This window comes from Tianweitania aestuarii (assembly GCF_018457165.1).
Classification (GTDB): Bacteria; Pseudomonadota; Alphaproteobacteria; order Rhizobiales; family Rhizobiaceae; genus Tianweitania; species Tianweitania aestuarii.
The window spans coordinates 1-56658 of sequence record NZ_JAFMNX010000002.1 but is presented as its reverse complement, the minus strand read 5'-3'; the positions used below and the strand labels follow the sequence as shown (position 1 = coordinate 56658).

The 56658-nt window shown below is 61.6% G+C and carries 56 protein-coding genes (1 of these 56 only partly in view); 34 read left to right on the top strand and 22 right to left on the bottom strand.

Going from position 1 to position 56658, the window contains the following annotated elements; translation table 11 throughout:
* Both folB and folK read left to right on the top strand, forming a co-directional pair.
* Positions 1-162 carry the end of a dihydroneopterin aldolase gene (gene folB, locus JYU29_RS08465; protein WP_213984384.1) on the top strand. The gene continues 201 nt to the left of window position 1, outside the view, so only the last 162 of its 363 coding nucleotides appear in the window; its start codon lies off the left edge, out of view; it ends in the stop codon at positions 160-162.
* Positions 163-167: 5 nt separating this feature from the next.
* Positions 168-665: a 2-amino-4-hydroxy-6-hydroxymethyldihydropteridine diphosphokinase gene (gene folK / locus JYU29_RS08460; protein WP_431192843.1), complete on the top strand. Its 498-nt coding sequence runs from the start codon at positions 168-170 to the stop codon at positions 663-665.
* Positions 666-676: 11 nt separating this feature from the next.
* Here the strand turns inward: folK and JYU29_RS08455 are convergent, their stop codons facing one another.
* From JYU29_RS08455 to JYU29_RS08440, 4 genes are all read right to left on the bottom strand, one after another.
* Positions 677-1216, bottom strand: a complete 540-nt coding sequence (locus JYU29_RS08455) for a hypothetical protein (RefSeq protein WP_213984383.1) — start codon at positions 1214-1216, stop codon at positions 677-679.
* 107 nt (positions 1217-1323) lie between these two features.
* A complete protein-coding gene (locus tag JYU29_RS08450; protein WP_213984382.1) occupies positions 1324-2394 on the bottom strand; it encodes a YcjF family protein in 1071 nt (356 codons plus the stop codon).
* Positions 2391-3851 (bottom strand): YcjX family GTP-binding protein, encoded by a 1461-nt coding sequence (locus tag JYU29_RS08445; RefSeq protein ID WP_213984381.1) that lies wholly within the window; start codon positions 3849-3851, stop codon positions 2391-2393. The genes JYU29_RS08450 and JYU29_RS08445 overlap by 4 nt, the downstream gene beginning before the upstream one ends.
* Positions 3852-3907: 56 nt before the next feature.
* Positions 3908-4417: a SixA phosphatase family protein gene (locus tag JYU29_RS08440; protein WP_213984380.1), complete on the bottom strand. Its 510-nt coding sequence runs from the start codon at positions 4415-4417 to the stop codon at positions 3908-3910.
* A 279-nt stretch (positions 4418-4696) separates the two neighbouring features.
* Here JYU29_RS08440 and dksA point away from each other — a divergent pair, with 279 nt between their 5' ends.
* Positions 4697-5113 carry an RNA polymerase-binding protein DksA gene (gene dksA, locus JYU29_RS08435; RefSeq protein WP_213984379.1) on the top strand — a complete coding sequence of 139 codons (417 nt, stop codon included), beginning with the start codon at positions 4697-4699 and terminating at the stop codon, positions 5111-5113.
* 56 nt (positions 5114-5169) lie between these two features.
* Here dksA and JYU29_RS18410 read toward each other — a convergent pair whose 3' ends face one another.
* Positions 5170-5970, bottom strand: coding sequence for a flagellar biosynthetic protein FliO (locus JYU29_RS18410; RefSeq protein ID WP_213984378.1), 801 nt, complete (start codon positions 5968-5970; stop codon positions 5170-5172).
* Positions 5971-6138: 168 nt separating this feature from the next.
* Between JYU29_RS18410 and cckA the strand changes: the two genes are divergently transcribed.
* The 6 genes from cckA (at position 6139) to alaS (ending at position 14444) form a co-directional block, all read left to right on the top strand.
* Positions 6139-8742, top strand: a complete 2604-nt coding sequence (gene cckA, locus JYU29_RS08425; RefSeq protein WP_213984377.1) for a cell cycle histidine kinase CckA — start codon at positions 6139-6141, stop codon at positions 8740-8742.
* A 161-nt stretch (positions 8743-8903) separates the two neighbouring features.
* Positions 8904-9122, top strand: coding sequence for a hypothetical protein (locus tag JYU29_RS08420; RefSeq protein ID WP_213984376.1), 219 nt, complete (start codon positions 8904-8906; stop codon positions 9120-9122).
* Positions 9123-9201: 79 nt separating this feature from the next.
* Complete coding sequence (locus JYU29_RS08415; protein ID WP_213984375.1) at positions 9202-9393, top strand: hypothetical protein; 192 nt, start codon at positions 9202-9204, stop codon at positions 9391-9393.
* 39 nt (positions 9394-9432) lie between these two features.
* Complete coding sequence (locus JYU29_RS08410; protein ID WP_213984374.1) at positions 9433-10140, top strand: YiaD family glycine zipper/OmpA-like lipoprotein; 708 nt, start codon at positions 9433-9435, stop codon at positions 10138-10140.
* A 361-nt stretch (positions 10141-10501) separates the two neighbouring features.
* Positions 10502-11599 (top strand): recombinase RecA, encoded by a 1098-nt coding sequence (recA, locus tag JYU29_RS08405; protein WP_213984373.1) that lies wholly within the window; start codon positions 10502-10504, stop codon positions 11597-11599.
* Between the two features lie 184 nt (positions 11600-11783).
* Entirely contained in the window at positions 11784-14444 is a 2661-nt protein-coding gene (gene alaS / locus JYU29_RS08400; RefSeq protein WP_213984372.1) for an alanine--tRNA ligase, read from the top strand.
* A gap of 53 nt (positions 14445-14497) precedes the next feature.
* Here the strand turns inward: alaS and JYU29_RS08395 are convergent, their stop codons facing one another.
* The 3 genes from JYU29_RS08395 to JYU29_RS08385 all read right to left on the bottom strand — a co-directional run bounded on the left by JYU29_RS08395 (position 14498) and on the right by JYU29_RS08385 (position 17038).
* Positions 14498-14869, bottom strand: coding sequence for a PRC-barrel domain-containing protein (locus tag JYU29_RS08395; protein WP_213984371.1), 372 nt, complete (start codon positions 14867-14869; stop codon positions 14498-14500).
* Between the two features lie 171 nt (positions 14870-15040).
* Positions 15041-15670 carry a glutathione S-transferase family protein gene (locus tag JYU29_RS08390; protein WP_213984370.1) on the bottom strand — a complete coding sequence of 210 codons (630 nt, stop codon included), beginning with the start codon at positions 15668-15670 and terminating at the stop codon, positions 15041-15043.
* 153 nt (positions 15671-15823) lie between these two features.
* Positions 15824-17038 (bottom strand): NADP-dependent isocitrate dehydrogenase, encoded by a 1215-nt coding sequence (locus JYU29_RS08385; protein ID WP_213984369.1) that lies wholly within the window; start codon positions 17036-17038, stop codon positions 15824-15826.
* A gap of 178 nt (positions 17039-17216) precedes the next feature.
* On the opposite strand from JYU29_RS08385, the gene JYU29_RS08380 reads away from it, so the two are divergent.
* The 4 genes from JYU29_RS08380 (at position 17217) to JYU29_RS08365 (ending at position 21008) form a co-directional block, all read left to right on the top strand.
* Complete coding sequence (locus JYU29_RS08380) at positions 17217-18134, top strand: RNA methyltransferase (protein WP_213984368.1); 918 nt, start codon at positions 17217-17219, stop codon at positions 18132-18134.
* Positions 18127-18939, top strand: coding sequence for a glutamate racemase (gene murI, locus JYU29_RS08375; protein ID WP_213984367.1), 813 nt, complete (start codon positions 18127-18129; stop codon positions 18937-18939). Before JYU29_RS08380 ends, murI begins: the two co-directional genes overlap by 8 nt.
* 39 nt (positions 18940-18978) lie before the next feature.
* Positions 18979-19158 carry a DUF3008 family protein gene (locus JYU29_RS08370; RefSeq protein WP_213984366.1) on the top strand — a complete coding sequence of 60 codons (180 nt, stop codon included), beginning with the start codon at positions 18979-18981 and terminating at the stop codon, positions 19156-19158.
* A 104-nt stretch (positions 19159-19262) separates the two neighbouring features.
* A complete protein-coding gene (locus JYU29_RS08365) occupies positions 19263-21008 on the top strand; it encodes a hypothetical protein (protein WP_213984365.1) in 1746 nt (581 codons plus the stop codon).
* Between the two features lie 170 nt (positions 21009-21178).
* Here JYU29_RS08365 and JYU29_RS08360 read toward each other — a convergent pair whose 3' ends face one another.
* Complete coding sequence (locus JYU29_RS08360; protein WP_213984364.1) at positions 21179-21817, bottom strand: NAD(P)-dependent oxidoreductase; 639 nt, start codon at positions 21815-21817, stop codon at positions 21179-21181.
* A gap of 335 nt (positions 21818-22152) precedes the next feature.
* On the opposite strand from JYU29_RS08360, the gene rpsD reads away from it, so the two are divergent.
* Together rpsD and ttcA are read left to right on the top strand one after the other, a co-directional pair.
* Positions 22153-22770 carry a 30S ribosomal protein S4 gene (rpsD, locus tag JYU29_RS08355; RefSeq protein ID WP_213984363.1) on the top strand — a complete coding sequence of 206 codons (618 nt, stop codon included), beginning with the start codon at positions 22153-22155 and terminating at the stop codon, positions 22768-22770.
* Positions 22771-22887: 117 nt separating this feature from the next.
* Positions 22888-23769 (top strand): tRNA 2-thiocytidine(32) synthetase TtcA, encoded by an 882-nt coding sequence (ttcA, locus tag JYU29_RS08350; protein WP_213984362.1) that lies wholly within the window; start codon positions 22888-22890, stop codon positions 23767-23769.
* 9 nt (positions 23770-23778) lie between these two features.
* Here the strand turns inward: ttcA and JYU29_RS08345 are convergent, their stop codons facing one another.
* The 8 genes from JYU29_RS08345 to purC all read right to left on the bottom strand — a co-directional run bounded on the left by JYU29_RS08345 (position 23779) and on the right by purC (position 30664).
* Positions 23779-25053, bottom strand: a complete 1275-nt coding sequence (locus JYU29_RS08345; protein ID WP_250157313.1) for a multidrug effflux MFS transporter — start codon at positions 25051-25053, stop codon at positions 23779-23781.
* 257 nt (positions 25054-25310) lie between these two features.
* A complete protein-coding gene (grxD, locus tag JYU29_RS08340) occupies positions 25311-25643 on the bottom strand; it encodes a Grx4 family monothiol glutaredoxin (RefSeq protein WP_213984361.1) in 333 nt (110 codons plus the stop codon).
* Positions 25644-25757: 114 nt separating this feature from the next.
* Positions 25758-25991, bottom strand: coding sequence for a BolA family protein (locus tag JYU29_RS08335; protein ID WP_213984360.1), 234 nt, complete (start codon positions 25989-25991; stop codon positions 25758-25760).
* Between the two features lie 12 nt (positions 25992-26003).
* Positions 26004-28226 (bottom strand): phosphoribosylformylglycinamidine synthase subunit PurL, encoded by a 2223-nt coding sequence (gene purL / locus JYU29_RS08330; protein ID WP_213984359.1) that lies wholly within the window; start codon positions 28224-28226, stop codon positions 26004-26006.
* 151 nt (positions 28227-28377) lie between these two features.
* On the bottom strand, positions 28378-28806 hold the full coding sequence (locus JYU29_RS08325) for a hypothetical protein (protein ID WP_213984358.1): 429 nt from the start codon (positions 28804-28806) through the stop codon (positions 28378-28380).
* Between the two features lie 87 nt (positions 28807-28893).
* Positions 28894-29565, bottom strand: a complete 672-nt coding sequence (gene purQ, locus JYU29_RS08320) for a phosphoribosylformylglycinamidine synthase subunit PurQ (protein WP_213984357.1) — start codon at positions 29563-29565, stop codon at positions 28894-28896.
* A 42-nt stretch (positions 29566-29607) separates the two neighbouring features.
* The gene (gene purS / locus JYU29_RS08315; protein WP_213984356.1) at positions 29608-29850 is read right to left on the bottom strand and encodes a phosphoribosylformylglycinamidine synthase subunit PurS; all 243 of its coding nucleotides are present in this window, start codon (positions 29848-29850) and stop codon (positions 29608-29610) included.
* Between the two features lie 16 nt (positions 29851-29866).
* The gene (purC, locus tag JYU29_RS08310; RefSeq protein WP_213984355.1) at positions 29867-30664 is read right to left on the bottom strand and encodes a phosphoribosylaminoimidazolesuccinocarboxamide synthase; all 798 of its coding nucleotides are present in this window, start codon (positions 30662-30664) and stop codon (positions 29867-29869) included.
* Between the two features lie 230 nt (positions 30665-30894).
* Here purC and JYU29_RS08305 point away from each other — a divergent pair, with 230 nt between their 5' ends.
* Complete coding sequence (locus tag JYU29_RS08305; RefSeq protein ID WP_213984354.1) at positions 30895-31212, top strand: DUF1476 domain-containing protein; 318 nt, start codon at positions 30895-30897, stop codon at positions 31210-31212.
* Between the two features lie 15 nt (positions 31213-31227).
* Entirely contained in the window at positions 31228-32001 is a 774-nt protein-coding gene (locus tag JYU29_RS08300; protein ID WP_213984353.1) for an HpcH/HpaI aldolase family protein, read from the top strand.
* 33 nt (positions 32002-32034) lie between these two features.
* Here the strand turns inward: JYU29_RS08300 and JYU29_RS08295 are convergent, their stop codons facing one another.
* From JYU29_RS08295 to erpA, 3 genes are all read right to left on the bottom strand, one after another.
* Complete coding sequence (locus tag JYU29_RS08295) at positions 32035-32586, bottom strand: RBBP9/YdeN family alpha/beta hydrolase (RefSeq protein WP_213984352.1); 552 nt, start codon at positions 32584-32586, stop codon at positions 32035-32037.
* A 198-nt stretch (positions 32587-32784) separates the two neighbouring features.
* The gene (gene xth, locus JYU29_RS08290) at positions 32785-33588 is read right to left on the bottom strand and encodes an exodeoxyribonuclease III (protein WP_213984351.1); all 804 of its coding nucleotides are present in this window, start codon (positions 33586-33588) and stop codon (positions 32785-32787) included.
* Between the two features lie 6 nt (positions 33589-33594).
* Positions 33595-33945: an iron-sulfur cluster insertion protein ErpA gene (gene erpA / locus JYU29_RS08285; RefSeq protein ID WP_213984350.1), complete on the bottom strand. Its 351-nt coding sequence runs from the start codon at positions 33943-33945 to the stop codon at positions 33595-33597.
* A 97-nt stretch (positions 33946-34042) separates the two neighbouring features.
* On the opposite strand from erpA, the gene JYU29_RS08280 reads away from it, so the two are divergent.
* The 13 genes from JYU29_RS08280 to JYU29_RS08220 all read left to right on the top strand — a co-directional run bounded on the left by JYU29_RS08280 (position 34043) and on the right by JYU29_RS08220 (position 49678).
* Positions 34043-35257 (top strand): deoxyguanosinetriphosphate triphosphohydrolase, encoded by a 1215-nt coding sequence (locus tag JYU29_RS08280; RefSeq protein ID WP_431192842.1) that lies wholly within the window; start codon positions 34043-34045, stop codon positions 35255-35257.
* 63 nt (positions 35258-35320) lie between these two features.
* Positions 35321-37078 carry an arginine--tRNA ligase gene (gene argS / locus JYU29_RS08275; protein ID WP_213984996.1) on the top strand — a complete coding sequence of 586 codons (1758 nt, stop codon included), beginning with the start codon at positions 35321-35323 and terminating at the stop codon, positions 37076-37078.
* A 96-nt stretch (positions 37079-37174) separates the two neighbouring features.
* Positions 37175-40636 carry an SPOR domain-containing protein gene (locus tag JYU29_RS08270; protein WP_213984348.1) on the top strand — a complete coding sequence of 1154 codons (3462 nt, stop codon included), beginning with the start codon at positions 37175-37177 and terminating at the stop codon, positions 40634-40636.
* Positions 40637-40729: 93 nt separating this feature from the next.
* The gene (gene nagZ, locus JYU29_RS08265; protein ID WP_213984347.1) at positions 40730-41749 is read left to right on the top strand and encodes a beta-N-acetylhexosaminidase; all 1020 of its coding nucleotides are present in this window, start codon (positions 40730-40732) and stop codon (positions 41747-41749) included.
* Between the two features lie 39 nt (positions 41750-41788).
* On the top strand, positions 41789-42649 hold the full coding sequence (locus JYU29_RS08260) for a segregation and condensation protein A (protein WP_213984346.1): 861 nt from the start codon (positions 41789-41791) through the stop codon (positions 42647-42649).
* Complete coding sequence (scpB, locus tag JYU29_RS08255) at positions 42646-43338, top strand: SMC-Scp complex subunit ScpB (protein ID WP_347879872.1); 693 nt, start codon at positions 42646-42648, stop codon at positions 43336-43338. Before JYU29_RS08260 ends, scpB begins: the two co-directional genes overlap by 4 nt.
* Before the next feature lie 289 nt (positions 43339-43627).
* A complete protein-coding gene (locus tag JYU29_RS08250) occupies positions 43628-43864 on the top strand; it encodes a twin-arginine translocase TatA/TatE family subunit (RefSeq protein WP_213984345.1) in 237 nt (78 codons plus the stop codon).
* 37 nt (positions 43865-43901) lie between these two features.
* Positions 43902-44642, top strand: coding sequence for a Sec-independent protein translocase protein TatB (gene tatB / locus JYU29_RS08245; RefSeq protein ID WP_213984344.1), 741 nt, complete (start codon positions 43902-43904; stop codon positions 44640-44642).
* Positions 44639-45502, top strand: a complete 864-nt coding sequence (gene tatC, locus JYU29_RS08240) for a twin-arginine translocase subunit TatC (RefSeq protein ID WP_213984343.1) — start codon at positions 44639-44641, stop codon at positions 45500-45502. Before tatB ends, tatC begins: the two co-directional genes overlap by 4 nt.
* Before the next feature lie 137 nt (positions 45503-45639).
* Entirely contained in the window at positions 45640-46947 is a 1308-nt protein-coding gene (gene serS / locus JYU29_RS08235) for a serine--tRNA ligase (RefSeq protein ID WP_213984342.1), read from the top strand.
* A gap of 36 nt (positions 46948-46983) precedes the next feature.
* Positions 46984-47742, top strand: coding sequence for a 5'/3'-nucleotidase SurE (surE, locus tag JYU29_RS08230; protein WP_213984341.1), 759 nt, complete (start codon positions 46984-46986; stop codon positions 47740-47742).
* Positions 47739-48392, top strand: a complete 654-nt coding sequence (locus tag JYU29_RS08225) for a protein-L-isoaspartate(D-aspartate) O-methyltransferase (RefSeq protein WP_213984340.1) — start codon at positions 47739-47741, stop codon at positions 48390-48392. Before surE ends, JYU29_RS08225 begins: the two co-directional genes overlap by 4 nt.
* 107 nt (positions 48393-48499) lie before the next feature.
* Positions 48500-49678 (top strand): peptidoglycan DD-metalloendopeptidase family protein, encoded by a 1179-nt coding sequence (locus JYU29_RS08220; protein ID WP_213984339.1) that lies wholly within the window; start codon positions 48500-48502, stop codon positions 49676-49678.
* Positions 49679-49802: 124 nt separating this feature from the next.
* Here the strand turns inward: JYU29_RS08220 and JYU29_RS08215 are convergent, their stop codons facing one another.
* Positions 49803-50672, bottom strand: coding sequence for an ATP-binding protein (locus JYU29_RS08215; protein WP_213984994.1), 870 nt, complete (start codon positions 50670-50672; stop codon positions 49803-49805).
* 179 nt (positions 50673-50851) lie between these two features.
* Here JYU29_RS08215 and yajC point away from each other — a divergent pair, with 179 nt between their 5' ends.
* From yajC to JYU29_RS08195, 4 genes are read left to right on the top strand one after another with little or no spacing between them, the layout of a single operon-like run.
* A complete protein-coding gene (yajC, locus tag JYU29_RS08210; protein WP_213984338.1) occupies positions 50852-51193 on the top strand; it encodes a preprotein translocase subunit YajC in 342 nt (113 codons plus the stop codon).
* 54 nt (positions 51194-51247) lie between these two features.
* The gene (gene secDF, locus JYU29_RS08205) at positions 51248-53809 is read left to right on the top strand and encodes a protein translocase subunit SecDF (protein ID WP_213984337.1); all 2562 of its coding nucleotides are present in this window, start codon (positions 51248-51250) and stop codon (positions 53807-53809) included.
* A 10-nt stretch (positions 53810-53819) separates the two neighbouring features.
* A complete protein-coding gene (locus JYU29_RS08200; protein WP_213984336.1) occupies positions 53820-54209 on the top strand; it encodes an Mth938-like domain-containing protein in 390 nt (129 codons plus the stop codon).
* Positions 54209-55045 (top strand): phytoene/squalene synthase family protein, encoded by an 837-nt coding sequence (locus tag JYU29_RS08195; RefSeq protein ID WP_213984335.1) that lies wholly within the window; start codon positions 54209-54211, stop codon positions 55043-55045. Before JYU29_RS08200 ends, JYU29_RS08195 begins: the two co-directional genes overlap by 1 nt.
* Here the strand turns inward: JYU29_RS08195 and trmFO are convergent, their stop codons facing one another.
* Positions 55046-56473 carry a methylenetetrahydrofolate--tRNA-(uracil(54)-C(5))-methyltransferase (FADH(2)-oxidizing) TrmFO gene (trmFO, locus tag JYU29_RS08190; protein WP_213984334.1) on the bottom strand — a complete coding sequence of 476 codons (1428 nt, stop codon included), beginning with the start codon at positions 56471-56473 and terminating at the stop codon, positions 55046-55048.
* Positions 56474-56658 lie beyond the last annotated feature (185 nt).

Genomic DNA, 56658 nt, shown 5'->3' with positions numbered 1-56658 from the left:
CGGCGCTTTCTGATCGAAGCGCTGGCTTTGGAAGTGGCAAAGAAGCTTTGCGCACGCTTTCCGCAGATCGCCAATGTCGAGATCACGGTGCGCAAGCCCAATGCACCCGTGCCCGGTGTGCTCGATTATGTCGAAGCAACGATCGCCTGGCCGCAGGGCTGATCGACGTGCATCGTGCCTTTATCGGGCTGGGCGGCAATCTCGGCGATCCGCAGGCTGCCATTCGCGACGCCTTGCATCGCCTGGACGAGCGCGCCGAGATCAGTATCGTTGCCGTGTCGTCGCTTTATCGCACGCCACCTTGGGGCAAGCTGGACCAGCCCGACTTCTTGAATGCGGTTGCCGAACTGGCGACGACGCTTTCGCCGCGAGCGCTTCTGGATATGTGCCTTGCAACGGAAAGCCAGCTGAAGCGCATCCGGCAGGAGCGGTGGGGGCCGCGCCTTATCGACATGGATGTGTTGTGGTTCGACTATCGCAGCGTGGATGAAGGCGGCTTGCAGCTGCCGCATCCACGTATGGGCGAACGTGCCTTCGTGATGGTGCCCCTGGCAGAGATCGCGCCTGATCTTTTGACGAAAGACGGAACTGCGGCTGATGTCGCAGCCCGCCTCGAAACGAGCGGCATCACGATTGCCGCTTCGGGCGAAGACTGGGCGCGCTGAGGCGTGGCAGCCTAGTTCTTGGAGATGGATCCGACGGCGGTCGTGTCGACGCGCTTCAGGCTCATGCCGATCACCGGCACCATGTCTTCGTTCACGCGAACGGAGATCGTGACATTCATCGTTTCCGGATCGGCCAAACGCGCCAGCATCGCACCGCGCAACTGTGCACGGTGCAAGCCGAAAACAGCCTTGTCGCCGGTCACGTTGCCGGAGGTTACGTTGAGCCCTTTGCCTTCCGCACCGTCGAGAAACGTGCCGGAATAGGCCTTGCCGTTCTTCTCGAAGCGGGCTGACATCACCTGCGTGAACATGCCGACGCGGCAACTGCCATCGAGCGCCATGCCGACCTTCTGAGCGTGGCTAGAACCCGTGAAGCTGCAGTTGAACTTCGTGCCCTTGTATTTGCCGGCAACGACTTCGCCGCCACCGGTCCATTCGCCCTGAACGCCTTCAAAGAATTGCTTGTCCTGGTCAGCGGCCAGAACAGGCGAGGCGGCCATGGAGGCGAGTACGGCAACAGCCGCCGCAGCAGAAAGAACAGTGCGTTTCATCAAAGGGCTACCAGACAGGGACACGAGGGCTGGAAAACTGAGCGTGACCATGCCCTCGAATGGTTAATGCTTCGTAGCGATCGTGACCGATTGCCACCTGCATCGTGTCACGTTCGGTCACCATCCTGTTCGCTTCGGCGCGCGCGAGCAAAGGTCGAAAGCGCTGCGAGGAAGTCGCTGATGCCGGGACGTCGCACGGCATTGAAGGGAAGCGGACGGGCCGTTTCCATGGCTGCAAGGCCGATGCGCGCCGTCATCATGCCGTTGACCACGCCTTCGCCGAGCCGTGCCGACAAGCGCGCCGCCAGCCCCTGGCCGACCAGCTGATGCACGAGGCTGTCACCAAAGGCGACAGTGCCGGTCACGGCCAGATGCGCCAGAACATCGCGCGCGATGCGGATGAAGCCCAGCGTGCCGGGACGGCCGCCGTATAGGTCGGCGATACGCCGGATCAGCCGTCCGGCTTCGAAGATCACATAAGCGAGATCCACAAGCGCTCTTGGGCTGACGGCGGTAACAAGCGACACGCGCTTGGCGGCGTCGAGGATCATGATTTGCGCCCGCTGATCGAGCGGCGTGAGCAATTCCGTTTCGGCGAGGCGCATGAGATCGGCGCCGTCGATGACGTCATCGTGCAGATCGCTCAACATGCGCCGGCCAGCAGCCGTTTCCGGTTTGGCCGAAAGGAATGAACTGAGATCCTGCACCAGCGCGCGTGCACCCTTGGTGTCATTGTTGGCAATCACGGCAGTGCCCCGGCTGCGGAACACTTCCATCGATTTCAACCGCCGAAGGGCGATGAATTCGCGCAGAAGGATTGCAAGCAAGGCCAATGCTGCGATGCCGGCGAGACCTGCGGCGAGCCAGCCCAGCCATTCGGTGCGGGCAAACAGATCGCTGATGATGCTTTCGGCCCAAAGGCCGAGCGCCAAGGACACGAAGGCGCCGAATGCGGACAGAAAGATCGCAGTCAAAGGCGAGCGGCGGCGCTTGGCCGTGGCCGGTGGCGGCGGTGCGGTCACCAGATCGGGTTCGTCGAAGATGTCGTGTTCTGCCTCACGCACGGAAGACGGATCCGAAATCGCACGCGGGCGGCGTGGAGCAGCGTCCAGATGTACGGGGTGTTCCGGTTCTGCGGTGATCGGAAAGGAAGCGGGACGGCGCGGCGGGGTCGTCATGCGAGTTGATCCCCCAGCAGAAACTGCAAGGCACGGTCGAGGCGGATATGTGGCAGCGACAGCGTTACGCCGGCCTTGTTGCGTTCGAGCCTCGGCGGGCGGAAACGCACGAAGCGGATCGGATGAGAATTTGATTCAGGGTCTTGAAAGATCGAGTCCGGTTTTGCCGGCAAGTCACCGGGGAATATGGCTGTCTCCGTTTTCCCGTCGAACCGCTCACCATCGATCGTTTCACCTGCGAGCGGCGTTCCCATGATCACGGGCAGGGCGTCCGAGCCTTCGCCAACGGTGCCTTCGCGTGTTGCGCGCACGGCAGCCATGGCCACGACATCGACCATGGCGCCGGAGAAATCAGCGCGGGCGATGGCGCGGTCTGCGATGCGCCGCACGATCGCCTGGAGGCGGTCGTGGCTTTCGTGGTGAATGTGGTCGGCTTTGGTTGCCGCAATCAGGATGCGGTCGATGCGGCGCGACACGAGGCCGGTCAGCAGATTGCCGCGTCCTTGCCGGAAACATTGCAGGATCTCGGTTAGCGCGCGTTCTAGATCGGCCACAGCTTCCGCGCCGGCATTCATGGCCTGCATTGCATCGACGAGAACGATCTGACGATCGAGCCGGGTGACATGCTCACGGAAGAAGGGCTTCACGACGTGCGACTTGTACGCCTCGTAGCGCCGCGCCATCATGGCATGCAGCGACCCGCCGCGCGGCTTGGCGTCGCTGAGATCGGGCAGAGGTGCGAAGGTCAGCGCGGGCGAGCCTTCGAGATCGCCCGGCATCAGAAAGCGACCGGGTGGAAGTGTCGATAAGGCCCGGCTGTCATCCTTGCCGGCCTTCAGATAGGCGGTGAAGCTCTCGGCGAGCGAACGCGCCGTCATCTCATCCGCGTCCGCATTCGGATCCACCGTTGCGGCTCTAGCGCGCCACTCCTCCGAGAGCTTGGCTCTGACCGGGAACGCGGCCAGTTCGAAGACATCGCGGGAGAACTCCGCGTAGCTTTTGCCCAAAAGCGGCAGATCGAGCAGCCATTCGCCCGGATAGTCCACAATGTCGATCGACAACCGGCCGCGGGAGAACATGCGGTTCCAGCCCGATGCGGACTCATACTCTACCGTCAGCCGAAGTTCGGAGATCGCGCGCGTAGAGTCCGGCCAAACCCGCTCATCGATCAGCGCACGGATATGATCCTCGTATTGGAAGCGGGGCACGGCATCATCAGGCTGTTCTTCAAGGAACGCGCGGGTGATGCGGCCCGATTTCTGCGCCTCGAACATCGGCAGACGGCCGCCATGCAGGAGGTTGTGCACCAGCGCAGAGATGAACACGGTCTTGCCAGCGCGCGACAGTCCGGTCACGCCAATACGCAGCGTTGGATTAACGAGGTTGCTGGCGCGGCCGGTCAGCGTGTCGAGCGCAATACGCGCTTCATCGGTCAAACTGGTGATAGGAGATGCCACGCTCGGCTCCGTTAAGGTCCGAGGCGGATATAGAGACTTCAGCTTCCTTTTAAATGCTAGGAGCGTTCCGGCTTCAGGATTTCCACGAGCCGGCCGCTGCCAGGCTGGATTTCGGCCAGGCTGTTATCGAACTCGATAACCGTGAGGCTGGCCGTGGGAAAGCCTGAGCGGCGGAGGTCTTCAGCGCTATGATCTTGAGGAGAAACAAGCTGCAACGTCACCTCCTCGATCATCGGATTGTGTCCGACAACCATGAGCGATGTTTCGGCGCCCGATCCCTTGATGATCTGGAGGTAGCCGGGCGTGTCGGCGCGATAAAGCTCATCCATCATCTTTGTCTCGGGAACGGAAGAAAGCTCGCCGCGGCAGCCATACCATGTCTGCTGGGCGCGTGGTGCGGTTGAGCAGAGCACCAGGTCAGGCATCCAGCTTCGCGCGGCCATTTCGCGGCCGACCGCCGGCGCTTCTGCGGTTCCGACGGGCTCGAGCGGGCGATCGAAGTCGCTCATGCCCGGTGTGGCGAAACGAGCCTTGGCGTGACGTAGAAGATAAAGCCGACTGGTCATGATCTACTCCTTTAGTCGTAGGGCTTGTTTGAGAGAACCTGAATGTACTGGATACAATACAGGTTCCTAATGGCTGCCATTTACTGCCTGAGAAACAGTCACTTCGCGGACGAAACGGGCAGCCTGATGCTCCATTATCATAGGGCCTTCATCTAAATCATTGATCGCAATGACTTTCTTTTGAAGGTTAACTTTTGTCATAGCATGCCACATGTCGCTTGTGCCGGGTATGCTCCCGAAATATATAGGCGCCGGGTTCAATGTTGTGGGGTGAGTCTTATGAACGCGCTCGTGATTGACGATTATGTACCCTCCGAAGACGAGCCGTTTATGAATGATCGGCAGCGCTCGTACTTCCGCGCCAAACTGGTCGGCTGGAAGAACGACATTCTTCGTGAAGCGCGCGAGACGCTGGAGATCCTTCAGCGTGAGAATGCCAACCATCCGGATTTTGCCGATCGTGCTTCGTCGGAGACCGATCGTTCGATCGAACTGCGGGCACGCGACCGTCAGCGCAAGCTGATCTCCAAGATCGATGCAGCCTTGTTTCGCCTGGACGAAGGCACGTACGGGTTCTGCGAAGAAACCGGGGAGCCGATCTCGCTGAAGCGCCTTGATGCACGTCCGATCGCGACGTTGTCGATTGAAGCGCAGGAGCGCCATGAGCGCCGCGAGAAAGTCTATCGCGACGATTGAAGGTCGATAGAGCCAACATCAAAAAAGGCGCTTCCACCGGAAGCGCCTTTTTTGATTCATCGTTTCGGTTCGGGAGAGTAGTCGCTCAGCAGGCGGTTCATCTCGTCTTCGAGCGCGCTGTCATCGTCATCCCGGCGCTGGGTGGCGACCGGTGCCGGGGTACGCGGTGCCATATCCAGCGTGGGCTCCGAACGCGCGTGCACGGCAGGCGCTTCGTGATCGCGCTGGGCCGGCGGAGCAATCGGCGGTGCGATCGGCCGTTCGGCTGCGGGTGAAACGGAGTGGGCGTGAGACACTTCCGGTGCCGGCGCAGCAGCCGGTGCCGATCCTGGTGCCGGACGGGCATAGGCTTGCTGTTGGCCTTGGGAAGGGTGTTCTTTCTGCGGTTGAACAGCCGGAGCTGCCGTGCGTCGCTGAACCGCCGGCGCGGCGCGCTCTGGTGCGCGTTGTGGTGCCGCAACGGGCAGATCATGGACGTCACGCGCACGTTGATCCGCTTGAACAGTCCGAGATGCCGCCGGTGAGACCATGTCCGGCTCGTTGTGTTGGCGTGCGGGTGCGTAGGGGCGAATGTTCTGTTCCACCACGACGTCGGTCGGACCACCGATCAGGATGAGGTGCTCAACATCATCACGGCGCACGAGAACCAACCGGCGGTTCGCATCAACGGCTGTCGCATCCATCACGGCCAGCCGAGCCTTGCGGTTGCGCCCGCCCATCACGAATGTGCCTGATGACAGACCGCGAATGATGCGCAGCACGATCAGCAGCACGATCAAGGCGACAATCGCAATCACCGTCCACATGGCAGCGGGCGCGAATTCCGGCCCGACAATAGACTCAAACCATTCGAGCAAAGTCAGGCTCCTTCGTTGTTTTTCAAGCTTTGACCTGTGGCACAGTAACCACGCACAATCGTTTCCAACAAGCTAGGCGGAGACCTTGCTTTTACAAGGTAGGCCGGACCTTTCCGCTTTGGCTGGAATGTGATTCAAACGGCCAAGCAGGGAATCGGGCGAAAACGCATGGCCAAAGATCAGAAGGAGACGGTTTCGACCGCGCCGATCGTGGATCAAAACACGCGGCCGGGAACCGTCACGCGGCTGCTGATCTTCATTGGCGTGCTTGTGGTCGCCGCCTTCATCTTCACGATCTTCCGTGATCGGCTGGGCGATCCGTTCATGCTGGGTATGCTCGGCATGCTGGCCATGATCGGCGTCGGCTATCTTTTTGCCACCGCGATCGGCTTCGTTCAGATTGCGCCGCGTTCCAGCACCGACGACCTTTCGAAAGCCTTTGTCGATACGATGGGGCAGGGCCTGCTGGTCACGGATGCCAAGAACCGCGTCCTGTACGCAAATCGCGCCTATGCCGACATGACGGGCACAACATCGGCTGCCGACATCAAGACAGTCGAAGGCATGTTGTCGGATCTGCCGGAAGCATCCGAAACGATCTACCGCCTTTCGTCGGGCCTGCGGAACGGGCGCGGTAGTGACGGCGAGTTTCGTCTCCCGCAGCCGATCCAACCCGAGGCGGATGCTGGCGCGCATTGGTATCGCGTGGTTGCGCGGCCTTTCCGTATGCCCGGCGAGCGCCAGCCGGTGAATGCCTGGCAGATCGCCGACATTTCGGAAGAACGCGCCGAACAGGAACGGTTCTTTCTCGATCTGCAGAAGGCGATCGATCACCTCGACCATGCACCGGCAGGTTTCTTTGCCGCCGATCCGGATGGTCGCGTCACCTATATCAATGCGACACTGGCGGAGTGGCTCGGCATCGACCTAGCTAATTTCGCGCCGGGCTCCGTGACGCTGCGCGAGATCGTGGCCGGCGACGGCATGGCGCTGATCCGTTCGGTGAAAGCCGATCCGGGCACGACGCGCAACGCCGTGATCGATCTCGACCTTGCCACCACGGCTGGCGAAGCGCTGCCGGTTCGCTTCATGCATCGCGTTTCAGCGACCCGCGATGGCGTGCCAGCCGCGTCGCGCACGATCGTGCTCAATCGCACCGAAGGTGAGGACTCTTCGGCCGATCTGCGCGCGTCCGAAGTGCGCTTCACGCGCTTCTTCAATTCGACGCCGATGGCCATTGCCGGTGTAGACGCGCAGGGTCGCATCCTGCGGACCAACGCGCCGTTCCTGTCGCTGTTCTCGACCGTCGTGGACCGTGACGCCATCGATCGCCGCGTGCGGCTGGATTCGGTGATCCACGACCGCGACCGTCCGGCCTTCCACGCTTCGCTCGAGAAAGCCCGTCAGCGCCAGGCCGATATTGCGCCGATCGATACCGTGCTGCCGAACAATGAAGAGCGGCACATGCGCGTTTACGTCAACGCGGTTGCCGATCTCAGCGACAGCGAAGGCGCCGAAGAAGCGGCCATCGTTTATGTCGTGGAAACCACCGAGCAGAAGGCGCTCGAAAACCAGATGGCGCAGAGCCAGAAGATGCAAGCCGTTGGTCAGCTTGCCGGCGGCATCGCGCATGACTTCAATAATGTTCTGACCGCCATCATCATGGCGTCCGATCTGCTTCTGACGAACCATCGTCCGTCGGATCCGTCTTTCCCGGACATCATGAACATCAAGCAGAACGCCAACCGCGCCGCTTCGCTCGTGCGCCAGCTTCTGGCCTTCTCGCGCAAGCAGACGCTGCGGCCGCAGGTGCTGAACCTCACGGATGTTCTCGCGGATCTTCGCATGCTCCTTGCGCGTCTGGTCGGCAACAAGGTCAAGCTGCAGATCGATCACGGACGCGACCTGTGGCCGGTGCGCGCCGATATTGGCCAGTTCGAGCAGGTGATCGTCAATCTCGTGGTGAATGCGCGTGACGCAATGCCCGGCGGTGGCAATCTGACCGTTCGCACGCTGAATGTCGGAACCGACGAAAGCAGCCGCTACGGCTATCGCGAGCTTCCCGAAGCCGATTACGTCGTTGTTGAAGTGCAAGACAGCGGCAGCGGCATCGCGCCCGAAGTCATGAAGAAGATTTTTGAGCCTTTCTTCACCACCAAGGGTGTGGGCGAGGGCACTGGCCTCGGTCTGTCGATGGTCTACGGCATCATCAAGCAGACCGGCGGCTATATCTTCTGCGATTCGGAAGTCGGCAGCGGCGCGACCTTCCGCATCTTCCTGCCGCGCCATGTCGTGGAAGTGTCGGCTGCAACCGAGACCAATCAAACCGAAGCGCCGGAAACACCGGTCGTCACAACGCCTGCAGCGTCCGCGTCACAGGACCTGTCGGGCTCTGCAACCGTGCTTCTGGTGGAAGACGAAGATGCCGTGCGCATGGGCGGGGTCCGCGTGCTCACATCGCGCGGATACACGGTTCATGAAGCGTCGTCGGGTGTGGAAGCGCTGGAGATCTTCGAGGAGCTGGAGGGCAAGATCGACATCGTGGTCTCGGATGTCGTGATGCCCGAAATGGACGGACCGACCTTGCTCGGCGAGTTGCGCCAGCGCCAACCCGACATCAAGTTCATTTTTGTTTCCGGTTATGCAGAAGACGCTTTTGCCAAGAATCTTCCGGCGGATGCGCAGTTTGGGTTCCTGCCGAAGCCTTTTTCACTGAAACAGCTCGCCTCAACAGTGAAAGACGTGCTGGAAGGCGGAAACGGAAAGGTTTGATCGGATGCCCACGGTGGGGATAAGTTTCGTTTGAAGGAAATCCAGAGTTTCTGCATTACGAAAAAGTAAGATACTGTCCCCTAGAACGCACTGCAATTTCAGGTTGTACGGAGTGCGTGGTGGGGACCTCTCGAAACAACTTCCACTTGGTGGATACTGACATGCCGCCGGCCGCTGATGGGGTGCCGGACACGTCTCAAGGTGATCTTGTCGATGGCCGACCTCTGGCGAAGATCCTCTTGCAGAAGCTGCGCATCCTCGTTCCTTCAAGAGATCGCTGCGCCGGCTCGCCCCTTGGTCACGGCGATCATAATGAGACCTCCGAATACGCGACGGCCTTCATGGCCTTTACGGACGACGACGAAGAGCATTCTGCGTGAGGATGAACAATCTTCAATCTTCCCGGAACAAGCCTCGGCTTGCCGCGTTCCCATAGCGATCAATTAGGGAGGTTTAGCCATGGTCGCTGACAACACGAACAAGAGCCCTGCCGACGAATCACCGGCAGTGGAATCGCTCCATAAAGAGCAGGCGGATAAAGCGCGCGACCTGAAGGAAGGTAAGCTTGAAGAGGGTCTGGAAGACACATTCCCAGCCAGTGACCCTGTTTCGGTGACCAATCCGGGCCAGCCCGGGGCACCGGAAGAATAGTCCGGCAGACCTGATCCACCTTTCGCCTTATTTTATGCTATGAGCGACCGGCCTGCCAAAGCCGGTCGCTTTGGTTTTTGTGAGGGAAAGGGGACTGCCTTGCGCTTGATCGTAGCCACAACCGTTGCCGGAGCGCTGCTCCTCGGCGCCTGCACGACGGATCCTTATACGGGTGAGCAGAAGATTTCGAACACGGCCGGCGGTGCGGCGCTTGGTGCGGGTATCGGCGCACTGGGCGGCATGCTTGCCGGCGGCAATGATCGTCGTAACGCGCTGATCGGCGCCGGCATCGGTGCCTTGGCCGGCGGTGCTGTCGGCTCCTACATGGATCGCCAGGAAGCAGAACTGCGTGCGCAGCTGCAGGGCTCAGGCGTTTCGGTCAGCCGCCAGGGCGACCGTATCGTGCTGAACATGCCATCCAACATCACCTTCGCCACGGATCAAGATTCGGTTATGCCGGGCTTCTATGGCACGCTGAACGCGGTCGGGCTGGTGTTGAAGAAGTACAATCAGACCATCGTCGACGTGAACGGTCACACCGACTCGACGGGCAGCGACAGCCACAACTATGCCCTGTCGCAGCGCCGCGCGGGTTCGGTTGCCGATTATCTGGGTGCCCAAGGTGTCGATCCGCGCCGCTTCGCCGTGAACGGCTATGGCGAGACGCAGCCGATCGCATCGAACGCCACCGAAGCTGGACGCGCGCAAAACCGCCGCGTGGAAATCTACCTGACGCCGATCACCTGATCGCTTGCGTTCTGATGAGTCGGAACGCTCTGGGTCATCTCAGAAAGCCGTGCAGAGTTGATCTGCACGGCTTTTTCTTTGCCGATCATCAAGGCGCATCAGAGAATCGCCTTCGCCGAGCATCGCTCTTGATCGAGCACTTCTGAGTGCAAGCGTTACGCTTTGCGCCTGCCACGGTGCACTCTATGCACAAGCACTCGCGCAACAGAACAGATGGCGTACGGACCCCAAAAGCCTATTTACGAGCAGGATGTTAAATCCTCTTGCGGAATGAGAACAAAAGAGGTACGTAGGAGCAAGTCCAAAAAAGCCGGTCGAACGTCACTTTCGACCAAGATTCACGACCAAGGGGTGTTGTATCATGGCGCAGAACTCGTTGCGGCTAGTTGAGGAAAGCTCGGTGGACAAAACAAAAGCTCTGGATGCGGCGCTATCGCAAATCGAGCGCGCATTCGGCAAAGGCTCGATCATGCGGCTCGGCAAGAACGAGCAGGTGGTCGAGATTGAAACGGTATCAACCGGCTCGCTCGGCCTTGATATCGCATTGGGCGTCGGCGGCCTGCCTAAGGGGCGTATCGTCGAAGTCTACGGTCCCGAAAGCTCGGGCAAGACCACGATGGCTCTGCATACGGTTGCGGAAGCCCAGAAGAAGGGCGGCGTGTGCGCCTTTGTGGATGCCGAGCATGCATTGGATCCGGTTTATGCCCGCAAGCTTGGTGTGGATCTTGAAAACCTGCTGATCTCGCAGCCGGACACGGGCGAGCAGGCGCTGGAGATCTGCGACACGCTGGTGCGCTCGGGCGCCATCGATGTGCTGGTGGTCGATTCGGTTGCGGCGCTGACGCCGCGGGCGGAAATCGAAGGCGAGATGGGTGATTCCCTGCCGGGTCTGCAGGCGCGCCTGATGAGCCAGGCGCTGCGCAAGCTCACCGCATCGATCTCGCGTTCCAACACGATGGTCATCTTCATCAACCAGATCCGCATGAAGATCGGTGTGATGTTCGGTTCGCCGGAAACCACGACAGGCGGTAATGCGCTGAAGTTCTATGCCTCGGTGCGTCTCGATATCCGGCGTATCGGTTCGGTGAAGGACCGCGATGAGGTCGTTGGCAACCAGACCCGCGTCAAGGTCGTGAAGAACAAGCTGGCTCCGCCCTTCAAGCAGGTCGAGTTCGACATCATGTATGGCGAAGGCGTTTCCAAGACCGGCGAACTGGTTGATCTCGGCGTCAAGGCTGGTGTGGTCGAGAAGTCGGGTGCTTGGTTCTCATACAATTCGCAGCGGCTGGGTCAGGGGCGTGAGAATGCCAAGCAGTACTTGCGCGATCATCCGGATGTCATGAACGAGATCGAGACGACGCTGCGCCAGAATGCAGGCCTGATCGCCGAGAAGTTCCTGGAAAACAGTGGTCCGGGTGGACTTGAAGACGATGATGATGATCGGGCTGCTGAAGCCTGATCGGAGGCGCCGGAGTGATCCGGCGCCTTTTTTGTCTGGCCCGCCAGTGCCGGGTTGAGGCTGAATGTAGCCTTCAAAGCCCTTGTGGGCTCCTTGCGGTGTCGTTCTGGACACCCGCAGTTGCTTGGCGCTAAAAGGCCGGTTCCTGAGCCGCCTCGCGGCAACTCTTCACGAAGGCCTTAGCATGAGTGGCGTCAACGAGATTCGGTCAGCTTTTCTGGATTACTTCCAGGCGAACGGGCATCAGCCCGTCGCGTCCAGTCCGCTGGTTCCGCGCAACGATCCGACCTTGATGTTCACCAATGCGGGCATGGTGCAGTTCAAGAACGTCTTCACGGGTCTTGAGCAGCGTCCTTATAGCCGTGCTGCGACGTCGCAGAAGTGCGTGCGCGCCGGTGGCAAGCACAACGATCTCGACAATGTCGGCTATACCGCCCGCCATCACACCTTCTTCGAGATGCTCGGCAACTTCTCGTTCGGCGACTATTTCAAGGAACAGGCGATCGAACTCGCCTGGAACTTGATCACCAAGGAGTTTGGCATCTCCAAGGAGAAGCTGGTTGTTACCGTCTACCACACGGATGACGAAGCGGCGTCCTTCTGGCGCAAGATTGCTGGCCTTCCTGAAGACCGCATCATCCGCATCGCGACGTCCGACAATTTTTGGGCGATGGGCGATACCGGGCCTTGCGGTCCGTGTTCCGAAATCTTCTATGACCATGGTCCGGAAATCGCGGGCGGTCCTCCCGGAAGCCCCGATGAAGACGGCGACCGCTTCATCGAGATCTGGAATCTCGTTTTCATGCAGTTCGAGCAGCTGACGAAGGAAGAGCGCGTGCCGTTGCCGCGCCCGTCCATCGACACCGGCATGGGGCTCGAGCGCATCGCTGCTGTTCTTCAGGGCGAGCACGACAATTATGACATCGACCTTTTCCGCGCGCTGATCCGTGCATCGGAAGAAGCGACGGGCGTCAAAGCCGAAGGCAAGAATCGCGCGAGCCATCGCGTCATTGCCGACCATCTGCGCGCCTCCAGCTTCTTGATCGCCGATGGCGTGCTGCCATCCAACGAAGGTCGCGGCTATGTGCTTCGTCGCATCATGCGACGGGCCATGCGCCATGCGCAGCTGCTCGGCGCGCGTGATCCTTTGCTGTGGCGGTTGGTGCCGACTTTGGTTCGCGAGATGGGGCAGGCTTATCCGGAACTCGTTCGCGGTCAGGCGCTCATTACCGAAACGCTGAAGCTCGAAGAAACGCGCTTCCGCACCACGCTGGCACGCGGCCTGACCCTGTTGTCGGATGCAACGTCCACGCTGCAGAACGGCGACAGCCTCAACGGCGAAACGGCGTTCAAACTTTATGACACGTATGGCTTCCCGCTGGATCTGACGCAGGATGCGCTGCGCCAGCGCGGAATTTCCGTAGATCTGCCGGGCTTCAACACGGCCATGGAGCGCCAGAAGGCGGAAGCTCGCTCCAATTGGGCGGGCTCCGGCGAGGCCGCTACCGAAACCGTGTGGTTCGCCGTGCGTGACCGTGTCGGCAGTACCGAGTTCCTCGGTTACGACACCGAACAGGCAGAAGGCGTGGTGACCGCGCTGCTCATGGACGGTGCCGAAGTCGACCAGGCTGCGGCAGGAGACGTTGTTTCCGTTGTGACCAACCAGACGCCGTTCTATGGCGAATCCGGTGGCCAGATGGGCGATACCGGCACGATGTTCGGCGAAGGGTTCCAGCTCGAAATCACCGATACTCAGAAGAAGGCCGATGGCGTCTTCGTTCATGCGGCCATGGTGGTTTCCGGCAGCGTGAAGATCGGCGCTGCCGTTGAGATGAAAGTGGATCACGCGCGCCGCGCCAAACTGCGCGCCAACCATTCTGCCACTCACCTCGTTCACGAAGCGCTGCGCGAAGTGCTGGGCACGCATGTTGCTCAGAAGGGCTCGCTGGTCGCACCGGAACGCCTGCGCTTCGACTTCTCGCATCCGAAGGGCATTTCGGATGCCGAGTTGGAGGAAGTGGAGCGCATGGCCAATGCCATCATTGTTCAGAACAGCCCTGTGACGACGCGACTTATGGCCGTCGACGATGCTATCGCTGAAGGTGCCATGGCCTTGTTCGGCGAGAAGTATGGCGACGAAGTCCGCGTTGTCTCGATGGGCACGGCGATCGAGGGCGAAAAGGCCGGCAAGTCTTATTCCACGGAGCTTTGTGGCGGCACGCATGTGGCTGCGACCGGCGATATCGGGCTCGTGCGCCTCGTGAATGAAGGTGCCGTTGCTTCTGGCGTTCGCCGGATCGAAGCCATTACGGGCGAGGCCGCTCGGCGGCATCTCGATGAGCAGGATCGCCGTTTGAAGGCGGTTGCTGCGACCCTCAAGGTGTCGCCGGCTGACGCGGTTGCACGCGTTGAGGCTCTTGTCGAAGAACGCCGTAAGCTCGAGCGTGAGCTCAACGATGCGCGTCGCAAACTGGCTCTGGGCGGTGGCAGCGCATCCGGGGGCAGCGAAACGGAGCAGGTCGCTGGCCTTTCTTTCGTTGGCCGCACCGTAACTGGTGTCTCCCCGAAGGATCTGAAGCCGCTTGCGGATGAAGCCAAGCAGCAGATCGGCTCGGGGGTGGTGGTCTTCATCGGGGTTGGCGAAGACGGTAAAGCAAGCGCCGTTGTGGGGGTGACACAGGATCTGACGAGCCGCGTCAGCGCGGTGGATCTTGTGCGGGTCGCTTCGGCTGCGCTTGGTGGCCAGGGCGGCGGTGGCCGGCCGGATATGGCGCAGGCTGGCGGACCGGATGGCAGCCAGGCCGATGCCGCGATCGCCGCGGTGAAGGCAGCGCTCGCAGCTTAACAAAAAAGGCCGGCTTGAAGCCGGCCTTTTTTCTTTCCCGGAGCCCGGAGAGCTTAGTCTTTGTAGGTCTCATAGCCTGCAACGGTTTCGGCGTTGTCCTTCAGGACGATGTTCACGCCGTTGAGGGAAAAGCGATCGAGCGGCACGATGACATCGTCACGGTCGCCAAAGCCGGCATTGTCGTCGAAATCAACGACGAGCGCCGTGGCTGCCGAACGCTCCGTGCCGATGACATCTTCGATCTCACCGATCTTCTGGCCGGCTTCGTTCTGGACGTCCATGTCTTCAAGGCGATCTGCATCGACGTTGAACGGCGCAACTATCGTCTTGTCGTCGACCTCGACCCAGGTGTTGGTCTGGGCGAGCGCAGCGGTGGACAGGCTTGCGAAAGCGGCTGCGGCGAGAACGAGGGACGTGGTCTTCATGGAAAGATCTCCTTTCGAGTGGAGCCCCCCATATGGGTCATCGCTTCGAGGCGTCAGCCCTGCCGTCGCTCACAGCCGCGTTATCAGACGTAGGAGCGAAGACTGGCAAGCCGTATTTCTGAGCAAGAACAAGGATTTGCCGCGGATCTGACCTCGCCGAAAACCTTCATCTCAGGCCGTTTCTTGAGCCGCCTTGATCAGAGCATCGTCGATTTCCGCTGCCCTTTTGTAGGCAGGACGTTCTTGTAAACTATTGATATAGCTGAGGAACGCCGGGCGTTTTTCCAGGGAGCCGAACATCAGGCCGAAGGCGATGTGGGAGCCGACATAGAGGTCTGCCGCGGTGAAGCTGTTTCCGGCGATGTACTGCTTGCCTGAAACGGCGGTTTCCAGCGTGTTCACGGCGTCTTCGAACGATCCGTAGCCGACCATTCCTCTTTTATCTTCAGGTACTTGCACGCCGAGGGAGCAGTTTGTGATGGCGGCTTCGAGGGGGCCGGCGGCGAAAAAAATCCAGCGATAATAGTCGGCGCGATCGCTCGGAGCGGGTGCGAGTTTCGTGTCTGGAAAAGCATCGGCGAGATAGGCGCAGATGGCCGCGCATTCGGTGACGACCTTGCCGTCGTGAACGATGGCCGGCACTTTTCCCATAGGATTAACAGCAAGATAGCTGTCATCCTTCATGCTGTTGCCGTAGCCGAGGATCTCGGTGTCGTAGGGCTGGCCGACCTCTTCCAGCATCCATCGGATGATGCGGCCGCGGGACATGGGGTGGGTGTAGAAGGTGATGGCTGCGGTCATGCGTTTGGTCTCCTTGGGGGCCGGAAGGCACCCTAAACCACGCGCTTTTATGTGCAAGCGGAACGCAGAACGACGATGTGGCTGCGCAGAACATGCAAAAGGCGCGGCCGAAACCGCGCCTTTTGACGATTTGGCTGAGAGGCTGAGGCGTTGTTACGCGCCCATGGCCTTCTGCAGATTCTCGTCGATCTTGTCGAGGAAGCCGGTGGTCGACAGCCAAGGCTGATCCGGACCGATCAGAAGGGAAAGATCCTTCGTCATGTGGCCGCTTTCGATGGTCTGGATGCAGACCTTCTCGAGCGTGTCGGCGAACTTTGCGAGTTCGGCATTGTCGTCGAGCTTGGCGCGGTGGGCGAGGCCGCGGGTCCAGGCGAAGATCGAGGCGATGGAGTTGGTGGAGGTCTCCTGGCCCTTTTGGTGCTGGCGGAAGTGACGGGTCACCGTGCCGTGAGCGGCTTCGGCTTCAACCGTCTTGCCGTCCGGGGTCATCAGAACGGAGGTCATCAGGCCGAGCGAGCCGAAGCCTTGAGCGACCGTGTCGGACTGGACGTCGCCGTCGTAGTTCTTACAGGCCCAGACATAGCCGCCGGACCACTTGAGCGCCGAGGCGACCATGTCGTCGATCAGGCGGTGCTCGTAGGTGATCTTGGCTTCCTTGAACTTGTCCTCGAACTCGGCTTCGTAGACTTCCTGGAAGATGTCCTTGAAGCGGCCATCATAGGCCTTGAGGATCGTGTTCTTGGTGGACAGATACACGGGATAGCCGCGCAGCAGGCCGTAGTTCATTGAGGCGCGGGCGAATTCGCGGATCGACTCGTCCAAGTTGTACATCGCCATGGCGACGCCCGAGCCCGGAGCCTGGAACACTTCGTGCTCGATGGTCTCGCCGTCTTCGCCGACGAACTTGATCGTCAGCTTGCCCTTGCCGGGGAACTTGAAGTCAGTGGCGCGGTACTGGTCGCCGAAGGCGTGACGGCCGACGATGATCGGCTGGGTCCAGCCTGGAACCAGGCGGGGCACGTTCTTCATGATGATCGGCTCGCGGAAGATCACGCCGCCGAGGATGTTGCGGATCGTGCCGTTGGGCGACTTCCACATCTTCTTGAGCTTGAACTCTTCGACGCGCTGCTCGTCCGGCGTGATGGTGGCGCATTTGACGCCGACGCCGTGCTTGGCGATCGCGTTGGCCGAGTCGATCGTGACCTGGTCGTTGGTGGCGTCGCGGTTTTCGACGCTGAGGTCATAATATTCGAGGGGGATGTCGAGGTAGGGGTGGATCAGCTTGTCCTTGATGGACTGCCAGATAATCCGGGTCATCTCGTCGCCGTCGAGCTCGACAACCGGATTTGCCACCTTGATCTTCGTCATGAAATGCCTCGTTTACTACACGGACTTGGGTCCGTGGCTGCGTTGCAGGATGGAATGGCGGTCCTATAGCATCGGCTCGGCCGATGGCAAAGGAGCGGGGCCTGCAAACGTGTCTTTCACTTTCACCTTGTTTCATGCGAGGGGACGCGGCGTGTTGCCCCAGATCAAGTGAACCCTCATGAGCAAGCAGCTGAACAGCGGACCGGCGATCATTCTGGTTGAGCCGCAGATGGGCGAGAATATCGGCATGGTGGCACGCGCCATGGCGAATTTCGGTCTGGGCGAGCTGCGGCTGGTCAGCCCGCGCGACGGCTGGCCGAACGAGGCGGCGCGGGCAACCGCTGCAAAGGCGCAGCATCTGGTGGATGGCGCAACCGTGTTCGACACGCTGGAAGAGGCGGTCGGCGATCTTTCCTTCGTGCTGGCAACCACGGCGCGGCAGCGCGACGGGTTCAAGCCGGTTTATGGCCCGGTGGAAGCGACGCGCGCGCTGCGCGGACGGGTGGAAGCGGATCAAACCACCGGCATCCTGTTCGGGCGCGAGCGCTTCGGCCTGTCGAACGAGGAAGTCGGACGCGCGGATGCGATCGTGACCTTTCCGGTTGATCCCGACTTCGCTTCGCTCAACATCGCGCAGGCCGTCTTGCTGATGTCCTATGAATGGATGAAGGCGGGCATGGCGGACGAGAACGCCACGCGGTTCAGCGGGCCGGACACCACGCCGGCGCCGAAGGAAGAACTGCACGGCTATCTCGATCATCTGGAAACGGCGCTCAACGCGCGCGGCTATTTCCGGCCGGTGGCGAAAAAGGAAAAGATGGTCGACAAGCTGCGCGCCGTGCTGACGCGGCCGGGCTTCACGTCGGGCGAGGTCAAGGTTCTGCGCGGCATCCTGTCGTCGCTCGATTACTTCTCGCCCAACGAACCACGCGGCATGGGCTATCCCGAACGCAAGCAGGCGGCGGATGCCCCGCGCATGCAGCGTCAGCCCGCTACCGCTAGCGAGCGGAATGCCGGCGGGCAGACTGCCAGCGGGCAGGTTGCTGGCGAGCGCATTGCTGGCGAGCAAAGCGAAACAGGCAGCGACGATGCGTGAGGGGCCGGTTCTTGTTTTCGATTCCGGCATTGGCGGGCTGACGGTTCTGCGCGAAGCGCGCGTTCTGATGCCCGACCGCCGCTTCATTTATGTCGCGGATGATGCGGGTTTCCCCTATGGCGACTGGGAAGAAGACGCGCTGAAACGGCATATCGTGGCCTTGTTCGGCACGCTGATCGAGCGTTTCCGGCCCGAAATCTCGGTGATCGCCTGCAACACGGCCTCGACGCTGGTGATCGGGGCGCTGCGCGAGGCCTATCCCGATCAACCCTTTGTCGGCACGGTGCCAGCGATCAAGCCGGCGGCGGAACGCACGCGCTCGGGGCTGGTGTCGGTGCTGGCGACGCCCGGCACGGTGAAGCGGCAATATACGCGCGACCTGATCACGCGCTGGGCGCAGCAATGCCATGTCCGGCTGGTGGGCTCGACGCAGCTGGCGCGGCTGGCCGAAATCTACATGCGCGACGGCTTCGTGGACGAGGACGCGGTGCGCGCCGAGATCGAGCCCTGTTTCATCGAGCGCGACGGCCAGCGCACCGACATCGTGGTGCTGGCCTGTACGCATTATCCCTTTCTGGCCAACCGCATGCGCAAGCTGGCGCCCTGGCCGGTGGACTGGCTCGACCCCGCCGAAGCGATCGCCCGGCGCGCCCTCGCTCTTCTGCCGCCCGCACAGGCCGCGCGCTCGGCGATCCATCAGCCGGATCAGGCGGTGTTCACGTCCACCAAGGCGAGCTTCGCCTCGCAACGGCTGATGCACGGCTTCGGCCTGACGATGGCGCCGGGAACAAGCGTGGCCGACTGACTGTTTTCTCGTCGTTGAGAAACACAGGGATGCCGGATCATGCCAGCCAAAAGCAAAGCCCAACAAAAAGCCGCAGGCGCCGCCTTGTCCGTCAAGCGCGGCGAGACCGCGAAGAAGGATTTGAAAGGCGCTTCGAAGTCGATGGTGGACTCGATGAGCGAGGATCAGCTGGAGGATCTGGCTGAGACGAAGCGGAAAGGGTTGCCGGAGAAGAAGTGAGGGGGGGCAACTCTGATGACCGATAAGTTTTGAGGCTTCATAGAGCCGATGCCGTGCTAGTCAGTCTCAAACATCTCTGAATAAAAGATGCTTGGGACTGAAAGATGACTGCTGCTTCATGCGTCGGAATCGAATGGCTTGGGCTTTGTAATTACGACCCTGCTGCGCCGACATCAAATCATTTCACTTTGGGCAATGCGGTCACTGCATTGGCGTTCACGCTGGCAGTTCAGAACTTTCTGAAGCCGATCTACGTATTCCGGCTGGCCATACGACACATCACCATCAAACGGCTCTACAGCATGGTGTTTGCGGGCGCATTCTCATGTGTGATTGCAGCTTTAGTGCCGAGAATGCCGTTCCTTCATAATCTTCCAATTGGTTACGCGATCGTATGGGAGTTGCTAGCTACGTTCCTTTTCTTGATGGCCTATGGCGCCGTGGCGATCTCAGCGGCCGTGCCCATCAAGGTCAGCGCTAAACGTGTTCCCCGGTTCGCCCAAGCGGCCGCTCAGTTAATCTCGGAAGCCAATGACAGCGACCATCTAGAGTTGCTCAAAGACCTGCAGAAAAGCTTGCCGACGCTGATAAAATTGGCAACCTTTGTTGATTTGAAGCACGGCGAAGAACGGACAGCTTTTTTCGAATTCATTCACCGACGACGATTGGAACAGGCGTCATACGCTCACTCGCTTCTTCGCATCATCGCTGACGCACCGTTCTGCCGTACGTTGGTCGATAAGGCGCCGTGGGTGGTTTCCAGGATGTTGCGCGACTTGGGGGGCGAGCGCCTTTACTCCCGATCAGCAGAGATCTTCGTACGACAATTAGCGCAGCAGGCTCTTCTATCTGACGAAGGTACAATGGACCGTGAACTGACATTTCATGGGTTTGGCACGGCACCAATACTGTCGGATTCACTTTTCCGTAACCAGTTCATCGTCCAAAAATACAGCACACTCCACGGATTTATCCCGACTGAAAAGATAACCGTCAGGGTCATAGAGCGCTTCAATTCAGCGACAGTCCGCACTTTCAAGACGCTGATCGAGCACAGGCAGACGGATCACTCTTACTCGGCTATGGGAGCCAAGAGCTTCTATGAGTCCGCCTTTATGGGACTGCACGCCATACAAGGCGCGGACAACTACGACTTTCGCCATGTAATGGCAGTAAGACGCTCTGCCACTAACGCTATATCGCTGGCGAACAAGCTCTTGGCGGCAACTCCAGATGACGCATACGAGCTCCTTTACGTCGACGACCTTCGGGATAAGCACAAATACGACATTCTGGGAGTATTGGTAGAGATTGTGTTCGATGGGCTCCAAGCGATATCGAACAAGTTCCGTGGACCGAACGATCCATTTTGGCTGATGGCTCACGACGTAATGTCTATGGCCTTCGACCCCATTCGCCAACAACCTGACGGCATGACGCCTTTCCAACAGAGGTTGGCTATCCTCATCATCGACGGTCTGAAGGACAACATGAACGGCTGGTACCCGTCGATATCAAGAGTCGTTCTCTCAACAGTTGGACCTTACGAGCAGAACGCACAGCAGCCAAACGCGACTGCCTATAAGATCCTTAAAGACGCGGCCTATCTCGAATTTAAAAAGCTACCAGAACTTGCTAAGGAGCATCCCGAAAAGTTGGGTCACTATCTTCCCGACAATATTGATTACGACGCGATGGCGAACACGTTGGCTCATACGTATTTTGGGGGGAGCATTGCGTTGACGAAGCTGACGTCGCTCAACATCGATCCGGTCAACATCACCGATAAGGCGCTCCGCCGGCGGTTGACAGACGATGAGAAGGAGCGGGCAGAAGCGCAACTGAAATAGAAATGTCGCGCGCAACATTAGTCGGAGATAACGGGTGGAGCAATGTTGCAAGAAGCTCTAGTGCAACTTCCTCTTCTTTCGAATAGCGTCACCGCGAACTTAATCTAGAAAGAGAATAAGAAGGCGAACCCTGAGCCGCCTTCGGCTTCTTCCCTTGTCGCAAGCTATGCTCAATACCCAACCGTAAACCGTCGCCCGCGATGCTTCGGCATCTCCGCTTCGTCGAGGATGGCGACGGCTAGGTCGGAGGCGGAGATCTTTGAGGTGCCTTCTTCGTCCACGACGGGGGAATCGAGGCCGGTGCGGTAGATGCCGCGACGGGTGCCGGGTTCGAGCTGGAAGGCGGGCGACAGGAAGGTCCAATTCTTCCAGGAACCGGCTTTCAATTCGTCCAGCGCATCGCGTGCGGCCGTGGCGCCGGGTTTGTAGTCGGCGGGGAAGTCGGGGCCGTCCACGAACTGGCTGCCGTCGGCGGCATGAAGGCTGCCGGCGCCGCCGATCGCGATCAAGGGAATGCCAGCCTGTTCGCTCGCCTTTGCAATCGCGCGCGAGCCGGTCATGTGCTTGGTGTAGATGTCGGGATCGCCCCAACCGCCGTTGAAGGCGGAAATCACGAGATCATGTCCGGCGAGCACGGCGCCAAGCGCGTCCGGGTCGCTGGCATCGACCTTCGCGGCCGTGACGCCTTCGAGTGCCGGGACCTTGTCGGGATTGCGCACGAGGGCGGTTACGGTGTGGCCGCGCGACACGGCTTCGGTCAGAACTTCCTTGCCGACAAAGCCGGTGGCGCCGATGAGTGCGATCTTCATGGGAAGGCTCCTTTGATGGGGAACAATGGCGTGTCCGTGGTATGTAGGGTGCATTGCCCGCTTTCGGCATGGGAACGGCGCGATTGTTGTTAGACGCTGCCGCGCGGTTTGAAGTGGGCGCGTTCAACAGGGCACGTTGACTTCCTGATGTCAGCCGTCTAATGCCACCACCAGCACCGGGCCGAATACGCCCGGTGTTTCATTTAACGTGTCCCGTGGACGTAATCCAACATTGCGTGGATCGTCCTGTCAGATGGCCGCAAGGCGATCAGAGGAGGGCGCGTTTCCTTGAACCGGCGCATGAGCATCGGTTCGCAACGTTAGAAGGAAATGCGATGAGCAAGCGCGAATCCGCCAAGTACAAGATCGACCGTCGCCTTGGCGAAAACATCTGGGGCCGCCCGAAGTCCCCGGTCAACAAGCGCGAATACGGCCCAGGCCAGCACGGCCAGCGCCGCAAGGGCAAGATTTCCGATTTCGGCCTGCAGCTGCGCGCCAAGCAGAAGCTGAAGGGTCACTACGGTGACATCTCCGAAAAGCAGTTCCGCAAGACCTACGAGGAAGCCAACCGCCGCAAGGGCGACACTTCCGAGAACCTGATCGGCCTGCTCGAGTCGCGTTTGGACGCGATCGTGTACCGCGCCAAGTTCGTTCCGACGATCTTCGCTGCACGCCAGTTCGTCAACCACGGCCATGTCAACGTCAACGGCATCCGCGTCAACATCTCGTCCTACCGCTGCAAGGCCGGCGACGTGATCGAAGTGCGCGAGAAGTCGAAGCAGATGGTCATGGTTCTGGAAGCCGTTCAGCTCGCCGAGCGCGACGTTCCGGACTACATCACCGTCGACCACAACAAGATGGTCGCAACCTACCAGCGCGCTCCTGGCCTGTCGGACGTTCCGTTCGCCGTGCAGATGGAACCGAACCTGGTGGTCGAGTTCTACTCGCGCTAATCACACGCTTCCAAGCGTGGATCGAATCGGAAAGGCCGCGCACCCAGCGCGGCCTTTTTGCTATCTGGCCCGACCGTTGCTTCAAAAGCCGCCGGCTCTGGTATAGAGGACGCCGCCATGAACATTCACGCAGCCTTCCAAGCCACCATGCCGCTCGACACCGCGGACGAGCCGGGCGATGCCTGTCATCCGATGTTCCGGGAAGTGCCCGGCACGGTTGGCTTCAACAAGCTGCGCAAGCGCTTGCTGCGCAATGTTCGCCAGGCGATCGAAGACTTCGCCATGGTCACGCCCGGCCAGCGCTGGCTGGTGGCGCTGTCGGGGGGCAAGGATTCCTATGGGCTGATGGCGCTGCTGCTCGACCTGAAGTGGCGCGGGCTTTTGCCGGTTGAGCTCGTTGCCTGCAATCTCGATCAGGGCCAGCCGAACTTTCCCAAGCACATCCTGCCGGAGTACCTGACCAAGCACGGCATCGCGCACCGCATCGAGTATCAGGACACTTATTCGGTGGTGACGGAAAAGCTGCCGGAAACGAGCACTTACTGCTCGCTCTGCTCACGCCTGCGCCGCGGCCACCTTTATCGTGTGGCGCGGGAAGAGGGGTGTCAGGCGCTGGTGCTCGGACATCACCGCGAGGACATCCTCGAAACGTTCTTCCTCAACCTGTTCCACGGCGGACGGCTGGCTGCGATGCCGCCGAAGCTGTTGAACGACGAGGGCGACATGCTTGTGCTGCGGCCGCTGTCCTACTGCGCGGAAAGCGACATGACGAAGCTGGCGGAAGCGATGGCGTTTCCGATCATCCCCTGCGACCTTTGCGGCAGTCAGGACGGGCTGCAGCGCAATTCGATGAAGGCGATGCTCAGCGACATGGAAGCCAAGATGCCGGGCCGCAAGGATACGATGATCCGCGCCATGGGCAACGTCCGGCCGAGCCACATGCTCGACCGCAACCTGTTCGACTTCGCCGGCCTGATGCCGCAGCAGCAGGCCGACTAGTCCGAGGTTTCAGTGCCCGCCGGCGGCGGGATCGATCGGGGTGGAGCTGGCCTGGAACAGCTTGCCCTTTTCGGCGATCAGCACCAGAATTAGCGAGATAAACGCCAGGATCATGAAGCCGGCGATCAACGGCTGCACCGTGCCGTTGAAGGACTGGCCGATGAACGCGCCGATCAGCGCGCCGCCCAGCGTCGTCACAAAGCCCTGAATGGAAGACGCCATGCCGGCCACGTGGCCGAGCGGTTCCATTGCGAGCGCGCCGAAGTTCGAGCCGAGCAGGCCGAACTGGAACATGCAGGCGGCAAAGAACAGCACGAACAGCCACAGCGGCATCGGTCCCAACAGCGATACCGCGAACCACACCACGGCGACGCTCAGGAAGCCGCACAGTGCCGTATGCGACAGACGGCGCATGCCGAAGCGACCCACCAGACGTGAGTTCGTGAAGGAGGCGACCGACATCATGGCCGCCACCGCCGCAAACAGGATCGGGAACCAGGCGCCGAGATCGTAGATGCCGACATAGATCTGCTGCGCGGAGTTGATGAAGCCGAACAGCGCGCCGAACACGAAGGTCGAAGCCAGCATGTACCAAAGGGCGGTGCGGTTGGTGACCACCATGCGGAAACCCTGAGCCAGGACCGACAGGCGGAGCTGACGGGTGTCTTCGGGATGCAGGGTTTCGGGCAGGCGGAAGAAGATCCAGACCAGGAACACGAAGCCCAGCGCTGCCATGAAGCCGAAGATCAGGTGCCATTCGGCAAACAGCATGATGGCCTGGCCGATCGAGGGTGCGACAACCGGGATCACCATGAAGATCATGAAGATCAGCGACAGGACTTCCGCCATGGCGCGCCCGCCGAACACGTCACGCACGACGGACACGGCAATCACGCGGGTGGATGCAGCACCAACGCCCTGAACGGCGCGCAGCAAGAGCAGCGTTTCGAAGTTGGGTGCGAAGGCTGCACCGACGGCGGCCAGCACATAGGTGGTCACGCCGATCAGAAGCGGAATGCGGCGGCCGAAGCGGTCGGACAGTGGGCCGAACAGCAGCTGAGCAAAGCCCATGCCGAGGAGGTAGGCCGTGATGACAAACTGCCGGTGGTTCTCGCTGGCAACGCCGAGGCTGGAGCCGATCTGCTGCAGGCCGGGCAGCATGATGTCGATGGCGAGCGCGTTCAAAGACATGATGGCGGCGCAAAGCGCGATAAATTCCGCACGTCTGATGCGGCGTTTTCCGTCCTGCGCCACATAGCCCGATGGGGCGAGCTGTTGATCCATTACCAATCCATTCAACAAAAAAAGCCACAGACCCGGCGGCCGAAAATTGACCGCGGTTCCATGGAGGAAATCCGCAAACAACGAGCCGCGGAAATGCACGGCTCGGAAAACGACTAGACTGTGAGCGTGACAGAAATGCAGTCACGCAGGTGCAGGGGAGCTGAATGCGCTTCGCCTGATTCATGCAGCGCGCGCAGCGTGGTTTCTACGCTGCGCGGGCCGTCATCTTGATGATGCCGCGAGGGCGGGGTCTGGTGTTACGCTGCGCGGGCAGCGATGCCCTTCTCGCCGAAGAAGGTCTGCAACTCACCGGCCTGGAACATCTCGCGGATGATGTCGCAACCGCCCACGAACTCGCCCTTGACGTAGAGCTGCGGGATGGTCGGCCACTGCGAGTAGTCCTTGATGCCCTGGCGCAGTTCGTCCGAGGTCAGAATGTTGACGCCCTTGTAGTCGACGCCGAGGTAATCGAGGATCTGGACGACCTGGCCGGAGAAGCCGCACTGCGGGAAACCCGGCGTGCCCTTCATGAACAACACGACGTCGTTGCTCTTGACTTCGTTCTCGATGAATTGGCTGATGGCGGTCATCTGGCTGATCCTCTGGCTGCCGGGTTCAAGGCCCGGTGACAAATGCAATGGTGTCTATCTATTGCAGCTGGCCGGATTCCGCAATCGCCGGAAGCGGCGCAGCGCGCATGGACGCTATTCCGGAACGCTGGTTTGCAGGGCAAGCGCGTGCAGAACGCCGCCCATATTGCCCTGCAGAGCCTTGTAGACCATCTGGTGCTGCTGAACGCGGCTCTTGCCCCGGAAGCTCTCCGAAACAACCTCAGCCGCGTAATGATCGCCATCGCCCGCCAGATCGCGGATCGTGACGGTGGCATCCGGAATGCCCTGACGGATCAGGGCTTCGATGTCGCGTGCGTCCATTGCCATCAGTTTAAACCCTCAGCCTTCCATGAATGCGGGGAACCAGGATTCATGCGCGTTCACCAGATCGGCAACGGGAACGGCGCGTGCCTGGCCAAGCTTGAGATCGGTGCCGCCCGTGGTGCCGATCCAGGGTGCGAAGATGCCGGCAGCTTCGGCTTCGCGTAGAAGCGCTTCGAACTCGCTGCCCTGAGCGTCGAGATCCAGCGCCACGAGGTAGCGGTTCTGATCCTCGCCGAAGAACACGGGGATCGGATCGATGTCGGCCAGACCCGGCACGGTTGCGCCGATGCCCGATGCCATTGCCATTTCGGCCAGACCAACGGCCAGACCGCCATCCGACAGATCATGCACGGATTTGGCGACGCCGCGCTCGATCAAACCGCGTACGAAAATGCCGACCTTGAGCTCGGCTTCGAGGTCCACCGGCGGCGGCGGGCCATCGTTGCGGCCATGGATGTCGCGGAGATAAACCGACTGCCCGAGATGCGTGCCCCATTGTTGCGGCGCGCCGACGAGCAGGATCGGCTGGTTTTCGCCAGAAAAGGCGATGCGGGCCATGCGGTCCCAATCCTTCAACAGACCAACGCCGCCGATGGTTGGGGTCGGCAGGATCGCCTGGCCGTTGGTCTCGTTGTAAAGCGAGACATTGCCCGAGACGATCGGGAAATCGAGCGCGCGGCAGGCTTCGCCGATGCCTTTGATGGCCGACACCAGCTGGCCCATGATCTCGGGCTTTTCGGGATTGCCGAAGTTCAGGTTGTCGGTGGAAGCGAGCGGCAAAGCGCCGGTCGCGGTTATGTTGCGCCAGCATTCGGCGACGGCCTGCTTGCCGCCTTCGAACGGATCGGCTTCGCAATAGCGCGGCGTGACGTCGGACGAGAAGGCGAGCGCCTTGGAGGCGTGACCTTCCACGCGCACGACGCCGGCATCGCCGCCGGGGCGCTGCAGGGAGTTGCCCTGGATCAGCGTGTCATATTGCTCGTAAACCCAGCGGCGCGACGACATGTCGGGCGAATTGAGGAGCTTCAGGAGGGCGTCGGCAATGTCGGCCTGCGGAATGTCGTTCGCGGCAAGCGGTGCCGGCTTCTTCGGCTCGACATGCGGGCGGTCATATTCAGGTGCCTGATCGCCAAGATCCTTGATCGGCAGGTTGGCGACTTCGACGCCCTGATGCAGAACGCGGAAGCGCAGGTCGTCCGTGGTCTTGCCGACGATGGCGAAGTCCAGACCCCACTTCACGAAGATGGCTTCGGCTTCAGCTTCCTTTTCGGGCTTCAGCACCATGAGCATGCGCTCCTGGCTTTCCGACAGCATCATCTCATAGGCCGACATGGCGTCTTCGCGCACCGGCACCTTGTCGAGATCGAGCTCGATGCCGAGGTCGCCCTTGGCGCCCATCTCGACGGCCGAGCAGGTGAGGCCGGCCGCACCCATGTCCTGGATCGCGATCACGGCACCCGATGCCATCAGTTCAAGGCAGGCTTCGAGCAGGCACTTTTCGGTAAAGGGATCGCCGACCTGAACGGTGGGGCGCTTTTCTTCGATCTTCTCGTCGAACTCGGCCGACGCCATCGTTGCGCCGCCTACGCCATCGCGGCCGGTTTTGGCGCCGAGATACACGACTGGAAGGCCGACGCCCTTGGCTTCGGACAGGAAGATGCCGTCCGACTTGGCGAGGCCAGCGGCAAACGCGTTGACCAGGCAGTTGCCGTTGTAGCGGGCATCGAAGTTCACTTCACCGCCGACCGTCGGCACGCCGAAGGCATTGCCATAGCCGCCAACGCCGGCAACGACGCCGGATACGAGATGCTTGGTTTTTGGGTGATCGGGCGCACCGAAGCGCAGCGCGTTCATGGCCGCGATCGGCCGCGCGCCCATGGTGAAGACGTCGCGCAGGATGCCGCCGACGCCGGTCGCCGCGCCCTGATAAGGCTCGATGTAAGAGGGGTGGTTGTGGCTCTCCATCTTGAAGACCACGACATCGCCATCGCCGATATCCACCACGCCGGCGTTCTCACCCGGACCCTGGATGACCTGCGGACCGGTGGTCGGCAGCGTGCGCAGCCACTTCTTGGAGGACTTGTAGGAGCAGTGCTCGTTCCACATGGCCGAGAAGATGCCGAGCTCGGTGAAGCTCGGTTCGCGCCCGATCAGATCGAGAATGCGCTGGTACTCGTCCGGCTTCAAACCATGCGAGGCAACGAGATCGGAAGTGATGGCCAAATCATTGGAGATCATGGGGAAGCGGGGCCTTGTGCGACGGCAAGGAAAGGGATGAATGCGTCCATAGCCCAGACTGCGCCGGGATTGAACAGCCGAGGCTAGAAAAAGCCGGCCTGTTACCGGCATTTCCCGGGGATCGGCGCGCAAACACCGGTTCGGACGAACCTCAGGCCGATGATGCGCAGGACTGATCGCCGCTGCTCCAGCGGGTGATGTCGCCGGAGATGCGGTTGCCGAGTGGCTGATCGAGCAGCGGGCCGAACGTGTCGAGCTTGCCGGCAGCACCTTCCGCCTGAACCACGAGCAGCGGACGACCGCCGTAATCGTTGTGCGGCACAAGGAGGAAGCGCGGACGGCCGGAGAAATTGTTCAGCTCGTTGGCGAAGCTGTAGCTGCGGAAGGCGGGGTCCTTGGAGGCGAACCAGCATCGATGCGCGGCTTTTGCGACCTGTTCCATGTTGCGAAGCGCGGCACTCTTGGTGCTGGCGGCCGCCGACGGCTGGCGCTTGGGCTGCGGTGCCTTGGACTGGCAGCCGGTAAAGCCGATCGCGAGAGCAAGGCCGAGAAAAGGCAGAAGGCGGAACGGTCGCGTCATAGGGATCCCTTGGGGGAAAGTGCATCGTGGGAAGAAAGGTCGGATTGTCTATCCCACGATGAATGAACGACTCGTTCCGGACGGTGCTTACGCGGCCTTTGCCAGCACGCTTTCGAAGATGCCGCGACCATCATCGCCGCCATGCGCGGATTCGATGAGGTTTTCGGGATGCGGCATGAGGCCGAGCACGTTGCCGGATGCGTTCATGATGCCGGCGATGTCGTTGATCGAGCCGTTGGGATTGGTGTTTTCCGCATAACGGAACACGACGCGCCCTTCGCCTTCCAGCCGCTCCAGCTCTTCCGGCTCGGCGAAATAGTTGCCGTCGTGATGTGCGACCGGGCAGCGGATGATCTGGTTGGGCTGATATTGGCGCGTGAAGGCGGTGTTGGCGTTGGTGACCTGCAGCTTCACTTCGCGGCAAACGAATTTGAGCGAGGTGTTGCGCATGAGGGCGCCGGGCAACATGCCGGCTTCAACCAGGATCTGGAAGCCGTTGCAAACGCCCAGAACGGTAACGCCGCGCTTGGCGGCATCGGCCACGGCGCGCATCACCGGCATGCGGGCGGCGATCGCACCGCAACGCAGATAATCACCGAAGGAAAAGCCGCCGGGGATGACGATGAGGTCGAGACCCTCGGGCAGGGTGGTTTCGGTCTGCCAAAGGGTTGCCGGCGCCTGGCCGGAGACTTTCGTCAGTGCCGCGATCATGTCGCGGTCGCGGTTGAGACCTGGAACGAGAACGACTGCTGATTTCATGGTTCTTGCAACCTGCGTAGTGCGAAGGCCGATCGGGCGGCCTCAGTCCATGCTGATGGAATAGTTCTCGATAACGGTGTTTGCCAGCAGACGCTCGCACATCTGCTTGATGTCGGCTTCCGCCTTGGCCTTGTCCGTGCCGTTGATTTCGACATCGAACACCTTGCCCTGACGGACGCCGGAAACGCCTTCGAAGCCGAGGGTGCCGAGTGCACCCTCGATGGCCTTGCCCTGGGGGTCGAGGACGCCGTTTTTCAGCGTGACTGTCACGCGTGCCTTGATCACAATTCCTGCTCCGAAATCAGTGCGGCTTGCCGCGGCTGGTGTCCTTGCCGGCGACCAGCACGGGGCCGGACGGGCGAGGAGGCTCGTTTTCGTTCATGATGCCGAGACGGCGCGCGACTTCCTGATAGGCTTCAACCAGACCGCCGAGATCGCGGCGGAAACGGTCCTTGTCCATCTTGTCGTTGGTGTTGACGTCCCACAAACGGCATGAATCGGGCGAGATTTCGTCGGCCACCACGATGCGCATCATGTCGCCTTCGAACAGGCGGCCGCATTCCATCTTGAAATCCACGAGTTGGATGCCGACGCCGAGGAAAAGGCCGGTCAGGAAGTCGTTGACGCGGATGGCGAGCGCCATGATGTCGTCGATCTCCTGCGGAGCCGCCCAGCCAAAGGCCGTGACGTGCTCTTCCGAGACCATCGGATCGTCCAGCGCATCGTTCTTGTAGTAGAACTCGATGATCGAGCGCGGCAGAACGGTGCCTTCCTCGATGCCGAGGCGCTTGGCCAACGAGCCGGCCGCGATGTTGCGTACGACGATCTCGAGCGGGATGATCTCGACTTCCTTGATCAGCTGCTCGCGCATGTTGAGCCGGCGGATAAAGTGAGTCGGAATGCCGATGCGGTTCAGATGCGTGAAGATGTGCTCGGAAATGCGGTTGTTGAGCACGCCCTTGCCGTCGATCACTTCATGCTTCTTGGCATTGAACGCGGTCGCGTCGTCCTTGAAGAACTGGACCAGCGTGCCCGGCTCAGGTCCTTCATACAGGATCTTGGCCTTGCCTTCATAAATGCGGCGGCGTCGGTTGTTCATTGCAGCTTTCTCGAAATCTGGAGGACCGATCGCGAAGGAGCTCGGTCCTGGGCTGTCGGGCGTTTGCCGGAATGTCAACCCGGGTCCTATCGCAAAGCATGCACAGGCTCAATCGCCAAATGTTGTTTGGCCGGCATTCTACCCACCCTTTCAACGGTGCCGGCGGGTTGATCCGACTTCAAAGAAGCCCATATCCGAACGATCAACAGACCAACGATCGGAACTATGACATGGCCTCTTTCGATGATCGTCAGGACGGGTTCGAGCGCAAGTTCGCTCACGACGAGGAAATGCGGTTCAAGGCCATGGCGCGCCGCAACAAGCTGCTCGGTGTGTGGGCTGCCGGCGAGCTCGGCAAGAGCGGTGACGAAGCCGAAGCCTATGCGCGCTCGGTTGTGGCTGCCGACTTCGAGGAAGCGGGCGACGAGGACGTGTTTCGCAAGATCCGCGCCGACTTCGATTCCGGCAACGTGGCGCAGACCGATCAGCAGATCCGCATGAAGATGTATGAGCTGCTGCAAACAGCCGCCAACCAACTCGGCGCCTGAGTGGAGGGCGATCGCATGACCCTTCGCGAACGCCTTCAATCCGAAACACTGATTTCCACCTGGTCCGGCATTCCCGATGCCCTGACGGTGGAACTGCTGGCGTCCCAACCAGGCGACGCCGTTACGCTCGACATGCAGCATGGCGGCCATGATGAAGCGAGCGTGCTGCGCTCGCTTCCGATGATCCTCCATCAGAACAAGCATGCGCTGGTTCGCATCCCCGTCGGCCGTTTCGACATGGCGAGCCGTGCACTCGATTTCGGGGCCGAGGCGGTGATCGCACCGATGATCAATTCGGTTGCGGACGCGCAGAGTTTTGCTGCGGCGATGAAATATCCGCCGCTCGGCGAACGCTCCTGGGGGCCGAACTTTGCCGCAGGGCGCAGCGGCAAGCCGGGCGACATGCAGGCCTGGCTTCGAACAGCCAACACCGACACGCTGGCGATCGCGATGATCGAAACGCGCCGCGCACTCGATGCGCTCGACGGAATTCTGGCCGTGGACGGGATCGATGCCGTTCTGGTCGGGCCGTCCGACTTTTCCATCGCCTGGACGAATGGCGCGACAGTCGATCCGTCGCTCGAAAACATGATGGAGGCGATTGCCGATATTGCGCGGCGCGCAACCGATTCCGGCAAGCTGGCGTCGATCTTCGTGGTCGATCCCGGCCTGTGCGGCCGTTACGAGGCCATGGGCTATCGCCTGATGGCTTGCGGCACGGAAGGGTCGCTGATGCGCGCCGGTGCAACAGCGACGATGAACGCGATCAAGGCCTCGTTGAAAGGCTGATCGCGCCGGGTTGTTTGCTTCAGGTGAGGCGCTTCAAGTGAGGCGCGTCAGGAAGTTGGCGAAGGTCATGGAGCCTTCGGGCCACGGACCATGTCCAGATTCTGCGTTGAGGTGACCGGCGCCGCCTGCATCGATGAACATCGAGCCCCATGCGCCCGCAATATCTTCCGCCGCTTCGAAGCTCGAAAAGGGATCGTTGCGGCTGGCGACCGTGATCGACGGGAAGGGCAGCGGATCGCGCGGATAGGGGCCGAAGGTCATCAGATGCTTCGGGCGGATCTGCGGGTTCGTGACATCGGGTGGCGCGACGAAAAAGGCGCCGGCAACGCGGTTCCTGAACTGCGGAATGGCATGAACGACGCTTGGAATGCCGAGGGAATGCGCAACGAACACGACCGGGCGTTCAGCCTCGTTCACGGCCTTGGCGACATTGGCAACCCAGTCTTCGCGCACGGGCTTCGACCATTCGGCCTGTTCAACACGGCGTGCGGTGGAAAGGCGCGTTTCCCAGCGGGTCTGCCAGTGGTCAGGCCCTGAATTGGTGTAGCCGGGTACGATGAGGATATCGACGTCTTTGACTTTCATGGGCCTGATGTAGCCACGGCGCCTTGCGCTCACAAGACCGTGTGGCGGGATGCACATGCGCAGACAAAGAAAAAAAGAGCGAGCCGGGCAGGGGAACGCGGCTCGCTCTCGACTGGAAGTTAGATCGTTGATCTGTCGGGGTAATAACGAGCCAAACCGAAAAGAGTTCCCGCCTGTGTGTTTTTTACCGCAGACGGTTCAAACAGTGACCGGCAACAGGTCCAGATGCGCGACCACGGGCACGTGGTCCGACGGCTTTTCCCAGCCGCGGACATGCTTCTCGATATCCGCCGATTTCAGGCGATCGGAGGCTTCGGGCGACATCATCAGGAAGTCGATGCGGATGCCGTTATTCTTCTGCCAGGCGCCGGCCTGATAATCCCAGAAGGAGTAAGCGCCGGCCGCGTCGTCCACTTCGCGATAGGCATCGATGAAGCCCATATTGGAAAGGCGGCGGAACGAGGCGCGGCTTTCCGGCTGAAACAAGGCGTCATCCAGCCAGTTGTCGGGATAACGAACGTCCGACGGCATCGGGATGACATTGTAATCGCCGCCGAGAACCAGCGGCTCTTCAAGCTCCAGACGCTCCTTTGCCCACTTTTCGAGACGATCCATCCAGCGCAGCTTGTAGGGAAACTTCTCCGTGCCGACCGGATTGCCGTTCGGCAGGTAAAGCGACACGACCCGCAGGGCGCCGCACGAGGTCGAGAACACGCCTTCGATGAAACGGGCCTGTTCGTCTTCGTCGTCGCCCGGCAAACGGCGGTTCACTTCATCGAAGCGCAGCTTGGACAGGATGGCGACGCCGTTGAAGCCCTTCTGGCCGTGGGTTTCGACATGATAGCCGAGCGCCTCGATCTCGAGGCGCGGGAAGCCTTCATCGACGCTCTTGATTTCCTGCAGGCACACGATGTCCGGCTGGCTTTCGCGCAGCCAGTGCAGCAGGTTTTCGATGCGCGCCTTGACGCCGTTGATGTTCCAGGTCGCGATCTTGAGAGACACGGGCGGTCAGATCGAAAAGCTGGTGCCGCAGCCGCAGGATGCGACGGCGTTGGGATTGCGGATCTGGAAGGACTGACCCATCAGATCGTCCACGAAATCGATGACCGAGCCGCCCATATAGATCAACGACATCTCATCGATCAAAACGGTGGCGCCGTCCTTTTCGATTGCGGTGTCATCGGCGTTGCGGCCTTCAACCAGGTCGAACTTGTAGGAAAAGCCGGAACAGCCGCCACCTTCCACGGATACGCGCAGGGCTTCCTTGTCCGTCTCCTTGGCGATGATCTTGTTGATGCGGCGTGCCGCAGCTTCGGTCAGATCGACGCCCTTCATCAGGGTTTTGGCATCCGTACCCATAGTGTCACCTTGCGCTGGCATTCGCCTAGTAGGTATGAGCCGCGCAAGGTCTCGTCAACGGGTGTGCGGCGAGGCGAGCAGGGACGAAGGGAAGCGCGTGGCACTGAATGCGTCCGATATCGGCTTCGGTTATCGCCCGCGGGCCCCTTACGCGACCGATCCGGCAAAAACGCGTGGCCGCTTCGTGGACGAGCCGGAAAGCCTGACACGCACGCCGTTCCAGCGCGACCGCGACCGAATCATCCATTCCACCGCGTTTCGCCGCTTGAAGCACAAGACGCAGGTTTTCGTTGCGCATGAAGGCGACCATTACCGGACGCGGCTGACGCATACGATCGAGGTGGCGCAGATCGCGCGCGCCTTGGCGCGGGCCTTGCAGCTGGACGAAGACCTGGCGGAAGCGGTGGCGCTGGTGCACGACTTTGGCCACACGCCGTTCGGCCACACCGGCGAAGATGCGCTGAACCTGAAGATGCAGCCGTTCGGCGGGTTCGAGCATAATGCGCAGTCCTTGCGGATCGTGACCAAGCTGGAACGTCGTTATGCCGAATTCGACGGTTTGAACCTCAGCTGGGAAACGCTTGAAGGGCTGGTGAAGCATAATGGGCCGCTGGTTCACGCCGATGGTTCGCCAATGGGGAAACCGGTGCCGCAGGCGATCAGCGTTTATTCGCAGCTGCATGATCTCGAACTCGACCGCTTCGCCGGGCCGGAAGCGCAGGCGGCGGCGATTGCCGACGACATCGCCTATAACACGCATGATATCGACGACGGTCTGCGCTCGGGGCTTCTGACGCTCGACATGCTGGAAGACGTGCCGCTGACGGCCAATATCCTGCGTGCGGTGCGGATGAAATATCCCAAGCTCGATCCGGTTCGGATCGCCCATGAGCTGATGCGGCGGCAGATCACGTTGATGGTGGAAGATGTGATTGCGACCGCGAAGGGGAAGCTGGCTTTGCTGCAACCCGAAAGCGTCGACGACATTCACGCGGCGAGCCAAGCGGTCGTGACCTTCTCGGAAGAGATCGCGGCGGGAGAGCGGGAGTTGAAGCGCTTTCTTTACGCCAATCTTTATCGTCACCCCTCCGTGATGGAGGTGCGCGCCAATGCCGATCGCATCGTTTTCGACCTGTTCGACATCTATATGGCCGACCCCCGCGCGATGCCGGAAGGCTGGCGCGAAGGGCTCGATCGGGCTGGCAATGCCGTGAAGGCGCGGCATGTCGCGGACTTCCTGGCCGGCATGACCGACACTTATGCGGTCAAGGAACATCGGCGGTTGTTTGACCGAACGCCTGTTCTGAGCTAGGTCGCGGCCAACAATTTCGCGGGCCAAGCATCCGCGTTCTTTTTTCTCGTCTCCGAGTTGATGATGAATATTTTCGCCGAATTCAGCGCGCGCGTGATCAAGATCGTGCAGGCTCTCGACCTCAAGACCACCGATGGCGAGCCGGTTGATACCGCCCGTGTCGCGGTGGAACTGCCGCGCGATGTGAGCCACGGCGATCTCGCCACCAATGCCGCCATGGTGTTGTCCAAGGCCGTGGGCGAAAACCCGCGCGTGCTGGGCGAGCGCTTTGCTGCCGAGCTCGCCAGGGATCCCGACGTGTCGGAAGCCTCCGTTGCCGGTCCAGGCTTCGTGAACATCCGGCTGGGCGACGGGTTCTGGCAGGCGCGGCTGGCGGATATGCTGGCGGCGGGCAAGGATTACGGCCGCTCGACGATCGGCGCGGGCCGCAAGATCAATGTGGAATATGTGTCGGCCAACCCGACCGGCCCGATGCATGTCGGCCATTGCCGTGGTGCGGTCGTGGGTGACGCCTTGTCGAACCTGCTGGGCTTTGCCGGCAGCGAGGTGACGAAGGAATATTACATCAACGATGCCGGCGCGCAGATCGGCGTGCTCGCGCAGTCGGCATTTCTGCGTTACCGCGAAGCGCTGGGCGAAACGATCAGCGAGATCCCGGCCGGCCTATATCCCGGCGATTATCTCGTGCCCGTGGGCAAGATGCTGGCGGAGACCTATGGCCGCACGCTCTTGGATATGCCGGAAGAGGAAGCGCTGGCTGTTATCGCCGACAAGACGATCGACGCGATGATGGACATGATCCGCGAAGATCTCGCCGCGCTCAACGTGCATCACGACGTGTTCTTTTCCGAGCGCACGCTGCATGCCGATCATGCCAAGCCGATCCGCTCGGCGATCAGCGATCTGACGCTGAAGGGCCATGTTTACAAGGGCAAGCTGCCGCCGCCCAAGGGCCAGAAGCCGGAAGACTGGGAAGATCGCGAGCAGACGCTGTTCCGTTCCACGGAAGTGGGCGACGACATCGATCGTCCGCTGGTGAAATCCGACGGCGCCTACACCTATTTCGCGGCGGATGTGGCTTATCTCAAGGACAAGTATGTCCGCGGCTTCGACCAGCTTGTTTACATCCTGGGTGCGGATCACGGCGGCTATGTGAAGCGGCTGGAAGCGCTGGCGCGTGCGGTGACCGACGGCAAGGTGGAGCTGACCGTTCTCCTTTGCCAGCTGGTGCGTCTCTTACGCGCCGGCGAGCCGGTGAAGATGTCGAAGCGTTCGGGCGAGTTCATCACGCTGCGCGACGTGGTGGATGAAGTCGGTCGCGACGCGATTCGCTTCATGATGCTGTACCGCAAAAACGGCGAGCCGCTCGATTTCGACTTCGCCAAGGTCACCGAGCAGTCCAAGGACAATCCGGTGTTCTATGTGCAGTATGCTTCGGCGCGCTGTTATTCCGTGTTCCGGCAGGCCAAGGAGCAGTTGGGGCTGGAGCGGCCGGATTGTGCTGCCTTGTCCAAGGACACGGCTTTGCTGACCGATGCCGGCGAGATCACCCTGATTCGCAAGCTGGCCGAATATCCGCGCATGATCGAAAGCGCTGCGATCGCGCTGGAGCCGCATCGCGTGGCTTTCTACCTTTATGATCTGGCAAGCAGCTTCCACGCGCACTGGAATCGCGGCACCGACAATCCGGATTTACGATTTGTAAGGGTTAACGAACCTACATTGACCGTCGCCAGGCTGGGACTGGTGCAGGCGGTGTCGGACGTGCTGACATCGGGACTGGCGATCGTCGGGGCTGATGCCCCTGAGGAGCTTCGCTAATCCAGCTGCCACCATTTTCCCACAAAAGCTTGGTACGGGCCGAGCCCGTCGTGCGACGTCGCCGGCGTCCGACCGAGTTCGAGTACGGGAAAGATCATGGCAGACACTTCTTCAAACCGTGCCCCCGCCGCCGCGCCGATTGCGGAGGACGACCCGTTTGCGGAACTGACCCGTATCATGGGCTTCGATCCGCGGGTGAAAGTGCATCAGCCGGCCGAGCCGGTTGAGCCTGATTTCGGCCTGGATCTCGAGCGCGAACTCCTTGGCGAGTTCCATAGCGACCAGGACAACGTGCCAGCCCAGGCTTTGCCACGCGCGGCGGAGCCGGTTCGCCATGAGCCGGTTTTCACCGAAGAGCCGGTTTTCGCCGAAGAGCCTGTCGCAGCCGAAGCTGAGCTAGAAGTCCCGGTAGCCGACGCTTACCATCATGCCTCCGCCGCAGCCGTCGAGGCGCAGCAGGCGGATGGGCAGGGTTACGATTTTCACGAAACGGTCGACACGTTCGTGGCCGATGAGCCGGAAGCGGCTGTCGAGCCCGAGGTCGATCCCTTCGCCGATTTCGAACTGAGCTTCGACGAAGACGACACCATCTCCACGAATGACCTCGGCTATGCGGCTTCCACGCCGGTCGAAGCTGCGACGCCGGTCGTAGAACCGGCGAGCGCGCCGGCTGCCGAGGAGGATGACGAGATCGAGGCAGCTTATGCCGCGCTCGAGGCCTGGCAGCAAAACCGCGACCAGCAGGCGCCACAGCCAACTGTCGTGGAAGAGCCGGAGCCGGAAGCCGCCGCGCCGGTTGCGTTCGAGCCTGTTCAAGCGACCGAGAGCGTGCAGCCGGAGAACGAACTGGACGCCGGCGTGGCGGACGAGCAGCCGGTTTCCGATGCTGCGGTTGATCCGCTGGATCTGGAGCTCGCCCAGCAGCTTACCGAAGCGATCGAAGAACCGGTTGTGCAGGCGTCACCCTCTTACGAGACCGATCTGGCTTACGAAAACGATCTGGAAGCCTTGCCTGTTCAGCTGGAGCCTCATGCGCAGGACGAACAGACCGACGCCGATCTGATCGGCGATCTCGATCTGGACGCCTTGGACGAGACCGAAGCCGAAGCCTCCGACGAGCGCGCTGTGTTCACGGCGGAAGAGGGCTGGCTGGACGAGGGGTCGATCTCGCTGGACGAGCCGCTGGTGCTGTCTGAGCAGGATGAACTGCCGCCCCAGAACGAGCAGGCCGAAGCCGTTTCAGAAGCGCCCGAGCAGTGGCAGCTTGTTGAGCCGGAAGCCGAGTTGCAGGCAACGCCTGCGCATGACGAGGCGTTCGAGCGCGAGCTGTTTGATCTGCTTGGCGGTGAGATGGACAGCCAGCAGGCAGCCGAAACATCGCTTGCTGCGCCCGAAGACGATAGCTGGCTGCGCGGCATCGACTTCGCCGAAGCCGGTGCGCCGGACCACCGGACGGACACTCAGGCGTTCGACGGGCAGCGGGATGAGGCTCAATCAGCTGATCCGCAGACCGGCGACGCCCTGTGGAACCTCGATTTTTCCGAGGTGGACACAGCGCCCGCTGCTGCCGCGACGGCCGCGCCTCTTGCCTATGCCGCGTTCCAGCCGGAGCCCGCACCGGTAAGCCAGCCGCAGGAAGATCCTGCGGACGAGCCGGATTTCGGCGACTTCGAGATGGCCGATCTTATGGATGACGACGCCGTTGCGCGTGACATCGAAGCTGCGATTGAGGCCGAGGTTACACAGCCTCGAACGCCCGAAATGACGGACTTTGCTGCCGTGTCCGCTTCGGTCGCCGCGGCCAACGCATTCTCGAACACCGATGCGCATGCGAGCGCCGAGCAAACGTTCGAACCAGACACCACTAACACTGCCTCGACCACTTTTGCTGATCCGGTGGAAGAGCCTGCCCAACCCGATATGGAACCCGAAGCCATGCAGCCTTTTGATGAACGGGCTTTCGACGCCGCTCTTGCCGATGAATTGGCTGCTGATCCATACCACCGGGACAGCGACCACAATACCGGTTACGGCGAGGGCGCCGCGGCCGGTTACGGCCAAAGCGCCGCGGCTGGCTACGGCCAGACTGCCGCTGCCGGCTATGGCTATGCCGCGCAGGGACGGCCGATGGTGAACGCGCCGAGCATGCGCGCGGATGTGCCGGATATCGAGACGGTCGACTTCGTGGATCAGCGCTTGGCGCATTCCGACGAGCTGGACCTGCCGGACGTCGATTACGGCCGCGAGCCTGCGCCACGTGGCAACGGCTTCGATGATTTCGATCCGCAGTTCGATCAGGCTTTTCACTCGATGAACCACGAGCAGGCCGCTCAGGCGCGCGGTGAAGAGCTGGACGCGCATCGCCCGGCCAATGCTCAGAACTGGGACGAGCACCTCGACTTCTCCATGGGTGCTGCCGCCGCTGGCGCTGCAGCCGGTGCATCGGCCGGACGGTATGATTCCGACCTGTCGCGCGCTGGCATGTATGAGCCGGAAGACGAGGACGGTTATTACGAACAGGCGCCTCGCACCCAACCGCGCCAGAGCCTTCTTGGCCGTCGCGGCATGGTGATGGCCGGTGCGGCTGCAGCGATCGTCCTGATCGGCGGCGTTGCCATGCTGGCCATGCCGAGCGGTTCAACGGGCAGCGGCGGTGAGGCGACGCTCGTTCGTGCCGACACCGACCCGATGAAAGTGCGTCCGGAAAACCCGGGCGGTACGACCGTGCCGAACCAGGACAATGTGGTTTACGACCGCGTTGGTTCCGGCCAGCCGCTGGGTGCGCCGACGCAGGAGCGGTTGATCTCCGAAAACGAGGCGCCGGTTGATCTGAACGCGCAGGAGGCCGAAGATTCGATGGCCAGCCTGTCCGCGCTCGACGGCGACGGAAGCGAGTTCGAAGGCACCGATGATGGTGATGTCGACAATGAAGCGGTCGGTACGGCAGGCAAGGCCGAAGACCGCCTGATGCCGGATGCCGCAGGCAGCCAGATACCGGAAGAAATGGTGGCGGTTGCGCCGCGTCGGGTTCGCACCATGGTTGTTCGCCCGGATGGGTCGCTGGCGCCGCGTGAAGAAGCGGCTGCACCGGCGCCCCAGCTTGCATCCGCAGCCGAGGCCGTAACGGCCGAGCCGGCTTCGATCGCACCGACCGCTGCGCCGAGCCTGCCGGAAGCGTCGGATACGGTTGAAAGCATGATCGACGAAACGCCGGCTGCTCAGCCTGCGCCGCAGGCGGCTCCGCAGGTCGCCGCCGTTGCGCCGACCGCACAGGCCGCAACCGCGCCGGCTGCTGTTGATGCGGCTGCCGCGCCGTCCGGTTGGGCCGTGCAGATCGCGTCGCAGCCGAGCGAAGCTGCCGCGCAGGCCAGCTACGACAATCTTTCGCGCCGCTATGCCAGCGTGCTCGGCGGCAAGAACGTCAACATCGTGCGGGCCGACATCGCCGGCAAGGGCACCTATTACCGCGTTCGCGTTGCGGCCTCGTCGCGCGCCGAAGCCAACACGATCTGCGCCAACTACAAGAGCGCGGGTGGCAGCTGCTTCGTTTCGCAGTAAGAAGCCGCCGCAACGTTCTTCAAGCCCGCTGCGAACCTAACGTGGCGGGCTTCGTTGTATCTGCGCAATTTCGGCCTTTTGAGAGCTTGAGCCATGAATGAATGCAAGGCGGTGATCCTTGGTGCTGCCGGTCCGGTGCTGACGCCGGAAGAAGAAACGTTCTTCCGCGAACATCGGCCCTGGGGCTTCATCCTGTTTGCCCGCAACATCGTGGATGCCGAACAGGTGCGCGCGCTGGTGGACTGCATGCGCAAATGCACCGACCGGCCGAACGCGCCCGTGTTTCTCGACCAGGAAGGGGGCCGCGTGCAGCGGCTGCGCCCGCCGCTTGCGCCGAACTATCCGCCGGCCGCCGATCTTGGTGCACTTTACGGCAGGAACCAGACGGACGGCCTGCGCGCCACATGGCTTTTGTCGCGCCTGCATGCCTTCGACCTCATCAATCTCGGCATTAACGCCGACTGTTTGCCGGTTCTCGACGTGCCGGTGGCCGGTGCGCATGATGTGATCGGCAACCGTGCTTATGGCACGGAGCCGGAGATCGTCGCGGCACTCGGCCGGGCGGCTGTGGACGGCCTGCTTGCCGGCGGCGTTCTGCCGGTGATGAAGCATGTTCCGGGCCATGGACGGGCGACCGCCGACACGCATCTGGCGTTGCCGACGGTGGATACGCCACTGGAAGAGCTGCGCGCGCGGGACTTCGCGCCATTCAAGGCGCTGTCCGATGTCGGCATGGCGATGACCGCGCATGTCATCTATTCCGCCATCGATCCGGATCTGCCGGCCACCACGTCACCGATCGTGATCGACGAGATCATCCGCAAGGAGATCGGCTTCGACGGTCTTCTGATGAGCGACGATGTGTCGATGAAGGCGCTGTCAGGGGATTTCGCGAGCCGCAGCCGCGCGATTCTTGCCGCGGGTTGCGACATCGTCCTGCATTGCAACGGCGTGATGGGCGAGATGGAAGCCGTGGTCGCCGAAACGCCGCGTTTGACGGGCGAGGCGCTGGCGCGTGCGGAACGCGCGCTGCTTCCGCTCGGTGTCAGCGACGATTCCGTTGAGGATGACATGCGCGCCGAGTTTGCCGAGCTGATGCAGTTGGTGGCATAAGGCCGGCGGCCCGAGGTCCGGGCCGTATGAGGTCGATGCTTGAACAGCGGACACAAGGACGGCGAAGCGGCGCAGCCTGTTTCGCCGGAAGAACTCTGGTCGGATAACAAGACTCAAGGCTTGAGCGAGCCGGAGCTGGTGGTGGATGTCGCCGGCTTCGAAGGGCCGCTCGACCTTCTGCTGCATCTTGCCCGCAACCAGAAGGTCGATCTTTCGCAGATCTCCGTGGTTGCGCTGGCCGAGCAGTATATCGGCTTCATCGACCGCGTGCGCGCCATGCGGCTCGAACTGGCTGCCGATTACCTCGTCATGGCGGCATGGCTCGCATTCCTCAAATCCAAGCTGCTTGTTCCCAAACAGCGGAACGAGGAGGGCGAAAGCGGGGAGGAACTGGCGGCGGTGCTGCAGTTTCGCTTGAAGCGACTGGAAGCCATGCGCGAGGCTGCGGCACGGCTGATCAATCGCGATCGGCTGGGCCGTGATGTGTTTGCGCGCGGTGCGCCGGAAGCGCTGGAGCTCGATCGCAGTGTGACGTTCGAGGCGAGCCTTTACGATCTTCTTGCCGCTTATGCGGTGCAGCGCCAGCGCCAGGCCATCAGCAATGTGCAGATCGCGGCGCGCGGCGTGTGGTCGCTTCAGGATGCGCGCGATCTCCTGGTTCGGTTGGTTGGGCATTCAGGGGATTGGAGTGCGCTGAACGGCTTTCTGACCCAGTATCTCAGCGACCCGTCGCAGCGCCGCAGCGTTCTGGCCAGCTCCTTTGCCGCCAGTCTCGAGCTGATCCGCGAAGGAAAGCTGGAGGTGCGGCAAGAGGGTGCATTCGCGCCGATCTATATGCGGCCCGGACAGCGACAATTGCAGCTGCAGCCGCGGCCCCGGCTCGTTGGAGATGTGACGTGAGTGAAACGAGCCCCGACACCGACCTGTTTGCGCAACAGCGTCTCGGCCAGGCGATTCGCATTGCCGAAGCGATTCTGTTTGCCAGCACCGAGCCGGTTACGGGCAAGATGCTGGCCGAACGGCTGCCGGACGATGTTGCGCTCGACCTTGTGATGGAGCGGCTGGTTGGGGCCTATGCCAATCGTGGTGTCAATGTCGTGCGGGTGGAGGATGCGTGGGCACTGCGCACCGCGCCGGATCTCGGCTTTCTTCTTCGCCGCGATGCGCCGCAGCAAAAGAAGCTGTCGCGGGCAGCGCTCGAAGTGCTGTCCACCATTGCTTACCACCAGCCGGTGACGCGCGCAGAGATCGAGGATGTGCGCGGCGTGGAAACCTCGAAGGGGACGCTCGATCTTCTTCTGGAAAGCGGCTGGGTGAGGATGCGCGGACGTCGTCGCACGCCCGGGCGGCCGGTGACCTACGGCACGACGCAAGCCTTTCTCGACCATTTCGGCCTTGCCGAACTGCGCGATCTGCCGGGAATGGAGGAGCTGAAAGGGGCAGGGCTCCTGTCGCCGCGCATGCCCAGCAACTTCGCCGTTCCTGTGCCGCCGATAGAGAACGATCTGCTGCGTGACGACGAAGACGAACTCACCGACGTCGATCTGGAAGAACTTGGCCTCCTTACGCCTCGTGTCACGGAGGATTGATGATGGTCGAACGGCGTTTCACCTCGTTAAACCCTTCGGGAAACCCTTGGAGAACGGGCGGTGTGCATGGTAACAACGCCGCGAAGCTGTATAGTTTGGTGTTGAAGCCGTGCTTCAGCCGCGTTGTACGGTAAACCACCCGCATGGGATGCGGCGCATCGTCTTTAAGTGGCGCGAAGTCTTTCTCTCGCCTGAAATGTCTGGTGTGCTGTTGACGATGAAGGGATTTGCAAAGGCCTGAAGGAGGGCCTAGCTGTTCCCCGGGTTAAGAATTCGAAAGAGAGTGATCATGGGTTCCTTTTCGATCTGGCACTGGCTGATCGTGCTTGTTGTTGTTCTGCTGCTGTTCGGCCGCGGCAAGATTCCCGAGCTGATGGGCGACATGGCCAAGGGCATCAAGAGCTTCAAGAAGGGCATGACCGACGAGGACACGCAGGATGAAACGCGTCCTGTTGATCCGCGCACCGTTGAGCATCGCCCGGGCGAGACTGTGGCGACCCCGGACCGCAACGTCACCAAGTCCTGACGCGTTCCGCGCCTAGCTACAAGCGGGAACAGTTCTGATGTTCGACATCGGTTGGACCGAAATGCTTGTGATCGCGGTCGTCATGATCGTGGTCGTGGGCCCAAAGGATTTGCCGAGGATGCTGCGCACCTTCGGCAAGTTCACCGCGAAAATGACGTCGATGGCTGGCGATTTCCGCAAGCAGTTCGATGACGCTTTGAAAGAAGCCGAGCTCGACGACGTCCGCAAATCGGTCAATGACCTGCGCTCGCTCAATCCCAAGAACGAGATCCGCAAGGCTTTGAACCCGCTTGAAAAAGCTGCGGCCGATGTTCGCGCCGGGATGGATCAGGTCATGCGGCCATCCACACCGGCGCCTTCAACGCCGGCTTCCACGGAAGCAACCGCTGTTGAACCGCTCAAGACCGGTGCAACCGCCGCGCCGTCCGCTCTGACGGGCGAAGCGCCGAAGGAAGCGTCCGGTCTGGGGGCAGGCGCTCTGGCTCAGCCGGTGGAACCGCTTGCGCCTGTTGCACCCGTCGCACCCGCAGCCCCGCTGGCGCAGACGAATGCTGTGACGGCGGAGCCGGCCAAGGCGCCCGTTGCCGAAACGGCAGCGCCTGCGAAGAAGGCTCGTGCTCCGCGCGCGCCTAAAGCCGCAGTTGCTGAAGGCTCGGAAGCGCCGAAAACCAAGGCGGCTCCGAAGAAGTCTGCAGCCGAAGCCAGCACCATGAACGGAACGGCGGCTGAAAAGCCGGTTCGCACCCGCAAGCCCAAAGAAACCGGAACCGCCACGTGAAGACGTCGGACGACGAAATCGAAAAGTCCTCCGCGCCGCTGCTCGATCACCTGATCGAACTGCGTTCGCGCCTGATCTGGGCTATCGGCGGCTTCTTTGTCGCCTTCCTGATCTGCTTCTTCTTTGCAAAGCAGTTGTTCGACCTCCTGGTGGTCCCGTTCAAATGGGCGACGATCTGGGCAGGGATGAATGACGGCCATGTCGAGCTGATCTACACGGCACCGCAGGAGTTTTTCTTCACGCAGATCAAGCTCGCCATGTTCGGCGGTCTGGTTCTCGCCTTTCCGCTGGTTGCCGCGCAGGTCTACAAGTTCGTGGCGCCCGGCCTCTACAAGAACGAACGCGCGGCTTTCCTGCCGTTCCTCATCGCATCGCCGGTTCTGTTCCTGATGGGCGCGGCGCTGGTGTACTTCTTCTTCACCCCGATGGTGATGTGGTTCTTCCTTGCCATGCAGCAGGTTGGCCCCGGTCAGGACGTGCAGATTTCGCTTCTGCCAAAGGTGTCCGAGTATCTCAGCCTCATCATGACGCTGATCTTCTCGTTCGGCCTGGTGTTCCAGCTGCCGGTGGTGACGACGCTTCTGGCACGTGTGGGATTGCTGACGGCCGAGACGCTCGCGGATAAGCGCAAATGGGCGATCGTGTCTGCCTTTGTGGCTGCGGCCGTTCTGACGCCGCCGGATCCGGTCAGCCAGATCGGCTTGGCGCTGCCGACGATCCTTCTCTACGAAGGTTCGATCTGGATGGCGCGCTGGATCGAGCGCAATCGGGCGAAGGAACAGCATGCACGCGACGCAGCGGCTGCGGCCGAAGACGTGCCGGACGCCGTTGATCCTGACGATACGCCGAAGTCCGTGTAACGGCTTCCTTGTTTCCATTTTCGGGCAAGACCGAGTGATTGAAGGGGCGTCGAAAGGCGCCCCTTTTGTTTTCTCGGACTTGCTTGTCACGAGCGCGCGGTTTACGCCCGCCTGGAATAAAGACCGGACCTTTTGCTATGCTCGACATCAAGTGGATACGCGACAATCCTGCGGTTCTCGACGCGGCTCTGGCCTCGCGCTCGGCAGCGCCGCAGTCCGAGGCCCTGATTGCGCTGGATGAAGCGCGCCGCGCCCATCTCGGTCGTTTGCAGGAAGCGCAGGAGCGCCGCAACGCTGCGTCCAAGGAGATCGGCAATGCGATGCGGGCAGGGGATTCGGCCAAGGCCGAAGCGCTGAAGGCCGAAGTCGCCGATATCAAGAGCTTCATCCAGAACGGCGAGGCTGAAGAGCGCCGGCTCGACAAGGAGCTGGACGACGCGCTGGCTACCATCCCCAACCTGCCGCTGCCGGAGGTGCCCAAGGGCAAGGACGAGCACGACAATGTGGAAGTGCGCCGCTTCGGCAGCGAACTGATCGAGACGCGAAAGGCCAATATGCCGCCCAAGCCGCGCGAGCATTACGAGCTCGGCGAGGCCATGGGGCTGATGGATTTCGAGGCCGCTGCCAAGCTGTCCGGATCGCGCTTCACGGTTCTGAAGGGCGAGTTGGCACGGCTGGAACGCGCCATCGGCCAGTTCATGCTCGATCTGCATACGGATGAGCATGGCTATACGGAAGTGCAGCCGCCGCTGATGGTGCGCGACGATGCGCTGTTTGGGACCAACCAGCTGCCGAAGTTCGAGGACGACCTGTTCTTCACGCCGCATGGCGAAACGCGGCTTGGTTTGATCCCGACCGCCGAGGTGCCGCTGACCAATCTCGTGCGCGAGCAGATCCTCAACCAGGACCAGCTGCCGCTCCGCTTCACGGCGCTGACGCCCTGCTTCCGGTCCGAAGCCGGCTCGGCTGGCCGCGACACGCGTGGCATGCTGCGCCAGCACCAGTTCAACAAGGTCGAGCTCGTTTCGATCACGGATGCCGACAGCTCGCTTGCCGAGCATGACCGGATGACCGAATGCGCTGAAACCGTGCTGAAGAAGCTCGAATTGCCGTTCCGCACGGTTGTGCTTTGCACCGGCGACATGGGCTTCGGCGCGCGCAAGACCTTTGACATCGAGGTCTGGCTGCCGGGCCAGAACGCGTATCGCGAGATTTCGTCCTGTTCGGTGTGCGGCGATTTCCAGGCGCGCCGCATGGATGCACGCTACCGCGTCAAGGACGAGAAGGGCACGCGCTTCGTTCACACGCTGAACGGCTCGGGTACCGCGGTTGGCCGCGCGCTGATCGGCGTTCTGGAGAATTACCAGAACGAAGATGGCAGTGTCACTGTTCCTGATGTGCTTCGCCCCTACATGGGTGGCAAGGAGCGGATCGGCGGCCGGTAGGTCGTTAGTCAAGCCGCCACTGGGGATAGGCTGAGCATGCGCATTCTTCTGACCAATGACGACGGCATTCATGCCGAGGGCCTGCAATCGCTCGAGCGGATCGCTCGCACATTGAGCGACGACATCTGGGTGGTGGCGCCGGAAACCGACCAGTCCGGTTTCTCGCACTCGCTGTCGATCTCAGAACCGCTGCGAATGCGCCGCATCGACGACCGTCATTATGCGGTGCGCGGCACGCCGACCGATTGCGTCATCATGGGCGTTCGCAACCTCATGCCCGAGCCGCCGGACCTGATTCTGTCCGGTGTGAATTCCGGCTCGAACGTCGCCGATGACGTGACCTATTCCGGCACGGTGGCGGGTGCGATGGAAGGCACGCTGCTCGGCATCCGCTCGATAGCGCTCAGCCAGGGTTATACGTTTGCCAATGATGGGCGCGTCGTGCCGTGGAATACGGTCGAGGCGCATGCGCCAGCGTTGTTGAAGCGGCTGATCGGCATCGATCTGCCGGAAGGCGTTCTGCTCAACGTGAACTTCCCGAACTGCCAGCCGGATGCCGTGAAGGGCCATGTCGTGACGCGGCAGGGCAAGCTCGTTTACGGCATCACCGTGGATGCCCGCAACGATGGCCGCGGGCTGCCTTACTACTGGCTGCGTTTCGGACGCGGCGAAAGCGAGATCCCGGAAGGCACGGACCTGCATGCGCTGCGCTCCGACCATATCTCCGTCACGCCGTTGAAGCTCGATCTGACGGCCTATGAGGTTCAGGACCTCGTGCGAGCTGCGCTGCAATGACACCCGACGCGCTCGATCGCGAGGGGTTCGCCGCCTTCATGCTCCGGCTGCGCGGGCAGGGGCTGACGGACAAGACCGTTCTGTCCGCCTTTGAAGCAACGCCGCGTCGTGCCTTCGTGCCGGACCAATGGCAGGACCATGCCTGGTCCGACCGGATGCTGCCGATCCCTTGCGGGGAGGCGCTGGAGGGTGTCGATATCCAGGCGAAGGTCCTAGCTGCGCTTGAACTGACCAGCAGCACGCGCGTGCTCGAAATCGGTACCGGCAGTGGCTATACGGCGGCCGTCATGGGCCGACTTTCGGCGCGTGTTCTGACGCTCGAACGCTACAAGACGCTCGTGCAGCAGGCGCGCTCGCGCATCGAAGCGCTTGGGATCGGCAATGTGATGATTCGCCAGGCGGATGGCGCGCATGGGGTTGCGGCTGAAGGGCCGTTCGACCGCATCATCGCATGGGCCTCGTTCGACGAATTGCCGCGCGGTTTCGTGGATCAGCTGTCCAGCGGTGGCGTGATGATCGCGCCGATCGGACCAGCCGACGAACCGCAGATGCTGGTGCGCCTGACCAAGACCGGAAGCCGGTTCGAGGAACAGGAAGTTGGCACCATCCGGCTGCAGCCGATGACCCACGGCATGGCCGAGGCACTCTGACAAGTTCTGCTAAAACTTGCCTTTGATTCAGCTGAATTAACCCGACAGTAACGCTAACCGCGCTTAATACCCTCATAGTTTGTAACGGGTGGGTGCGGGTCGGTACCATGCAATTGAAAGTCCTGAACGGGAATGGACGCCTCATGCTTCGGGGCGCCGCACTTCTTCTGGCGGGCGTTGCCGCTGGTTGCTCTTCCGGCGTGTCGCGCTTTACGAGCGACATGTTCACAACGTCTTCCACGGGAACGCAGACGGCTTCGGCCGCTCCAGCGAACCAGTCCTACGGTCAGCCGTCGGCCTTGCCGGCAGCGCCGAGCGGATCGGTTCAGCGCAGCGCAATGGCGCCGGTGAGCATGTCGGGTGGACAGTCTGGCCGCTCCAGCCTGCCGCCTTTGTCGCCAGCCGCAAGCGACGCGCCGATGGGGTCCCGCAACACAGCTCTTCAGCCCACGTCGAGCCAGTCGCAGCCCGTTCAGGTCGCATCCCTGCCCAAGGCTGCACCATCGCTCCCAAGCGCTCCGACCAACACTGCCAAGGCACCGACGCGTGGCGGCAGCTACACGGTTGAGTCGGGCGATACGCTGTCTGGCGTGTCCCGCAAGACTGGCGTCAGCGTTGACAATCTGAAGGCCGCCAATGGTTTGAGCGACGGCAACATCCGCATCGGCCAGACGCTTGTCGTACCGGGTGTCGGCGCCAAGCCTGCGCAAACGCAGCTCGCTGCCGCACCGAAGCCGCTGGCTGCGCCCGGTGCTCCTGCCGCACCGGCTGCTGCTCCCGCCGCCGCCGCGCCGCAGGTTGCAACCGCGAAGCCTGCCGAAGCGCCGGCCCAGCAGGCATCCTATACGCCGCCGAAGCAGACGGCGCGCGCCATCGTGGAAGATTCGGACGCCGAAGCGCCTGGCGGTACCGGCATCGGCAAGATGCGCTGGCCGGTACGCGGCAAGGTCATCGGCAGCTACGGCAAGGGTGCCGGCAAGGCTGGCGACGGCATCGACATCGCCGTGCCGGAAGGTACGCCGGTGAAGGCAGCCGAAAACGGCGTGGTGATCTATGCCGGCGACGGTCTTAAGGAATTCGGCAACACCGTTCTGGTGCGCCACGAGAACGGCCTCGTCACCGTTTACGGCCATGCCAGCTCGCTGAAGGTGCAGCGCGGCCAGACGGTCAAGCGCGGTCAGGAACTGGCGTTGTCGGGCATGAGCGGTTCCACCGAAAGCCCGAAGCTGCACTTCGAAGTGCGCAAGAATTCTTCGCCGGTCGATCCATCGACCTTCCTAGAATAGCCGGGAAAAAAGACTCAACGGATTCCATGACCGGGGGGCTGTTCCTCCAGTCCGGTTCCCCTCGAAAAGTCCGCCACGCTTGTTCTTCAGCGTGGCGGGCTTTTCTCGTTTCGGTGCGTTCGGTTCAGTTCTTGAGCTGCTGGTTCAACCGGCCAGCGAGATCCTGCACGAACTGCCAGGCGACACGACCCGAACGGCCGCCGCGGGTGGTCGCCCATTCCAGCGCTTCCGCCACCAGGCGATCGGCATCGACGTCGAGCTTGTAGTGTTCGGCATAGCCTTGCACCATCGCGAGATAATCGTCCTGCGTGCACTTGTGGAAGCCGAGCCAAAGGCCAAACCGGTCCGACAAGGAGACCTTCTCTTCCACCGCTTCGCCGGGATTGATCGCCGTGGAGCGCTCATTGTCGATCATGTCGCGCGGCAGGAGATGCCGGCGGTTGGAGGTCGCGTAGAAAATGACATTGTCCGGCCGTCCTTCGACGCCGCCTTCGAGTGCCGCCTTCAGCGACTTGTAGGAGGTGTCGTCGTGATCAAAGGACAGGTCGTCACAAAACAGGATGAAGCGCGCATCGGACGTTTTCAGCATGCCGAGCAGTTTCGGCAGCGTGTCGATGTCTTCGCGATGGATCTCGATCAGCTTAAGAGGATGGTCTGACGCATGATTGATCGCGGCGTGAGCGGCCTTCACGAGCGAGGACTTGCCCATGCCACGCGCGCCCCACAGCAGCACATTGTTGGCGGGAAGGCCGCGTGCGAAGCGGTCGGTGTTGTCGACCAGAATGTCGCGCACATGATCGACACCCTTGATGAGACCGATGTCGACGCGATTGACGTTGGGAACGGGATCGAGCGCGGTTTTTTCGGCCGACCACACGAAACATTCGGCCTGCGTGAAGTCCGGCGCGGTGGAGGGCTGTGGCCCCAGCCGCTCGATGGCGGCGATCAGACGATCCAGTTTAGAACCGAGGTCTTCGAGGTTCGTCTCGTTCATCATCGCTCACAACCATCTTCGCTTAAGGCCGAAGCGGGCTCTATCATGCGGTTCCGGCAACGAAAAGCACGGGACTTCGGCGGTGAGGCGGTTGCTTATGTCAGGCGGGCGACTATAGTCCGCGCACTTTCGGGAGGCCTCGCGCCTGCCGCCTATCGCTTTGTCTGGAGATTCGCAGCATGTTCGTCACACCGGCCTATGCCCAATCCGCAACCGGCGGGACACCCGAGATCCTGATGAGCGTTTTGCCGTTCATCCTGATCTTCGTCATCATGTACTTCCTGATCATCCGCCCGCAGCGCGCGCAGCTGAAGAAGCGCGGCGAGATGCTGTCGAACGTTCGCCGCGGCGACACGGTCGTGACCGGCGGCGGTCTGGTCGGCAAGGTCGTCAAGGTGATCGACGACAACGAGCTCGAAGTCGATCTCGGCAACGGCATGAAAGTGACGGCGCTGCGCTCCACGATCGCCGATGTGCGCGTGAAGGGCGAGCCCGTCGCCAACCAGAACGCCAAGAAATAACCGCATTCGCGGCGGCATGCCCGCCGCAATGTCTTTCTCGCCGATAGAGGCAACATGCTATATTTTTCCCGCTGGAAGACCATCGCGATCTGGGTTGTCGTAGCCCTCGGCGTATTGGTTTCAATTCCAAACATGTTGTCTCAGCAGACGATCGATTCTCTGCCGAGCTGGATGCCCAAGCGCGCGATGACGCTCGGCCTCGATCTGCAGGGTGGCTCGCACATCCTGTTGCAGGTCAATCCGGAAGATCTGATCAACGATCGTCTTGAAGCCACCCGCGATTCGATCCGCACGACCTTGCGCGATGCGCGGATTGGTTATTCCGGCCTGTCCGGGTCCAACCATGCCGTTCAGGTTCGCATCCGCGACTCAAGCCAGATCGATGCTGCGCGCACGGCTCTCGAAGGCCTGACCGCGCCGATCTCGACCAGCCTGTTCAGCGCCGGCAGCGTTTCGGAACTGGCACTGGACGAGCCGGAGCAGGGGCTGTTCCGCCTGACCCTGACGGATGCCGGCATTACCTATCGCACCTCTTCGGCTGTTCAGCAGTCGGTCGAGGTCATCGGCCGCCGCGTCAACGAGCTCGGCACGACCGAGCCGATCATCCAGCGGCAGGGCACGGACCGCATTCTGGTTCAGGTGCCTGGCCTGCAGGATCCGCAGCGCCTCAAGGACATTCTCGGCCAAACGGCGAAGCTGACCTTCCAGATGGTGGATCAGTCCGTGCCGGTTCAGGAAGCCATCAGCGGCCGTGCGCCGGCTGGCTCCACCGTGATGTATTCCACCGACGATCCGCCTGTGCCCTATCTGATCGAAAACCGCGTGATCGTTTCGGGTGAAAACCTGACCGATGCGCAGCCTTCGCTCGACCAGCGCTCCAATCAGTGGACGGTGTCGTTCCGCTTCGACAGCCAGGGCGCACAACGCTTCGGCCAGGCGACGCAGCAGAATGTCGGCAAGCTGTTTGCCATCATTCTCGACAATCAGGTCGTGTCTGCACCGCAAATCCGCGAACCGATCCTCGGCGGCCAGGGTCAGATTTCGGGCAGCTTCGACGCGCAGAGCGCGAGCGATCTGGCCGTTCTGCTGCGTGCAGGCGCATTGCCGGCCGATCTGACGATCGTTGAAGAACGCACCGTCGGCCCAAGCCTTGGCGAAGACTCGATCAATGCAGGCAAGCTGGCTTCGGCCGTTGGCGCGCTTTTGGTCGTCGTCTGCATGCTGGTGGTCTATGGCAAGCTCGGCGTGATCGCGAACATCGCGCTCGCCGCAAACGTCGCACTCATCGTGTCGTTGCTGACGCTTCTCGGCGCGACGCTGACGCTTCCGGGCATTGCAGGTATCGTGCTCACCATGGGCATGGCTGTGGATTCCAACGTCATCATCTTCGAGCGCGTGCGTGAAGAGCGTGCTCAGGGACGGTCGCTGGTTCAGTCCTTCGATTCGGGTTTCCGGCAGGCGCTGGCGACCGTGGTGGATGCGAACGTCACGACCCTGATCGTGGCAGCGATCCTGTTCTACATGGGAACCGGTCCGGTTCGCGGTTTTGCCGTGACGCTCGGCATCGGCATCATCACCACCGTGTTCACCGCCTTCACGTTGACGCGCTGGCTGGTGGCTGTGTGGGTTCGTCGTTCGCGTCCGAAGGAATATCCGGCGGGCCTCGTGCATTATCTCCCGCTCAACCCGACCATTCCGTTCATGCGCTGGCGCAATATCGGCTTCGCACTGTCGGGCCTGGTGTCGCTCGGTGTGATCGCGCTGGTTGCCGTGACGCCGTTCAATTACGGCATCGACTTCCTCGGCGGTTCGCTGATCGAGTTGCAGTCGAAGAATGGCACGGCCGATGCCGCGGATGTTCGCAGCCGCTTGAACGAACTCAACATGGGTGAGGTTCAGGTTCAGGAAATCGGCGGCGATGGCGCGCTGATGGTGCGCGTCGGCACGCAATCGGCCGGCGACAATGCCGAGCAGTCGGTTGTCGCAAAGATCCAGGGCGAGCTGGGAGCCGAATACGACTTCCCGCGCGTCGAGGTGGTCGGTCCGACGGTTTCGGGTGAGCTTGCCTGGACCAGCACGGTCGGCGTCATTCTTTCGATGCTGGCGCTGCTGATCTACATCTGGTTCCGCTTTGAGTGGCAGTTCGGCGTTGGTGCGGTGGTTTCCACGGTGCATGACGTGATCGTCATCATCGGTGTTTATGTGCTGTTCGGTCTGGAGTTCAACCTGTCGAGCATCGCGGCGATCCTGACGGTGGTGGGTTACTCGATCAACGACACGGTCGTGATCTATGACCGTATTCGAGAGATGCTGCGGCGCTACAAGAAGATGCCGCTGGATCAGGTGATCAACATCGCCCTGAACCAGACGCTGTCGCGCACCATCCTCACTGGTCTGACCGTGCTTCTGGCGCTGTTTGCCCTGTACTTCTTCGGTGGCGATGTTCTGGCGTCGTTCGTGACGGCCATCATCATCGGTGTGTTCGTCGGCACCTATTCCTCGCTGTTCATCGCGGGTCCGCTCTTGATCCTGTTCAAGCTGCGCCCCGCCACGTTCGACAAGGATGCCGACGCAGCGCCGGGCCTGCCAGCCGGCACGCAGCCGTCGAAGTCGTGAGGCTGCGCTGATGGCACGGGGATTGGAGATCCGGCAGGCACACTTTCCCGGACGGGCGCCGATCGAAGCCTATGGCGACGGCGGCTTCCGTTTTGCGGAGATGTCGCATCGCGGCTCCATTCTGTGCCTGCCATCGGGCATCTATGGCTGGGAGCCCGCTGATCGCGCGGCTCTGACCGAAGTCGACTTCGAGCGCTTGATTGCCGAAGCCAACAGCGTGGAAGTGCTGCTGGTTGGCACCGGACCTTCGCTCCAGCCCTTGCCCAAGGACCTGAAGACGCGCTTCCGCGATCTCGGCATCTCGTCCGATCCCATGTCCACGGGTGCCGCGGTGCGGACCTACAACGTGCTTCTGGCGGAAGATCGCGCCGTGGCAGCGGCGCTGTTCAGCGTCGAGTGATGAAGCTCAGCGACGCCGAGATCTGCCGCGCGCGCGTCGCACAATCCGATCGCGATCGTTACCTCAGCGTCCTCTACGCGCCGGAGAACAAGCGGGCGCATCTTTTCGCGCTTTATGCCTTCAATGCGGAAGTGGCCGAGATCACCGCGCGTGTGCGCGAAGCGCTGCCCGGCGAGATCCGTCTGCAATGGTGGCGCGATGTTCTGACCGGCGGTGCGTATAGCGGCGAGGGTGTTCCGCTCGCCAATGCGCTGCTTCAAACCATCACCGACTTCAAGCTGCCGCCTGCCGCCTTCGAGGCCTATCTCGATGCGCGGATCGGCGATCTCTACGCAGACCCGTTCCCGGACCGTACCGAGCTGGAAGCTTATTGCGGGCAAACGGCGTCGGCGACCATCCAGTTGGCTTGTTTGATCCTCGACGCGGAAACAGCGCCGCTTGCGGCCGAGGCTGCAGGGCATGGCGGCTGTGCGATGGGGATTGCGGGGCTGATCCGCTTGATGCCGCTTCACCGTGCGCGGGGCAAATGCAGCGTGCCGCTCGATCTGCTCCAAGCTGCCGGTCTGACGCCGGAGAGTTTTCTGGCCGGTGACAACGCAGACGGCGTGCGGGCTGCGGTGGAGATGATGGCTGCCTTGGCGCAGGAGCATTACGGCAAGTTCGCCGTGGCTGCGGCAGCACTGCCCGCTTCCTTGCGCCCAGCTCTGCTTCCCGTCGCCTTGACGCCGGCGCATCTCGGCAAGGTGAAGGCGGACAAGCCCTTTGATGAGGCCCGTCCGCTGTCGGATCTTCGTCGTCAATGGATCCTGATGCGCCGTGCTGCGCGCGGCTGGTAATTACTCAGCCGCTTCCGCAACTTCTTCCACGACCGGCAAAGGCGGCAGGCCGAGCCATTCGCGGCAATCGGCAATGGCGCGCGAGGTGATCGCATGGCGCTTGGCGACGATCTTGTCCTTGCCGCGCAGACGCTTGCCGGCCGTTTTCGGCGCTTCCACAGGTGGGAACAGGCCGAAATTGACGTTCATCGGCTGGAACGAGCGCTTGCCGGGCTCATCGTCGGACACGATGTGTCCGCCGGTGATGTGACCGAGCAGCGCACCGAAGGCTGTTGTGTAGGGCGGCACGGAAGGCGTTTCGCCCTGACGTTCGGCTGCGGCGAAGCGGCCAGCCAGAAGGCCGATGGCTGAGCTTTCGACGTAACCTTCGCAACCCGTGATCTGGCCGGCAAAGCGCAGACCTGGCCGCGACTTCAGCTGCAGTGAATGGTCGAGCAGGGTCGGCGAGTTGAGATAGGTGTTGCGGTGCAAACCGCCGAGCCGCGCGAAGTCGGCATTTTCCAGGCCGGGAATCATGCGGAAGATGCGAACCTGCTCGGCATGTTTCAGCTTCGTCTGGAAGCCGACCATGTTGTAGAGTGTGCCGAGCGCATTGTCCTGGCGCAGCTGCACGACCGCATAAGCCTTTGTGAGGGGATCATGGGCGTTGGTGAGGCCCATCGGCTTCATCGGGCCGTGGCGCAGGGTTTCGACGCCGCGCTCGGCCATGACCTCGATCGGCAGACAGCCGTCGAAATAGGGTGTGCCTTCCCAATCCTTGAACTCGGTCTTGCCACCGTCGATCAGCGCCTGCACGAAGGCGTAGTACTGATCCTTGTCCATCGGACAGTTGATGTAGTCCTTGCCCGTGCCGCCGGGACCGACCTTGTCGTAGCGCGACTGGAACCAGGCCTTGTTCATGTCGATCGTGTCGTAATGCACGATCGGCGCAATGGCGTCGAAGAAGGCCAGCGCATCGGCGCCCGTCTCTGTCTGAATGGCGCTGGCGAGGCCGGGTGCCGTCAGCGGGCCGGTGGCGACGATGACCTGATCCCACGCCTCCGGTGGAAGGCCGCCCAGTTCCTCGCGCTCGATCGTGATCAGCGGATGGGCTTCGAGCTTTGCCGTGACGGCCTGCGAGAAGCCATCGCGGTCAACGGCCAGCGCGCCGCCGGCTGGAACCTGGTTGGCGTCGGCGCAGGCCATGATCAGCGAATTTGCCAGCCGCATTTCGGCATGGAGCAGGCCAACGGCATTGGCTTGCGCGTCGTCCGACCGGAAGGAATTGGAGCAAACGAGTTCGGCCAGGCCGTCGGTTTTATGCGCTTCGGTGCCACGCACCGGGCGCATTTCATGCAAAACAACGGGGATGCCGGCGGATGCAATCTGCCAGGACGCTTCGGACCCGGCGAGACCGCCGCCGATGATGTGAATGGGATCTGATGTCATAGGGCTGAGATACGCTCTTGCCGCTTGCTGCGCAATCGCAGGACGGCGGTTGCTGGGATCAAGATGCGGAGAGAACCGTCCCGAAACGACGACGCCCGCCGGGGGAGGAGATCCGGCGGGCGTCGTATGAGTGACCGGTTCCTGGGAGGAGGATGGATCCGGTCGTATTCGCTGAAACCTGGGAG

Coding starts and splice junctions, on each gene's coding strand:
- purC (WP_213984355.1), bottom strand. CDS start 30,664: ATGAACAACCGACGCCGCCGCATTTATGAAGGCAAGGCCAAGATCCTG.
- recA (WP_213984373.1), top strand. CDS start 10,502: ATGGCGCAGAACTCGTTGCGGCTAGTTGAGGAAAGCTCGGTGGACAAA.
- surE (WP_213984341.1), top strand. CDS start 46,984: ATGCGCATTCTTCTGACCAATGACGACGGCATTCATGCCGAGGGCCTG.
- secDF (WP_213984337.1), top strand. CDS start 51,248: ATGCTATATTTTTCCCGCTGGAAGACCATCGCGATCTGGGTTGTCGTA.
- tatB (WP_213984344.1), top strand. CDS start 43,902: ATGTTCGACATCGGTTGGACCGAAATGCTTGTGATCGCGGTCGTCATG.
- JYU29_RS08395 (WP_213984371.1), bottom strand. CDS start 14,869: ATGAAGACCACGTCCCTCGTTCTCGCCGCAGCCGCTTTCGCAAGCCTG.
- JYU29_RS08410 (WP_213984374.1), top strand. CDS start 9,433: ATGAGCGACCGGCCTGCCAAAGCCGGTCGCTTTGGTTTTTGTGAGGGA.
- JYU29_RS08440 (WP_213984380.1), bottom strand. CDS start 4,417: ATGACCAGTCGGCTTTATCTTCTACGTCACGCCAAGGCTCGTTTCGCC.
- JYU29_RS08215 (WP_213984994.1), bottom strand. CDS start 50,672: ATGAACGAGACGAACCTCGAAGACCTCGGTTCTAAACTGGATCGTCTG.
- serS (WP_213984342.1), top strand. CDS start 45,640: ATGCTCGACATCAAGTGGATACGCGACAATCCTGCGGTTCTCGACGCG.
- JYU29_RS08385 (WP_213984369.1), bottom strand. CDS start 17,038: ATGACGAAGATCAAGGTGGCAAATCCGGTTGTCGAGCTCGACGGCGAC.
- JYU29_RS08450 (WP_213984382.1), bottom strand. CDS start 2,394: ATGACGACCCCGCCGCGCCGTCCCGCTTCCTTTCCGATCACCGCAGAA.
- JYU29_RS08305 (WP_213984354.1), top strand. CDS start 30,895: ATGGCCTCTTTCGATGATCGTCAGGACGGGTTCGAGCGCAAGTTCGCT.
- purL (WP_213984359.1), bottom strand. CDS start 28,226: ATGATCTCCAATGATTTGGCCATCACTTCCGATCTCGTTGCCTCGCAT.
- dksA (WP_213984379.1), top strand. CDS start 4,697: ATGAACGCGCTCGTGATTGACGATTATGTACCCTCCGAAGACGAGCCG.
- ttcA (WP_213984362.1), top strand. CDS start 22,888: ATGAACATTCACGCAGCCTTCCAAGCCACCATGCCGCTCGACACCGCG.
- JYU29_RS08455 (WP_213984383.1), bottom strand. CDS start 1,216: ATGAAACGCACTGTTCTTTCTGCTGCGGCGGCTGTTGCCGTACTCGCC.
- JYU29_RS08225 (WP_213984340.1), top strand. CDS start 47,739: ATGACACCCGACGCGCTCGATCGCGAGGGGTTCGCCGCCTTCATGCTC.
- JYU29_RS08200 (WP_213984336.1), top strand. CDS start 53,820: ATGGCACGGGGATTGGAGATCCGGCAGGCACACTTTCCCGGACGGGCG.
- yajC (WP_213984338.1), top strand. CDS start 50,852: ATGTTCGTCACACCGGCCTATGCCCAATCCGCAACCGGCGGGACACCC.
- grxD (WP_213984361.1), bottom strand. CDS start 25,643: ATGACCGCCATCAGCCAATTCATCGAGAACGAAGTCAAGAGCAACGAC.
- JYU29_RS08415 (WP_213984375.1), top strand. CDS start 9,202: ATGGTCGCTGACAACACGAACAAGAGCCCTGCCGACGAATCACCGGCA.
- purQ (WP_213984357.1), bottom strand. CDS start 29,565: ATGAAATCAGCAGTCGTTCTCGTTCCAGGTCTCAACCGCGACCGCGAC.
- nagZ (WP_213984347.1), top strand. CDS start 40,730: ATGAATGAATGCAAGGCGGTGATCCTTGGTGCTGCCGGTCCGGTGCTG.
- murI (WP_213984367.1), top strand. CDS start 18,127: ATGCGTGAGGGGCCGGTTCTTGTTTTCGATTCCGGCATTGGCGGGCTG.
- JYU29_RS08220 (WP_213984339.1), top strand. CDS start 48,500: ATGCAATTGAAAGTCCTGAACGGGAATGGACGCCTCATGCTTCGGGGC.
- alaS (WP_213984372.1), top strand. CDS start 11,784: ATGAGTGGCGTCAACGAGATTCGGTCAGCTTTTCTGGATTACTTCCAG.
- JYU29_RS08270 (WP_213984348.1), top strand. CDS start 37,175: ATGGCAGACACTTCTTCAAACCGTGCCCCCGCCGCCGCGCCGATTGCG.
- JYU29_RS08325 (WP_213984358.1), bottom strand. CDS start 28,806: ATGACGCGACCGTTCCGCCTTCTGCCTTTTCTCGGCCTTGCTCTCGCG.
- JYU29_RS08195 (WP_213984335.1), top strand. CDS start 54,209: ATGAAGCTCAGCGACGCCGAGATCTGCCGCGCGCGCGTCGCACAATCC.
- trmFO (WP_213984334.1), bottom strand. CDS start 56,473: ATGACATCAGATCCCATTCACATCATCGGCGGCGGTCTCGCCGGGTCC.
- erpA (WP_213984350.1), bottom strand. CDS start 33,945: ATGGGTACGGATGCCAAAACCCTGATGAAGGGCGTCGATCTGACCGAA.
- JYU29_RS08335 (WP_213984360.1), bottom strand. CDS start 25,991: ATGGCAATGGACGCACGCGACATCGAAGCCCTGATCCGTCAGGGCATT.
- argS (WP_213984996.1), top strand. CDS start 35,321: ATGAATATTTTCGCCGAATTCAGCGCGCGCGTGATCAAGATCGTGCAG.
- JYU29_RS08380 (WP_213984368.1), top strand. CDS start 17,217: ATGAGCAAGCAGCTGAACAGCGGACCGGCGATCATTCTGGTTGAGCCG.
- JYU29_RS08370 (WP_213984366.1), top strand. CDS start 18,979: ATGCCAGCCAAAAGCAAAGCCCAACAAAAAGCCGCAGGCGCCGCCTTG.
- JYU29_RS08365 (WP_213984365.1), top strand. CDS start 19,263: ATGACTGCTGCTTCATGCGTCGGAATCGAATGGCTTGGGCTTTGTAAT.
- JYU29_RS08295 (WP_213984352.1), bottom strand. CDS start 32,586: ATGAAAGTCAAAGACGTCGATATCCTCATCGTACCCGGCTACACCAAT.
- JYU29_RS08345 (WP_250157313.1), bottom strand. CDS start 25,053: ATGGATCAACAGCTCGCCCCATCGGGCTATGTGGCGCAGGACGGAAAA.
- JYU29_RS08250 (WP_213984345.1), top strand. CDS start 43,628: ATGGGTTCCTTTTCGATCTGGCACTGGCTGATCGTGCTTGTTGTTGTT.
- rpsD (WP_213984363.1), top strand. CDS start 22,153: ATGAGCAAGCGCGAATCCGCCAAGTACAAGATCGACCGTCGCCTTGGC.
- JYU29_RS08390 (WP_213984370.1), bottom strand. CDS start 15,670: ATGACCGCAGCCATCACCTTCTACACCCACCCCATGTCCCGCGGCCGC.
- JYU29_RS08420 (WP_213984376.1), top strand. CDS start 8,904: ATGCCGCCGGCCGCTGATGGGGTGCCGGACACGTCTCAAGGTGATCTT.
- JYU29_RS08300 (WP_213984353.1), top strand. CDS start 31,228: ATGACCCTTCGCGAACGCCTTCAATCCGAAACACTGATTTCCACCTGG.
- cckA (WP_213984377.1), top strand. CDS start 6,139: ATGGCCAAAGATCAGAAGGAGACGGTTTCGACCGCGCCGATCGTGGAT.
- JYU29_RS08360 (WP_213984364.1), bottom strand. CDS start 21,817: ATGAAGATCGCACTCATCGGCGCCACCGGCTTTGTCGGCAAGGAAGTT.